Annotated in this window: 54 protein-coding genes and 2 pseudogenes (1 of these 56 running past the window's edge); 16 read left to right on the plus strand and 40 right to left on the minus strand. The window is 53.2% G+C overall.

All coding sequences use genetic code 11. From position 1 onward, the window contains the following. Window positions 1–199: 199 nt before the first annotated feature. The 6 genes from tnpB to NFS31_RS16580 form a co-directional block, all read right to left on the minus strand. Complete coding sequence (tnpB, locus tag NFS31_RS16555; protein ID WP_251497369.1) at window positions 200–562, minus strand: IS66 family insertion sequence element accessory protein TnpB; 363 nt, start codon at window positions 560–562, stop codon at window positions 200–202. Further along, the gene (gene tnpA / locus NFS31_RS16560; RefSeq protein ID WP_251497372.1) at window positions 552–926 is read right to left on the minus strand and encodes an IS66 family insertion sequence element accessory protein TnpA; all 375 of its coding nucleotides are present in this window, start codon (window positions 924–926) and stop codon (window positions 552–554) included. Before tnpA ends, tnpB begins: the two co-directional genes overlap by 11 nt. Before the next feature lie 841 nt (window positions 927–1,767). Then, window positions 1,768–2,928: an IS1/IS1595 family N-terminal zinc-binding domain-containing protein gene (locus NFS31_RS16565; RefSeq protein ID WP_251497375.1), complete on the minus strand. Its 1,161-nt coding sequence runs from the start codon at window positions 2,926–2,928 to the stop codon at window positions 1,768–1,770. A 37-nt stretch (window positions 2,929–2,965) separates the two neighbouring features. Then, the gene (locus tag NFS31_RS16570; RefSeq protein WP_251497378.1) at window positions 2,966–3,643 is read right to left on the minus strand and encodes a restriction endonuclease; all 678 of its coding nucleotides are present in this window, start codon (window positions 3,641–3,643) and stop codon (window positions 2,966–2,968) included. 282 nt (window positions 3,644–3,925) lie between these two features. Then, entirely contained in the window at window positions 3,926–4,264 is a 339-nt protein-coding gene (locus NFS31_RS16575) for a hypothetical protein (protein WP_251497381.1), read from the minus strand. 42 nt (window positions 4,265–4,306) lie between these two features. Beyond that, window positions 4,307–4,552, minus strand: coding sequence for a hypothetical protein (locus NFS31_RS16580; RefSeq protein WP_251497384.1), 246 nt, complete (start codon window positions 4,550–4,552; stop codon window positions 4,307–4,309). A 119-nt stretch (window positions 4,553–4,671) separates the two neighbouring features. On the opposite strand from NFS31_RS16580, the gene NFS31_RS27840 reads away from it, so the two are divergent. Beyond that, window positions 4,672–4,878: a helix-turn-helix domain-containing protein gene (locus NFS31_RS27840; protein WP_275563899.1), complete on the plus strand. Its 207-nt coding sequence runs from the start codon at window positions 4,672–4,674 to the stop codon at window positions 4,876–4,878. A 45-nt stretch (window positions 4,879–4,923) separates the two neighbouring features. On the opposite strand, the gene NFS31_RS16590 is transcribed toward NFS31_RS27840, so the two are convergent. Next, window positions 4,924–5,604, minus strand: a complete 681-nt coding sequence (locus NFS31_RS16590) for a hypothetical protein (protein ID WP_251497387.1) — start codon at window positions 5,602–5,604, stop codon at window positions 4,924–4,926. 96 nt (window positions 5,605–5,700) lie between these two features. Continuing rightward, the gene (locus NFS31_RS16595) at window positions 5,701–6,903 is read right to left on the minus strand and encodes an Eco57I restriction-modification methylase domain-containing protein (RefSeq protein ID WP_251497390.1); all 1,203 of its coding nucleotides are present in this window, start codon (window positions 6,901–6,903) and stop codon (window positions 5,701–5,703) included. Between the two features lie 435 nt (window positions 6,904–7,338). Between NFS31_RS16595 and pth the strand changes: the two genes are divergently transcribed. The 4 genes from pth to NFS31_RS16615 all read left to right on the plus strand — a co-directional run bounded on the left by pth (window position 7,339) and on the right by NFS31_RS16615 (window position 14,254). Beyond that, complete coding sequence (pth, locus tag NFS31_RS16600; RefSeq protein WP_251497394.1) at window positions 7,339–7,944, plus strand: aminoacyl-tRNA hydrolase; 606 nt, start codon at window positions 7,339–7,341, stop codon at window positions 7,942–7,944. Between the two features lies 1 nt (window position 7,945). Further along, entirely contained in the window at window positions 7,946–11,482 is a 3,537-nt protein-coding gene (mfd, locus tag NFS31_RS16605) for a transcription-repair coupling factor (RefSeq protein ID WP_251497397.1), read from the plus strand. A 252-nt stretch (window positions 11,483–11,734) separates the two neighbouring features. Then, complete coding sequence (locus NFS31_RS16610) at window positions 11,735–13,402, plus strand: DUF342 domain-containing protein (protein WP_251497400.1); 1,668 nt, start codon at window positions 11,735–11,737, stop codon at window positions 13,400–13,402. A 3-nt stretch (window positions 13,403–13,405) separates the two neighbouring features. Beyond that, window positions 13,406–14,254, plus strand: a complete 849-nt coding sequence (locus NFS31_RS16615; RefSeq protein WP_251497403.1) for a PHP domain-containing protein — start codon at window positions 13,406–13,408, stop codon at window positions 14,252–14,254. Window positions 14,255–14,376: 122 nt separating this feature from the next. On the opposite strand, the gene NFS31_RS27845 is transcribed toward NFS31_RS16615, so the two are convergent. Continuing rightward, the gene (locus tag NFS31_RS27845; protein ID WP_416389473.1) at window positions 14,377–14,580 is read right to left on the minus strand and encodes a DUF6783 domain-containing protein; all 204 of its coding nucleotides are present in this window, start codon (window positions 14,578–14,580) and stop codon (window positions 14,377–14,379) included. On the opposite strand from NFS31_RS27845, the pseudogene NFS31_RS27850 reads away from it, so the two are divergent. Continuing rightward, window positions 14,524–14,760, plus strand: a pseudogene (locus NFS31_RS27850) (DUF6783 domain-containing protein). The gene NFS31_RS27845 and the pseudogene NFS31_RS27850 overlap by 57 nt on opposite strands. Here NFS31_RS27850 and cobA read toward each other — a convergent pair. From cobA to NFS31_RS16630, 3 genes are all read right to left on the minus strand, one after another. Continuing rightward, on the minus strand, window positions 14,761–16,293 hold the full coding sequence (gene cobA / locus NFS31_RS16620) for a uroporphyrinogen-III C-methyltransferase (RefSeq protein ID WP_251497406.1): 1,533 nt from the start codon (window positions 16,291–16,293) through the stop codon (window positions 14,761–14,763). Between the two features lie 224 nt (window positions 16,294–16,517). Then, entirely contained in the window at window positions 16,518–17,429 is a 912-nt protein-coding gene (hemC, locus tag NFS31_RS16625; RefSeq protein ID WP_251497409.1) for a hydroxymethylbilane synthase, read from the minus strand. After that, window positions 17,426–17,917: a precorrin-2 dehydrogenase/sirohydrochlorin ferrochelatase family protein gene (locus NFS31_RS16630; RefSeq protein WP_251497412.1), complete on the minus strand. Its 492-nt coding sequence runs from the start codon at window positions 17,915–17,917 to the stop codon at window positions 17,426–17,428. The genes hemC and NFS31_RS16630 overlap by 4 nt, the downstream gene beginning before the upstream one ends. A 315-nt stretch (window positions 17,918–18,232) precedes the next feature. Between NFS31_RS16630 and NFS31_RS16635 the strand changes: the two genes are divergently transcribed. After that, window positions 18,233–18,469, plus strand: coding sequence for a polya polymerase (locus NFS31_RS16635; protein WP_251497415.1), 237 nt, complete (start codon window positions 18,233–18,235; stop codon window positions 18,467–18,469). A 203-nt stretch (window positions 18,470–18,672) separates the two neighbouring features. Here NFS31_RS16635 and NFS31_RS16640 read toward each other — a convergent pair whose 3' ends face one another. Next, window positions 18,673–19,863 carry an AI-2E family transporter gene (locus tag NFS31_RS16640; protein ID WP_251497418.1) on the minus strand — a complete coding sequence of 397 codons (1,191 nt, stop codon included), beginning with the start codon at window positions 19,861–19,863 and terminating at the stop codon, window positions 18,673–18,675. 167 nt (window positions 19,864–20,030) lie between these two features. On the opposite strand from NFS31_RS16640, the gene NFS31_RS16645 reads away from it, so the two are divergent. Next, entirely contained in the window at window positions 20,031–20,288 is a 258-nt protein-coding gene (locus NFS31_RS16645) for a hypothetical protein (protein WP_251497421.1), read from the plus strand. Between the two features lie 88 nt (window positions 20,289–20,376). Here NFS31_RS16645 and NFS31_RS16650 read toward each other — a convergent pair whose 3' ends face one another. From NFS31_RS16650 to NFS31_RS16700, 11 genes are all read right to left on the minus strand, one after another. Next, window positions 20,377–21,021, minus strand: a complete 645-nt coding sequence (locus NFS31_RS16650; RefSeq protein WP_416389474.1) for a precorrin-8X methylmutase — start codon at window positions 21,019–21,021, stop codon at window positions 20,377–20,379. Between the two features lie 11 nt (window positions 21,022–21,032). After that, entirely contained in the window at window positions 21,033–22,649 is a 1,617-nt protein-coding gene (locus tag NFS31_RS16655; protein WP_251497427.1) for a cobyric acid synthase, read from the minus strand. A 70-nt stretch (window positions 22,650–22,719) separates the two neighbouring features. Beyond that, complete coding sequence (locus tag NFS31_RS16660; protein WP_251497429.1) at window positions 22,720–23,811, minus strand: pyridoxal phosphate-dependent aminotransferase; 1,092 nt, start codon at window positions 23,809–23,811, stop codon at window positions 22,720–22,722. A gap of 23 nt (window positions 23,812–23,834) precedes the next feature. Continuing rightward, window positions 23,835–24,809 carry an adenosylcobinamide-phosphate synthase CbiB gene (cbiB, locus tag NFS31_RS16665; protein WP_251497527.1) on the minus strand — a complete coding sequence of 325 codons (975 nt, stop codon included), beginning with the start codon at window positions 24,807–24,809 and terminating at the stop codon, window positions 23,835–23,837. 14 nt (window positions 24,810–24,823) lie between these two features. Beyond that, entirely contained in the window at window positions 24,824–25,330 is a 507-nt protein-coding gene (locus tag NFS31_RS16670) for a bifunctional adenosylcobinamide kinase/adenosylcobinamide-phosphate guanylyltransferase (RefSeq protein WP_251497432.1), read from the minus strand. Beyond that, window positions 25,327–26,106 (minus strand): adenosylcobinamide-GDP ribazoletransferase, encoded by a 780-nt coding sequence (locus NFS31_RS16675; protein WP_251497435.1) that lies wholly within the window; start codon window positions 26,104–26,106, stop codon window positions 25,327–25,329. The genes NFS31_RS16670 and NFS31_RS16675 overlap by 4 nt, the downstream gene beginning before the upstream one ends. 130 nt (window positions 26,107–26,236) lie before the next feature. Then, window positions 26,237–26,788, minus strand: a complete 552-nt coding sequence (locus tag NFS31_RS16680; protein ID WP_251497437.1) for a bifunctional adenosylcobinamide kinase/adenosylcobinamide-phosphate guanylyltransferase — start codon at window positions 26,786–26,788, stop codon at window positions 26,237–26,239. Between the two features lie 38 nt (window positions 26,789–26,826). After that, on the minus strand, window positions 26,827–27,960 hold the full coding sequence (gene cobT, locus NFS31_RS16685; protein ID WP_251497441.1) for a nicotinate-nucleotide--dimethylbenzimidazole phosphoribosyltransferase: 1,134 nt from the start codon (window positions 27,958–27,960) through the stop codon (window positions 26,827–26,829). Between the two features lie 85 nt (window positions 27,961–28,045). Continuing rightward, entirely contained in the window at window positions 28,046–28,786 is a 741-nt protein-coding gene (locus tag NFS31_RS16690; protein WP_251497445.1) for a PmeII family type II restriction endonuclease, read from the minus strand. Continuing rightward, window positions 28,773–29,978: a DNA cytosine methyltransferase gene (locus tag NFS31_RS16695; protein ID WP_275563900.1), complete on the minus strand. Its 1,206-nt coding sequence runs from the start codon at window positions 29,976–29,978 to the stop codon at window positions 28,773–28,775. Before NFS31_RS16695 ends, NFS31_RS16690 begins: the two co-directional genes overlap by 14 nt. Next, window positions 29,978–30,187 (minus strand): helix-turn-helix domain-containing protein, encoded by a 210-nt coding sequence (locus NFS31_RS16700; protein WP_251497447.1) that lies wholly within the window; start codon window positions 30,185–30,187, stop codon window positions 29,978–29,980. The genes NFS31_RS16695 and NFS31_RS16700 overlap by 1 nt, the downstream gene beginning before the upstream one ends. 184 nt (window positions 30,188–30,371) lie before the next feature. On the opposite strand from NFS31_RS16700, the gene NFS31_RS16705 reads away from it, so the two are divergent. Further along, window positions 30,372–30,839, plus strand: coding sequence for a very short patch repair endonuclease (locus NFS31_RS16705; protein WP_251497450.1), 468 nt, complete (start codon window positions 30,372–30,374; stop codon window positions 30,837–30,839). Here the strand turns inward: NFS31_RS16705 and NFS31_RS16710 are convergent. Then, entirely contained in the window at window positions 30,832–31,656 is an 825-nt protein-coding gene (locus tag NFS31_RS16710) for a MerR family transcriptional regulator (RefSeq protein WP_251497452.1), read from the minus strand. The two genes, NFS31_RS16705 and NFS31_RS16710, sit on opposite strands and share 8 nt — an antisense overlap. Beyond that, entirely contained in the window at window positions 31,625–32,980 is a 1,356-nt protein-coding gene (locus NFS31_RS16715; protein WP_251497455.1) for an MATE family efflux transporter, read from the minus strand. Before NFS31_RS16715 ends, NFS31_RS16710 begins: the two co-directional genes overlap by 32 nt. A 191-nt stretch (window positions 32,981–33,171) precedes the next feature. On the opposite strand from NFS31_RS16715, the pseudogene NFS31_RS27855 reads away from it, so the two are divergent. Then, window positions 33,172–34,054: pseudogene (locus tag NFS31_RS27855) on the plus strand (DUF134 domain-containing protein). 125 nt (window positions 34,055–34,179) lie between these two features. Here the strand turns inward: NFS31_RS27855 and NFS31_RS16730 are convergent. Both NFS31_RS16730 and NFS31_RS16735 read right to left on the minus strand, forming a co-directional pair. Next, complete coding sequence (locus NFS31_RS16730) at window positions 34,180–34,764, minus strand: hypothetical protein (RefSeq protein ID WP_251497461.1); 585 nt, start codon at window positions 34,762–34,764, stop codon at window positions 34,180–34,182. Between the two features lie 26 nt (window positions 34,765–34,790). Next, complete coding sequence (locus tag NFS31_RS16735) at window positions 34,791–35,312, minus strand: hypothetical protein (protein WP_251497464.1); 522 nt, start codon at window positions 35,310–35,312, stop codon at window positions 34,791–34,793. Between the two features lie 737 nt (window positions 35,313–36,049). On the opposite strand from NFS31_RS16735, the gene NFS31_RS16740 reads away from it, so the two are divergent. After that, entirely contained in the window at window positions 36,050–37,750 is a 1,701-nt protein-coding gene (locus NFS31_RS16740) for a CvpA family protein (RefSeq protein WP_251497467.1), read from the plus strand. Between the two features lie 238 nt (window positions 37,751–37,988). Continuing rightward, window positions 37,989–38,999 carry a nucleoid-associated protein gene (locus tag NFS31_RS16745; protein WP_251497470.1) on the plus strand — a complete coding sequence of 337 codons (1,011 nt, stop codon included), beginning with the start codon at window positions 37,989–37,991 and terminating at the stop codon, window positions 38,997–38,999. A gap of 26 nt (window positions 39,000–39,025) precedes the next feature. Here the strand turns inward: NFS31_RS16745 and NFS31_RS16750 are convergent, their stop codons facing one another. From NFS31_RS16750 to NFS31_RS16760, 3 genes are all read right to left on the minus strand, one after another. Continuing rightward, window positions 39,026–39,838 carry a hypothetical protein gene (locus NFS31_RS16750; RefSeq protein WP_251497473.1) on the minus strand — a complete coding sequence of 271 codons (813 nt, stop codon included), beginning with the start codon at window positions 39,836–39,838 and terminating at the stop codon, window positions 39,026–39,028. Then, window positions 39,835–41,058: a DUF5716 family protein gene (locus NFS31_RS16755; RefSeq protein ID WP_251497476.1), complete on the minus strand. Its 1,224-nt coding sequence runs from the start codon at window positions 41,056–41,058 to the stop codon at window positions 39,835–39,837. Before NFS31_RS16755 ends, NFS31_RS16750 begins: the two co-directional genes overlap by 4 nt. 79 nt (window positions 41,059–41,137) lie before the next feature. Next, a complete protein-coding gene (locus NFS31_RS16760) occupies window positions 41,138–44,716 on the minus strand; it encodes a DUF5717 family protein (protein ID WP_251497478.1) in 3,579 nt (1,192 codons plus the stop codon). A 399-nt stretch (window positions 44,717–45,115) separates the two neighbouring features. On the opposite strand from NFS31_RS16760, the gene NFS31_RS16765 reads away from it, so the two are divergent. The 3 genes from NFS31_RS16765 to NFS31_RS16775 all read left to right on the plus strand — a co-directional run bounded on the left by NFS31_RS16765 (window position 45,116) and on the right by NFS31_RS16775 (window position 47,291). Next, the gene (locus NFS31_RS16765; RefSeq protein ID WP_251497481.1) at window positions 45,116–46,270 is read left to right on the plus strand and encodes an NAD(P)-dependent malic enzyme; all 1,155 of its coding nucleotides are present in this window, start codon (window positions 45,116–45,118) and stop codon (window positions 46,268–46,270) included. A 66-nt stretch (window positions 46,271–46,336) separates the two neighbouring features. Continuing rightward, window positions 46,337–46,876 (plus strand): DUF4364 family protein, encoded by a 540-nt coding sequence (locus tag NFS31_RS16770; protein WP_251497484.1) that lies wholly within the window; start codon window positions 46,337–46,339, stop codon window positions 46,874–46,876. 217 nt (window positions 46,877–47,093) lie between these two features. Next, window positions 47,094–47,291 (plus strand): hypothetical protein, encoded by a 198-nt coding sequence (locus NFS31_RS16775; protein ID WP_251497487.1) that lies wholly within the window; start codon window positions 47,094–47,096, stop codon window positions 47,289–47,291. On the opposite strand, the gene yihA is transcribed toward NFS31_RS16775, so the two are convergent. The 7 genes from yihA to NFS31_RS16810 form a co-directional block, all read right to left on the minus strand. Next, complete coding sequence (gene yihA / locus NFS31_RS16780) at window positions 47,270–47,851, minus strand: ribosome biogenesis GTP-binding protein YihA/YsxC (protein WP_251497490.1); 582 nt, start codon at window positions 47,849–47,851, stop codon at window positions 47,270–47,272. The two genes, NFS31_RS16775 and yihA, sit on opposite strands and share 22 nt — an antisense overlap. Beyond that, window positions 47,848–50,217: an endopeptidase La gene (gene lon, locus NFS31_RS16785; protein ID WP_251497493.1), complete on the minus strand. Its 2,370-nt coding sequence runs from the start codon at window positions 50,215–50,217 to the stop codon at window positions 47,848–47,850. The genes yihA and lon overlap by 4 nt, the downstream gene beginning before the upstream one ends. A 142-nt stretch (window positions 50,218–50,359) precedes the next feature. Further along, complete coding sequence (gene clpX, locus NFS31_RS16790) at window positions 50,360–51,658, minus strand: ATP-dependent Clp protease ATP-binding subunit ClpX (protein WP_251497496.1); 1,299 nt, start codon at window positions 51,656–51,658, stop codon at window positions 50,360–50,362. 23 nt (window positions 51,659–51,681) lie between these two features. Further along, on the minus strand, window positions 51,682–52,263 hold the full coding sequence (clpP, locus tag NFS31_RS16795; protein ID WP_251497499.1) for an ATP-dependent Clp endopeptidase proteolytic subunit ClpP: 582 nt from the start codon (window positions 52,261–52,263) through the stop codon (window positions 51,682–51,684). Between the two features lie 81 nt (window positions 52,264–52,344). Continuing rightward, window positions 52,345–53,631: a trigger factor gene (gene tig / locus NFS31_RS16800; protein WP_251497502.1), complete on the minus strand. Its 1,287-nt coding sequence runs from the start codon at window positions 53,629–53,631 to the stop codon at window positions 52,345–52,347. A gap of 338 nt (window positions 53,632–53,969) precedes the next feature. After that, window positions 53,970–54,518: a DJ-1 family glyoxalase III gene (locus NFS31_RS16805; protein WP_251497505.1), complete on the minus strand. Its 549-nt coding sequence runs from the start codon at window positions 54,516–54,518 to the stop codon at window positions 53,970–53,972. A gap of 33 nt (window positions 54,519–54,551) precedes the next feature. Then, entirely contained in the window at window positions 54,552–55,217 is a 666-nt protein-coding gene (locus tag NFS31_RS16810; RefSeq protein ID WP_251497508.1) for a phosphatase PAP2 family protein, read from the minus strand. 177 nt (window positions 55,218–55,394) lie between these two features. Here NFS31_RS16810 and NFS31_RS16815 point away from each other — a divergent pair, with 177 nt between their 5' ends. Then, complete coding sequence (locus tag NFS31_RS16815) at window positions 55,395–55,841, plus strand: CYTH domain-containing protein (RefSeq protein ID WP_251497511.1); 447 nt, start codon at window positions 55,395–55,397, stop codon at window positions 55,839–55,841. A 201-nt stretch (window positions 55,842–56,042) separates the two neighbouring features. On the opposite strand, the gene NFS31_RS16820 is transcribed toward NFS31_RS16815, so the two are convergent. Next, window positions 56,043–56,261: a hypothetical protein gene (locus tag NFS31_RS16820; protein ID WP_251497515.1), complete on the minus strand. Its 219-nt coding sequence runs from the start codon at window positions 56,259–56,261 to the stop codon at window positions 56,043–56,045. A 100-nt stretch (window positions 56,262–56,361) separates the two neighbouring features. Beyond that, window positions 56,362–57,389, minus strand: partial view of a DEAD/DEAH box helicase gene (locus NFS31_RS16825; protein ID WP_251497518.1) — the 3' portion only. Its footprint extends 2,167 nt past the window's final position; 1,028 of the gene's 3,195 nt are visible here — the last part of the coding sequence; the start codon falls outside the window, past its right edge; it ends in the stop codon at window positions 56,362–56,364.

Genomic DNA, 57,389 nt, shown 5'->3' on the forward strand with positions numbered 1-57,389 from the left:
GTCCGTCATTATGCCTATGGTTGAAACAGCGGATGCTGCCTTTGTATGATGCGGTTTCCAGAACCCTTTTCAGGAAGGAGAAACATGCCTGCGTTCATCCTGGACTCCTTTATGGTGTGCAGCGCGGTTTAGCAGGGATAAGGCGGGACATTTTTTCCGGCAGGAAGACCGTCTGAAAATTTCTCCGTTTTGCACAAAGTCATCCCATGTATTCCGGCGGTTCCACCGGCCTGACCGATCTCTTCGGGGTGATTGTCAGCCCTTCCATCAGCCATCGGAACTGCTGCGGCGTTAATTCACGCGCCTCCTCCGGGGTGCGCGGCCACTGGAACCGGCTTTCCGAGAGCCGCTTGTATAACAGGAGCCAGCCGTCCCCTTCCCATACAAGTCCTTTGATGCGGTCTATGCGCCTCCCACAGAAAAGATAGAGTGTATTCGGGATATATGGCCTGTTCCCGGTCTGTGTTTCCACGAGTGCCGCCAGCCGGTCCATGCCGGCGCGCAGATCCGTGTAGCCGCAGACAATGTAGACGGCTTTAAAGCAGGTGGCGTCATTGAGCATCCCGCACCACCTTAAGGACTGCCGCAAGCAGCGGCATGGGTGTGGATTCTGTTACATGGATGGAAAGACCGTTTACAGAAACAGAAAGCCCCAGCCGTGTATCTGTATCGTCTTGTGTTTCCTGATGCAGGAGACCGGGGGTTACCGGGACGATCTGCTGCGCCGGAGTCTCCGGCGGAAGGTTTTCCAGGCACACCTGCCTTACACGGCGCAGCCTGTAATAGTAGTTCGCTTTTGTAATGCCGTGGCTGGCACACCAATCAATGACACTCATGCCTGCGGGCCGGTTCTGGCATTCCCTGATCTGCTCTGCCCACTCTTGTAAACGGTATTGTACAGCTACTGCTGTTGTTGCTGAGTTCATAGACTTACCTCCGTATAACGGTATCAAAAGTTAAGGCTTAACTTTTAATACTGATGATAGAAATATAGTCTATTGTCACACACTTTGCCCTCATAGTCGAGGTACGCACTATCTACCGTTTACGTTTGAAATAGCCGTATCATGTCAGAACACTGTGAAAAGCCTGTTTTCTTCACAATACTAAACGCGGGATATGACAACCGTGTTACAAATACCTTTTTTACAAAACACGGCGCTCTCCTTTTTCTATCATCAGTGATCTCATTCTGCGCTTTTTCATTATAGCACACAAACGCACTCCCGGCGATCGCTTCGCCATTTCTCGTAACAATCCTTGAAATCTTCAGGAGGTGACAGTGGATTACTGGCCGGATGGAGCGTGTTTGAAAAAGGAGACTTTAATATGTGTATCTTGTCTGCAGACTCCCAATTCGTTTATTTGTACCTACTGACTATTTCCAACCTATACAGCTTATATTTATACAGAGAATGAATAACTCCCTCTTAAATAAAGAGCAAAGTAAAAGACACCCTCAACCACTGGGTGCCTTTTAGTTTGACTTGATAGATTAAACATTACTTAATGTTTCGGCTAACTTTTCTATGTATTCCGTTTTTATCATCTCTAAATACTTGCCTATGATATAGATACAGGAAGTCTCACATTTATGGTCACTGTTCGTACAATTTTCAAAACCGATTTCTAAAATCTCTAACATATTTTGGAAGTGCTCAAACTCGACCAATAAGTCCTCAACTATGTCCATTAACCTCATAACTTTACCCACCTTTCAAAATTTTGGTGGAGGGTAACGCCTGGATAAATATTTGTCAATGACTTTTATACCTTATTCGGAAAATATCCCTTTGTATTTAATTGCAGTTCTCTGCTCTTTATTTTCTCATATAGTGTATCTACTGTTATATGCTGGTCTTGAATAATCTCATATAACTTTTCTACTTTTTCATTTGTTGTAAGGGTTTTATGCTTCCTTAACCACCACATGAGCATTAAACTAAAATCCATGTATTTTGTTGATGGTATTCTTTCTTCTTGCTTTGGCCAGTACTTTGCTATATCGGAATGTAATGCATTTACACGACCAAGGTTAAATGCTCCCTTGGCATGTTTGTCTGCCTCTATTTGCTCTAATTGTATTTTTTCCTTAGACGCAAAGCTTGGATATGCGCTATGACTGTCTGTTACAAGAATTGCGTCTTTTTCAAATCTACCATGTAAATTTTTATTTACATCATTTGTTTCTAATCTTCCTATACAAGTCGGATTCATGTACAAATTTCCGCTACGGTCTTGACATGTTAATATACAGGTCTGGTCTCTGCTAATACCTCTTAGGTATGAAGTATCATATAAGAGTTCTTCCAGTTTTCCTGGTTCTTCTTCTAACAATTTGTCGTATAAGCCCGCTTTCATAATCCACTCAATTTTTTGTTGTAGGTTCATATGGTGTCTTGGCAGTCTCCCCAATGTATATACGAAAAACTCTGGATCTCGTTTTCCTTTGAATGATACAGGTGCATAATACTCGTCACATTCTGCGATATCAATAAACCTGTCCTGTTCTCCATATAATATCATGAGTGCACAACAAATCTTTTGTTTGTTTATCCATGCAGAAGATTCGGCTATACCTACATTTTGAGCTATCTTACTTATTGGAAGGTTGTCCACAACACCACGCAACAATTCCTTCCATTGTCCCACAGAAAGCCTTGAACCACTCGTAATTGCTCCCGTTGATGAGTTGAAAGTCTTTCCGCAATCTTTGCATAAAAATCTCTGTCTGCCACTTACTTTCCCATGTTTCTTTGTATTGATACTTCCACAATGTACGCATGGCTGTTTCCCGTCTGATTGTGTTTCCTCTTTGACTCTTTCCGATTTCGACTGTTTTGCATTTAAAATTGAGGTAAGTTCCGCAATTTGTTCTGGCGTCAGAGTGTCGATGCTGCTTAATAATTGTTCATACAAATCTGCCATGGTTAGACCTCCTAACACATGGTCGGAGACTTTAGGGCTAAAGACAGTTGAGGTTTCTAAGAAGAGCCTCTTTCTGTAAAGACATTGCCTGTTGCTGACACGCATTTGATCTCATTTGTAGTTCTGCTGATTCTTGTAAAAGAAGATCAACTTGATCAAATGTATTTATCAACTCATTTTTGAGTTTTTCTTTATCAGTTGTTTCAACATTTTTAATGGGTTCTTTGTTATATGCTTTGACAGCTTTTTCAAATAAATCCAGTCTCCTTGTCAGCTTACCAAGTATGATACCCATTAAACCTGTATAATTTTCATTGACTATTTTACCGGTCTTAAGTAGAAGCGAAAGCTCGTTTAATTGGTATTCAGTTATTAGTTCAACACCTATTTGCTTTGCATATGCTTTTGTCTCACTCGACATACGGTTATTTGTTATCACTACTGGATATCCGTCATTGCCGAAATAATTACAACCTGTGTAAACTTCTTGTACTGGTGTCTTTCCGACAGGTCGATTATGGAATTTACATTGTATGTAATATTTTAGTTGGTTCCCCCTTTCGTCCAGTGTAGCTATGATATCTACACCGTTGTCATTTCCTTTTGTACGCTTTGCGTCAAATTTTAGTGTGGTCAGTATACTTTGCACCCATAGTTCAAAATCGTATCCTGACATACAATTTTTCGGCTTAAAGCCATCCATCTTTTCAAACATTTGTTCGACCCCTTAAAAAGTACTCACAGTTATCCTGTTGTACTTTTTAATATTTGAATGTATGTAGTCATTAGATGGAGTGCAATAACTGGTACGTATGCAACTCATTGGTAATGTATAGCCCTTTTTATCTCCGAACCATATTCAATTTTAGCCATATTGTGCATTATGTATAAAATATGGATTAAAATTTCTACATTTTGAGCATGTGTTAAAAGGCATAAAAATAGACAGTGGGTTTTATACCACTGTCCATTGATACCCTTATTTATTTTGTGCTTTTCAAATTTGGATGTCTTGTATGGGTTCCTCTGTATTTGACGTTGATGATTCAGCCTTTACTGCTTCAACAAATTTTTCTTTTAAGGCAGGCTCATTTTCAAGTTTCTCTCTTCGTTTCTTCATAAACTGAAAACCCTTATACCCTAAAAAGGATATCCCACCTAACAAGATGGTTACAGCTGAACCTATTATGCCTCCTTTGAGCATTAGCCCTGGAGCCGCATCAGCAACAGCTGTATCTCCAACATCTTTATAAAGAGCATCTAAATCACCATTTTTTGCTTGCAGGTCTATTCTTGCTCTATTATAGTCACCAAGGTTATCAAGCGGATATCCCATTATGTATACCTCCCATACTCTTTATGATATTTAATCTGTGATTTAATCATCAAACATAGGGCAACTGCTAGTACAATCGGGGAATGCAGGATTTCCACAAGCAGCACAACCTTCTGGCATGTCATCATCCATCCACTCATCTTCCATACCATTGATGGCTTCACTCACTTTTCCCATGTCGCTACTACTCAATGAAAAGTATTTTTCTTCAAATTCGTCCTGATCCATAGTCCATCTGCCTTCAATTAGTTCCTCTACCAATTCTGGATTTTTCTTTCTTCTTCCCATTGTAGCATTCCTCCTCTGTTTGTTGTTATATGATAACACTTTTATGCCTATTTTACCATATTCCCAAATATATGGGAATACCTAATTTATTAAATTCCTCGTAAACTTTATCTGAGGTGATGCATGTGATAACTTTCAGCCCATTGTGGCAAACTCTGAAAGATAGGGGAATTACCCAATATGACCTTTTGAACAAATACGAAATGAGCAGAGGTATGCTTGATAATCTCAAGCACAATAGAAGTATAACTCTTAATACTCTGAATGACCTTTGTAACATGCTTGATTGCAACATTACTGATATTATTGAATATAAAAAAGATTAGAATTGATTACCTGTGATACCATATAATCAACTCTAATCTTTTTAATTATTCCATGGGTTTTATTGTTTTTTCTATATAGTCTATTTCTTCTTGAGTAAGTCCATATTTTTTGTATAATTGTTGGTCAATATCTGAAATGGATTGTGACCAATCTATGTCTGAATTTTCTGTAAAATCTTGAACCGGCACTATCTGATATACTTCCTTAGAGGCAGATTGTGTAACTTTTACCTCGCCAATCAATAAATTAAAAAAGTTAGTATGCAAATATTTATACACATTTTTTACATTACTTAAATTTTTTGATGGTGCTATTACAACATACGAACTTGTACAAGCATCATTGGGAAGTGCAATTTTTATATTTGTTAATCTTTCTCCTTTACGTCCGTCTCCATAACTTAATGGCACCATAACTTTATATATACTTAATAATTCCTTACCTTTATTTATGTCCTCTATACCGATTTTTTCGACTTCTCCGCGCGCTCTATGTAAATTTATGTCTCCGTTACTTATACAAACAGCATTCGATTGTATGCCAAATGGACTATAGCTACTAACCAATGTATTCATAAATATTTTATGTTTTTCCTTAATTTTTTTTATTATGTCAGATTCTATTTTACTGCTTATAAATTTTCCTATTTTAGCATCATCTAAATATCTATTTTCTCCATTGATATTACATGTACCATTATGTGTACTATCTTTTAAATAATACATTACACCCCCCCTTATCTCAACGCCTAAAAAGATTTTTTTGCTATTTTCTTCTAATACTATATGCTTATACTTGTTACAGTTTAATTCTGTTTTTATCTACTCATCATCAATACCTCGTGATCCGGCATTGCATAACCACCTAGATGGTACAATCATACTGCTATATTTACATCTCACTTTTTCTGATATCTGCATAAATTCACTGTATATACTTACTCCCCCTTGTGTTCCTCTCGTGCTATTCCTTTGATATGGAGGATTTCCTATTACTACGTCTATTTTCATATCTCTGTTAAACTCCTCATTTAGTATGTCTTGCATTGTTTTGGAAGTGCCGTCTGGTCTACTTCCTAGACCTATTCCTTTTAATTTGCTGATGTAATTTGGTATTACTCTAAGGTTATGGTCATAACCTCGTAATTTCTTTGTTGTTCTCTCTAAACTTACTTGACTTAATGCTATTCCATATAACTGCTTACCTAATATATGATTTGACCGTTCAAATTCATCTGGATATTTCGCTTGTAATAATTCAGAATCCATTAACCTGTCATATATTTCGCGGAGATATTCACCACCTTTACAAGCAGGGTCAAGGAATACTGTCTGGTCATTCCATACCTCTGGCGGCAACATATCACACATAGCTTTTACTACTTTATGGGGTGTTACAATTTCTGGAATACGTGCCAAACCATTTTGTAAGTCCTCAACTATTGTATTTTCATTTACTTCTGATGTGACTTGGATTTTTTCAGTGTCCTCGGTATCTGCAAATATATTAAATCCAATTGATGTTATATAGTTTTTGATTTGCTTGATTTTATCTGTATATGTATCATAGTTTGCTCCACCAGAATTAGGGTTATTTCCGTTTAAATTTTGTTCTATTGGTATCTCATTGTAAAATGCATGTTCCAGAGCATTTAGGTCGTCTAAACTCCATGTATCTTCTTTACCTGTACATACTACAACCCATTCCCAAATGTCACAATATCTTTCGGTTGTACTTGTATCATGTTCACGCAAACGTGCCAGAACAGATTCACCATTGTTTCTTTTCTTGGCCTGTCCTACATAAACCTTTTCTGTTGTTCCATCAAAACCAAATAGGAAATATATACAGTTGTATCTTAATTCCTTATCTGCAAATTTTAATTGCAATTGATTCCTTGGAATAATAAATGCTATCGTTCCCCAGTCGTCATTTACATACTTGGATGCCCCTATATGCGCTTGTACTGGCACAGATTTTATATTGATTGTATCTTGAGTATTAGTTTTCTTTGCTCTTGCCATGCTTATATACCTACTTTCATTGAAAATTAAAATTATAACTTTCAATGAACGACAGGTATAAAAATCAGCCTTTAAAAATATTTAATTTCTTTTAAATATCACAATGTTTATGAACATGTCACGATAAGAAAAAGCCTATCAAACATCAGCTGATAGGCTCTATAAATCTTTACGATATTAAAATCCAATTTTTGCTTTTTATACACAAAGATGTATATTTATACACGTATTTCATCAGCAACAATAAAACGAACTGGGACTCTGCAGAATGCGCTTTTATTTTCCCCAAACATCCGCAAATCCCTTTACATCTCTTATAAACCCTGCTAAAATAACATCAATACCAAGCGTTAGCCCCCATCTGCTTATGGCTAACGCTTAAACCCATGTCCAAACACTTAACCCAACACAGGAATGAAACGGAGATCCGATAATATGTATATAATAGCCGGCCTGGGAAACCCGGGCAAACCATATGAACACACCCGCCATAACGCCGGTTTCATGGCGCTTGACGCGCTGGCCGCCCGCTGCGGCATTGGCATAACCGAACACGCCCACAAAGCCCTGATCGGAAAGGGCTTTATTGAAGGAAACCGCGTCCTCCTCGTAAAGCCGCAGACCTTCATGAATGCAAGCGGCGAAAGCATCCGCTCCGTCATGGATTACTACAAGGCGGAGCCGGAGCGTCTCATTGTCATTTATGATGATATCAGCCTGGAGCCGGGGATGCTGCGCGTGCGGGGAAAGGGAAGCGCGGGCGGGCACAACGGAATCAAAAGCATCATCGCCTCTTTAGGCTCCCAGGACTTTCCCCGCGTCCGCATCGGGGTCGGCGCAAAGCCGGAGCGCATGGATCTGGCGGACTACGTGCTGGGCCATTTTTCCAAAGAAGAGCTTGAATGCATGGATACAGCCTTTTCTGACGCAGCGGCGGCCGCTGCCGCCATGATCACAGAGGGAATCCATGCGGCGATGAATCATTTTAACGGAGCGGCCCGGAAACCGAAGCCGGAAACAGCCGGGCAGAAAGAGGAGTGACATGGGAAGGATTTTCGCAAACCCAATGGACGAACTGGTTGAATTTCAGGAGCTTAAGAAAGATCTCGCAGGGGGCCGGGGCCCCGTCCTCTTAAGCGGCTGCATTGATTCCCAGAAGGCCCACCTAATTTCCGAGCTCTCGGGGCTCACGCCCTGGAAGCTCGTAATCACCTATGACGAGCAGAAGGCAAGGGAAATCTGCGACGACTGCCGCTGCTTCTGCCCGGAGACGTTTCTGTACCCGTCCAGGGATCTCTTATTTTACAGCTCCGATATCCAGGGAAATCTCCTGACACGCCAGAGGATGCAGGTGATCCGCCGCATCTTTGAGGGCGCGGGCGGCGTCATTGTCGCTTCCATAGACGGCCTGATGGACTGCCTGCTCCCCCTTGAGATGCTGATGGAGAGCCGCATCTGCCTTACGAACGGCCAGACGCTCGATGTCCCCGCTCTTAACCTCTCCCTGACGGAGCTCGGATATGAAAAGGTTGCTCAGGTGGACGGAAGCGGCCAGTTTTCCGTCCGCGGCGGGATCATTGATATTTTCCCGCTCACAGAGGAAACGCCTGTCCGCATTGAGCTGTGGGGAGATGAAATCGATTCCATCCGCGCCTTTGACCCCGAAAGCCAGCGTTCCGTCGAGCAGCTTGAGCAGATCGTCATCTATCCGGCCACGGAGCTCGTCCTGACTCCCGCCGCCGTCGAAAGCGGCATCGCCTCCATCGGGGCTGAGAGGGACCGCTATGTAAAGGCGCTGCGGGAGCAGATGAAGACCGAGGCCGCGCACCGCATTGACGCCTCGATCCGCGAGATCCTCGACGGCTTAAAGGAAGGTTTAAAGCTGCGCGGGCTGGGAAGCTTTATCCGCTATTTCTGCAAAGAAACCGTGTCCTTTCTCCAGTATTTCCGGGAAGAACAGCTCACCATTTTTCTCGACGAGCCGCTCCGCTTAAAGGAAAAGGGGGAGGTCGTGGAGCAGGAGTTCAGGGAAAGCATGTCCCACCGGCTGGAAAACGGCTACCTCCTCCCGGGGCAGACCGATTTTCTCTTTACCTTAAAGGCTGTGCTCGCCATGTCCATGAAACAGCGCACGCTCCTCATGCTCGGCCTGGAGCAGCGCCTTCCCGGCATGTCCGTAAAGAAAAAATACGGCATATCCGTCAAATCCGTCCACTCCTACCAGAACGCCTTTGAGCTCCTGATCGGGGATCTGGCCAAGTGGCAGAAGGAGAAATACCGGGTCGTCCTCCTCTCCGCCTCCCGCACCCGGGCCAGCCGCCTGGCCGGCGATCTGAGGGAATACGAACTGAAAGCATTCTGTCCCGACGAGGGACAGATACATGTTCAGCCAGGTGAAATCATGGTCGCATACGGAAATCTCCACCGAGGCTTTGAGTATCCTCTGATCAAATTTGTGGTGATCACCGAGGGAGACATGTTCGGCGCGGGCAGCCAGAACAAAAAACGCAGAAAGCACGCCTACCAGGGAAAGAAAATCCAGAGCTTTTCGGATCTTTCCGTGGGCGATTTTGTCGTGCACGAAAACCACGGCCTCGGCATTTACCGCGGCATCGAAAAGATCGAGCGCGACCGTATCACAAAGGATTACATCAAGATCGAGTACCAGGACGGAGGAAACCTCTACCTGCCCGCCACCCGCCTTGAAGGGATCCAGAAATACGCCGGCTCCGACGCAAAACCTCCCAGGCTCAATAAACTGGGAACCCAGGACTGGAGCAAAACCAAAAAGCGCGTGCGCGGCGCGGTACGCGAGATCGCAAAGGATCTTGTCGAGCTCTACGCCGCCCGCCAGAAAAACCAGGGCTATCAGTACGGCCCTGACACGATATGGCAAAAGGAATTTGAAGAAATGTTCCCCTTTGAGGAGACTGAAGACCAGATCGAGGCCATTGAAGCCGCGAAACGCGACATGGAGAGCACGAAGATCATGGATCGCCTGATCTGCGGCGATGTCGGCTACGGAAAGACCGAAATCGCCCTGCGCGCCGCCTTTAAGGCCGTGCAGGAGAGCCGCCAGGTGGTCTATCTCGTCCCCACTACCATTCTCGCCCAGCAGCATTACAACACCTTTGTACAGCGCATGAAGGATTTCCCGGTCCGGGTCGATATGCTATCGCGCTTCCGCACCCAGAAGGAGCAGAAAAAGACCCTTGCGGATCTGAAAAAGGGCCTTGTAGACGTGCTGATCGGCACGCACCGCGTCCTCTCAAAGGATGTGGAATTTAAAAACCTGGGCCTTCTGATCATCGACGAGGAACAGCGCTTTGGCGTAACGCACAAGGAAAAGATCAAGAAGCTGAAGGAAAATGTAGATGTGCTGACCCTGACCGCCACCCCCATCCCCCGCACGCTCCATATGAGCCTCATCGGCATCCGCGATATGAGCGTCTTAGAAGAGCCGCCTGTGGATCGGCTCCCCATCCAGACCTATGTCATGGAGTACAATGACGAGATGGTGCGCGAGGCCATCCACCGGGAGCTGGCCCGCGGCGGACAGGTCTACTATGTCTATAACCGCGTGGGCCATATCGACGAGGTGGCCGGCCATGTGGCGTCCCTGGTTCCGGAGGCCAGCGTCGTTTTCGCACACGGCCAGATGCGCGAGCATGAGCTGGAGCGCATCATGCTGGACTTCGTGAGCGGCGATATTGACGTCCTGGTATCCACAACCATCATTGAAACCGGCCTCGATATCCCCAATGCCAATACGATTATCATCCACGACGCCGACCGCCTGGGCCTCTCCCAGCTTTACCAGATCCGCGGGCGCGTGGGACGCTCCAGCCGCACCTCCTACGCCTTCCTGATGTACCGCCGCGATAAGCTCCTGCGCGAGGAGGCCGAAAAGCGCCTCCAGGCCATACGGGAATTCACGGAGCTTGGAAGCGGCATCAAGATCGCCATGCGCGATCTCGAGCTTCGCGGCGCGGGAAACCTCCTGGGGGCCGAACAGCACGGCCATATGGAGGCCATCGGATACGATCTGTACTGCAAGCTTTTAAACGAGGCCATCCTGGCCCTCAAAGGAGAACGCGCCGAAGACTTTGAAACCGTGGTAGACTGCAACATTGACGCCTACATCCCCGCCTCCTACATCCGCAATGAGTACCAGAAGCTCGATATATACAAGCGGATCTCCGGCATTGAAAACCAGGACGAATACTCTGACATGCAGGATGAGCTCATCGACCGTTTCGGGGATATCCCCCGATCCGTCGAAAATCTCCTGCTCATCGCGCGCGTCAAGGCCATGGCCCATCAGGCCGAGGTCACGGAGGTCAACATCAACCGCCAGGAAATCACGCTGAACCTGCGCCCGCAGGCCAGCCTCGACGCCGCGCGGATGCCGGCCTTCATCGGGGAGTATAAGGGGGCGCTGAAATTCAGCGGCGGCGATGCGCCGTCCCTGTTCTATCAGGATCAGAGGAATAAATACAAGGACTGCTCCGCCATGCTGCTGAAGGCGCAGGAGATTCTGCAGGGGCTGGGGGAGCTCCGGACAGGGGGAAATATGTAGCTGTGGACGTAACAGTTCAGATAGGTCAGCGCACCTGCTGCGCTGACCGTACGAAAACGTGGCGGCTGCAGGCATCTGCCCCATCGCGAAGCAATTTTCATGGGCGGATGCCGCAACAGTTCAGGTTGCCTGAACTGTTACCTGTGGACACTATAAATTCCCCATAAATCTCACAAAACTATTGCTTCGCAGTCCGTTTTATCATAAAATAGAACTATACACACCATTATTTCGACAGGAGGGGAAGGCACTATGGCAATCTTTGATTTTTTGCATAAAAAAAGCGAAACGGTCAAAAAAAGTGAAACCATTGTCCGGAAAAAACCGGAACCGGCTGCCAGCGTTATCAGTGAGAGCGGCTTAAATCAGATAAAAAACATGGTAGGGGAAATCCGCAGCAATTCACGCGGCGATTTTAATCTGGAATCTGATAAAAAGGAGGATATCAACACCTTCTGCCTGGCTCTGGAGCGCTCCGCACGAAAGCATGTGGAAAAGCAGCAGTGCCGGGCGCAGAAGGATGGGCAGACGTCCGAAACCCTGCCGGTGGACGCGTTATCGCTTTTCCATGTCTCCGCGGATCACATGACGGCATATGCATGCGTTCTTCCGCCGCTCAACGGCGGAAAGGAGATCAATACGGAGCAGTTCATGGAAGATATGCGGTATGAAGGCATCAGCGCCGGCATTGACACTGAGGCGGTACAGGCCCTGGGAGAGGAGAGGAAATATCTCCGCATCCTCTGCATTGCGCAGGGAATCCTGCCGCAGGACGGAAAGGACGGGGAGCTGGAGGAGATGTATGACCGCGGACTGGAGCAGACGCTGGAGCTGGACGAAGAGCAGGCTCTCACAGGGCTTGATTTCAGAAAGCAGCACGCGATCGAAACGATCCGCAGGGGAGACATTATCTGCCGCATTAAGCCGCCGGTGGAAGCGCACGACGGATTCGATGTCTCCGGGCGCACGCTCTATGCGAAAAGGGGGCAGCCCGCCTATGTTCCCAAAGGTGAGAATACCAGCCTCTCCGGGGACGGCGCCCTGCTGATCTCAGACTCCAACGGCATCCTGATGATGGAGGGAGATGATTTCTCCGTCCGAAGCCATCATGTTCTGGAAAAGGATGCCGGCGTTGATATGAACGATCAGAATTATGAGGGCTCTCTCCTCATTTACGGGGATCTCGAGGACGGGGAAAGCGTAGCGGCCACCGGGGATATCATCATCAACGGCGATGTCAGGGGCGGCAAGATCCTCGCCGGCGGGACGATCCGCGTAAACGGGGACATCAAGGGCGCTCCCGGGACGCAGATTGAGGCCAGACGGCAGATTCAGTGCGTGATTATGGAAAACTGCCTTGCCGTCGCCGGAGAGGATATCTATGCAGAGGTGATTACGAACAGCACCGCGATCAGCGAGGAGGGCTCGGTCTATGCGCTGATGGGCAGAGGACTGCTCTTCGGCGGCGATGTCACGGCAGGCCGATCCATTTACGCCAAGAAGATCGGCAATATTTCCGGCTGTATCAACTGCGTTACCTTAGGCTTCGGCGTCCGGCTCGACAAGCAGAGGGCGCTCCTGACGAAGGAGGTGGAGACGCTGCGCGAGAACCGGGAACAGGCCCGCAAGAGCATTTCCTATATGAAAGCGGCCGGCGTCAGCAACCAGCGCGGCGATCAGTGGGAGGAATACCAAAAGCTCATTGAAAAGCGCAATATGTATGACAGGACGCTGAAAAAGAAGCTGCAGGATCTCGATGATCTGGAGAAACGGATCCAGATCAACCGGCCCGAAAGCATCTGCAGCGAAGAGATGTTTCCGGGCACGCATATCAATATCGACGGCTGCGAACTGGAAGTGACGGAGAAAGAGACCGACTGCAGAGTACATATGGATTCAAAGAAGATTATAATGAGGTAGACCATGGAACTGATTGATTTGCATGTGCATTCCAGCGCCTCGGACGGAACGCTCTCCCCCGCCGCCGTTACGGCCCTCGCCCTTGAGACGGGCCTTGCGGCCTATGCCCTCACGGATCACGATACCACAGACGGTGTCCGGGAGGCCGTGGAGGCGGCAAAGCACACGCCGCTGGAGGTCATCCCCGGCGCAGAGCTGTCCGCTCTTTACGGGGGGTGCGAGATCCATATCCTGGGCCTGTATGTAAACCCTGAATCCCGGTCGCTCCGGGAGGCTTTAGAGAAACTCCGGGCCGATCGCGCGCGGCGCAATGACGAGATGCTCGCGCTCTTTCAGAGGGACGGCTTTCCCATCGCGCGCGGGGATCTGGAGCAGGGCGCGCCCGGCCAGGTCATCACGAGAGCCCATTTTGCCAGGGCTCTTGTAAAAAAAGGGTGCGTCTCCAGCATGGAGCAGGCATTTCAGCGCTATCTTGACCACGGCAAAAAATACTGCCCTCAGAAAAAGGCGTTTGAGCCCCAGGAGGCGGTGCGCCTGATACGGGAGGCCGGCGGCTTCCCCGCCCTGGCGCACCCCGTCCAGTACAAGCTCGGCCGGGCCAAAACCGAAGCCATGGTTCAGGAGCTTACGGAAATGGGGCTCATGGGAATCGAGGTATATTATTCCTCCCACACCCGGAACGACAGCCTGCGGCTTAAAGAGCTGTGCCTGCGCTATGGCCTGCTCCCCACAGGCGGATCGGATTTTCACGGGGGAAATAAACCGGACATCCGGATCGGGACAGGCCGGGGCGGCCTGCGCGTAAGCGCCCTGCTTTTAGAGGACATACGCAAAAGCGTCGGAAGGTTATAGAGGCCGTTGAGGAGCAGTTTAACGCCTATCTTTAGAAAACCATCCGCATCCGTGATACAGGTGCGCAGAAAGAAAAAAAGCATATGAAACCCGGCTGCGCCAGGATGGAGTGAATCGTATCCTCAGATATGGAATTGCCTGCCGGAAAAAGAGGTGTATGGTAAGAATCGGCTAGAGCGTGTTTGAAAATTGCTTTCTGGTAGCTGTGCGTGCCACTTTGTGGGAGATTTGGGCCAAATGAACGCGGCGCAGCGGACTGCGTTAAGTGAATTTGGCACAAATATACCGCGAAGTGGGGCGTGCAGATGCCAGGAATGAATTTTCAAACACGCTCTAGAGCGTGTTTGAAAAATGCTTTCTGCCAGATGTGCGTGCCGCTTTGTGGGAGATTTGTGCCAAATGAACGCGGCGCAGCGGGCTGCGTTAAGTGAATTTGGCACAAATATGCCGCAAAGTGGGGCGTGCAGATGGCGGGAATGATTTTTCAAACACGCTCTAGGATTTAATCACAATCCTTTGCGGCAAAACGCCCTTTCTATACACGCTATCATGCTCTCCACACCGGGAATCTCGCTGCAGACGGTCTCCATCCCCGCCTCTTTCGCGGCTCTCGCCGTCTCCTCCCCGATGCACACAGCCGTATATCCCCTGCATATCCCTTCTGTCATTTCCAGAAATCCTCTCACGGTCGAAGCGCTCGTAAAGGTCACAAAGTCCACCCTTCCCTCCTTGAGAAGAGAGGAAGCGCGCTCCAGAAGAGGCGTTTGCAGCGCAGTCCGGGTGTCGTAGAGCGCTGTATCTTCGTATGCCAGACCGCCCGCGCAGAGCGCCTCTGTGAGCGCCTCAGAGCCCTCTCCCGCCCTCAGAAGCAGGACCCGGCTCCCGGGGGACGCTTTCCGGCAGAGCCCCTCTCCCAGATCACGCGCGTAATAGCGGAGCGGCATGTAATCCGGGAAAATTCCCCGCTTCTCAAATTCTTCCGCCGTGGCGGGCCCGATCACCGCGATCCGCCGTCCGCTTAAGAGCCGCAGATCCATCCCCCGCTCTCTCATCCCGTCAAAAAAATACGCCGCTCCGGAAGGGCTTGTAAACACCAGCCAGTCAAACTCCGAAAGCCTGAGAAGCACGCGGGTAAGCGCAGCCTTTTCCGCCTCCCCCTGCCTTCGTTTCGTCTCTATCGCAGGGAGATTTAATACCTCCGCTCCGCTTGCGCGCAGAAGAGACGCCATCCGGTCCGCGCGCCTGCGCGGCCGGGTTACGATAATCCTTGCCCCGTGAAGCGGGCGCGCCTCTGCCCATGCGCACGCCGGCCTCAGCGAACACGCCTCTCCTACCGCCAGGATCGCAGGCGCGCAGATCCCGGCCCGCGCCGCGTCGCGGACCACATGTTCCAGGGTGGAAAGCACAGTCTTCTGCGAAGCCGTGGTTCCCTCCTGTATAAAAGCCGCCGGGACCGTGCGATCCATGCCGGCCTGCAACAGCCCCCGGCAGATGCGCTCCGCCTCTGAAACGCCCATCAGAAAAATATCCGTCCCCCCGGCGCGGACCAGAGCCTCATAATCGATTGGATCCGGCTCCCCGTCCTTTCTGCGGCCTGTCATCACATGCAGCGAGGATGAAACGCCGCGCTGCGTCGCCGGAATGCCCGCATAGGCCAGAACCGCGGTCGCGGACGTGACGCCCGGCACAGCCTCAAAGAGGATTCCGGCCTCATGAAGCGCCGCGGCCTCCTCCCCGCCCCGGCCGAAGACAAAGGGATCGCCCCCCTTTAAGCGCACAACGGTTCCCCCGCGCCGCCCCTCTTCGCACAGGATCGCATTGATCCGTTCCTGGCTGCAGGAATGCCTGCCGCTTCGTTTTCCCACATCGATCCGTTTCGCATTCTCTGGAATCCGGCCCAAAACCGCGTCGCCCACTAAAGCGTCATATACCACGACATCCGCTTCCCGCAAAACCTCAAGTCCTTTTACGCTCATCAGCCCCGGATCGCCCGGCCCGGCCCCTACCAGATAGACCTTCTCAGGATATTCCTTTTTCATATCATCCGCTCTCCTATCCTTATACAGGAAGCGCAACCATCCAATGCGCCGTTCCCTGTATTTTGTTTCCTGTACTTTTATTTCCTGCATTTTCCGTTCGCCATGTCTTAATGGGTTGGGTTATCCGGTTACGGTTCACATCCCAATAGTTTCGCTGAGATGTATGTGAGCTATGGTTTAATTCGCGATGCATACAAACCTTAAAAAACGCATTTTGGCGCTGCCTAATTCCACGGCCCCTCGCCCCTCGAAAGCAGGGCGGCCAGACGCCGGCCAAGCTCGCCTGCCTCCTCGGGCCTTCCCTTAAGGCTCCCGGTCTTCCAGCGGCCGCTCTCCTCCTCGTAATACAGCCCGGACAGGGTTATGAGCGCATCCTCTGACAGGCCGCCCGCAGAAAGCACGGCCGCCGCCGCCGCCGGAAAGGAACACCCGCCGCCCACGGCCCGCACAAAGGCCCGCTCCGCCTCGGCCATAACTCTTGACTCCGGGCAGTCAACAGCCTCCAGGACATCTGCATTCTCTCCCGCGCGCCCCTGTACTGCCAGAATCCCCTGCCCGGCTGCCGGAATCATCTCTTCAACCGTAAAATAGCGGGAGATCCGCTCCCCATACCCCATGCGCTTTAAGCCCGCGGCGGCCAGAATCAGTGCGTCAAAGTCCCCTCTGTCCAGCTTATCAAGCCTTGTCGCCAGGTTTCCCCGGCACATCTCAAACCTCGCGTCCGGAAACAGACGGCCTGCCTGAAGGCGGCGGCGGCGGCTGGAGGTCCCGAGCACCGGACAGGGCGGAAGCTCCTTCAAGCCCTCCCGCAGCACCAGGACGTCCCTGCGATCCTCACGTTTGGAATACGCCAGGATCGGAAGCTCCTCTGCTTCCTCCATCGGCATATCTTTCAGGGAATGCACGGCCAGATCACAGCGCCCTTCCCGAAGCGCCAGGTCAAGCTCTTTCACAAAAAGCCCCTTTCCGCCGATCCGCTCCAGAGGGCGGTCCAGAATCCTGTCGCCGGTCGTCTTCATGGTCACCAGGGTCAGCTTTGCCCCCGGAACCGCCCTCTCAATCTCCTCCATCACCAGCCTGGACTGCGCTACAGCAAGCGCGCTCTCACGGCTTCCCACACGGATCTGCCTCTTCATCCCTCTATGTTCCTTTCTTCCTGTAACCTTTCCAAAAGCTCTCTCACCGCCTGCGCCGCCTTCGCGGTCCCCGCGTGCTCCCTCCCCTGTCCCGTGATCCCAACTGTTATATCGCCTTTTTTTGCAATCGCGGGAAAATAGAAATCACACCGGCTCCGATCCCCCGCCACGTTCACAAGCGCGCCCATGCCCCGGCCGTCCGCCTCTGCCATGGCGTCCGCCTCCTCGTCCCCGGAAGCGGCCAGCACAAGAAAAAACGGAGCCTTCCCGAGCGCCTGCGCACGGCAGTCCTGATATGCGCCCTGAATCAGCGCAAGCCGCCCCTCGGCGGCCATGCGCACAATCTCCTCCCCGGCATCCTTTGCCGCCACCACAATCTCTGCGCCAAACTCCTCCAGCACGCGGATCCGCCGAAGCGCCACGCTCCCGCCCCCCACAATCAGAACCCGCTGTCTGCTCATATCCATAAAAAGCGGAAAATACGCCATCCCTTCGTCCCTTCCTGAACTGCCCCCATATCCTTATCATGTGTTCCCGGAATCTCTCTGCGCCTGCCTTTGCGGCTGAGATTCCGAACATACATTATTCATTTTGATACGGGAATACACATAATTTTAAACCAATCTCTGTTTTTTCCACATTCAGCGCCCATATTTCCGGGGATTTTTTAGGAAATGTGATTCTTGTATCCCCGGCCCGTCCCATGCTATAATACAAATCGTTAAAAGATTAACCCACTTCGCCGGGCTGAGATCTAAAAAAACGGCGCGGCGCAGAATCCTAAATTTAAGGAGGATATCAAAATGAAAATTCAGCATATCGAAGATGTAGATAAATTTTTTAAGGTAGTGGATCAGTGTAAAGGAACCGTTGAGCTCGTCTCCTCAGAGGGGGATCGCATCAACTTAAAATCCAAGCTGTCACAGTACCTCTCCCTGGCCAATATCTTTTCAAACGGGTACATAAAAGAGCTTGAGCTGGTGGCATACGACAAAGAAGACATCGACCGCCTGATCCAGTTCATGTACCAGGGCGAATAAGCGGCTTATGCTTCAAGTGTAAAAAAACAGTAACGCATCATTTCCATCCAACGGCTGAGCCGGACGGGACTGCCCTGTCTGCTCAGCCGCAACAGTTCAGATAACCCTGAACTGTTGCGGCATACGGCCATTTCAAATCACCTGCGGGGTCTTTCTTATGCCCGCGGCTGCTACGCCCCGGGCCGTGGCGAGCGCCACGCCCTTCATTTCTTTTTTTCATCTTCTGCGCAACCTCCTTTTCCCGGCCGCGGGACTGGCTTCGCCGCCTTTTTCTTCAGACGCCGGTCCGCATCCTCACGCACGAGGGCATACACGACGGAACCGAGGGGAATAAACGCCAGCATACCCAGAACACCCAGCATGCTTCCTCCGATGGATACCGCCGCCAGCACCCAGATCGAAGGCAGGCCCACTGAATTTCCCACCACATGCGGATAGATAAGGTTTCCCTCAATCTGCTGCAGGACAAAAAACACGATCACAAACCATACGGCCTGAACCGGATTCACCACCAGCGTGAGAAAGGTCCCCACCGCGCAGCCGATAAAAGCCCCAAACACCGGGATCAGGGCCGTAAACGCGATCAGAACCCCGATCAGAAGCGCATACGGAAGCTTTAAAAGGCTCAGCGCGATAAAAAACATGGTTCCGAGAATCACGGCCTCCATGCACTGTCCCGCCAGAAACTTAGAAAAGGTCTGCTCCGCCATCCGGCCTATCCGAAGCCATTCGCTCACCGTCCGCTCCGGAAAATATGCGTAGAACAGCTTTTTAAACTGCCTGGCAAGCCTCTCCTTCTGAAGCAGAATATAGATGGCAAATATAAACGCGATGCCAAACGCCGTCAGGCCGCTGGCAATCGAAGCCGCCGCGTTAAACGCCGAGGAAAGCACGCTGCCCGCCCCTGTGGTGACAAAGCCGCCGATCTGCTCCAGCATGGATTTCCAGTTAATCTCTTCCCACAGTACGGAGATAAACTCCAGAACCTCCGGCTCACGCGCGAATTTCTCCTCCAGAAGCGCCTGCAGATCCATAAAAAACTGCGGAATCATTTCCCCCAGGCTCTTAAATGTGTCCGCAAGCTCCGGGTACAGCAGAAAAAACACGATCCCAAGAACCAGAAACACCAATGCCAGCGTGATGATAAGGCTGACTGGCCTCTGAAAGCCTCCCTCCCGCGCCGCCTTCCCGCCTGAGAGCTGCCGCTCAATAAACCGCATGGGCACATTCAGCACAAAGGCTATCGCCGCCCCGCACAGAAACGGGGCCAGAAGGCCAAAGAGCCATAAAAGGCCCGAAAGCGCCCGCTCCGGCTTAAGCGCCAGCGAAAGCAGCGCAATCGTATAAAAGATCAACAGCATGAGCCGTTTCATCGTATTCTTATCTAAACTCATTTAAACGCCCTTTCTGCATGTATTGATGGGACGCGCCCATCCTCCCATTATACACCATTCTCCCCGACATTCAATCCGCATTCTGCCAAAATAATAAAAAATAAGGAAACAGTGGCAAGCAGGCGGGCATATGATGGAGTGTAAAGAAAATCTCGGAGGAACTGATTATGAGTGATGTAGCGGCAACAAATTGCGGATGCGGATGTGAGACAAATGGAGGCGGCTGCGGCTGCAATATGATTTTCCTTGTTCTCATCTTACTTTGCTGCGGCGGATTCGGCGGTGGATGCAGCGGCGGATGTTTTGAACATAACTGCGGATGCGGCGGATGCGGCGGTGGATTCGGAGGCGGCTGCGACTGGCTCATCTGGATCATTATCCTGTGCTGCTGCTGCGGTAACGGCGGCGGCGGGTTCTGCTGCTAATCCGGCCCCGAAAAAGGATCCCCATCGCGGGATCCTTTTTTGCGCAAAAAACGTAACAGCTCAGATAACCTGAACGCTGCCAAAAACCTCATTTCCTGCAAATCTGATATAAAAGCGCATTGCACACCGCCGCCGCCACCGCGCTCCCGCCCTTTCGGCCCACTGCCACAATATACGGCGTATCTGTAAGAGACGCGATCCGTTCCTTCGCCGCCTCCACGTTCACAAACCCCACCGGAACCCCGATGATAAGCTTTGGGCAGAGCCGCCCTTCTTTCACCAGCTCATAGAGCCGCAAAAGAGCCGTCGGCGCATTCCCAACCGCGAAAATACAGTCCTTTCCAAGCCCCGCCGCCTTATCCATCGCGGCGCGCGCCCGGGTCGTTCCCGCCCGCTTCGCCTCATTTGCCACATCCTCATCGGCCATAAAGCAATAAATCTCTCCCCCCAGGGCCGCAAGCGAACGCCGGTTAATCCCCACCCTGGCCATATTGGTATCCGTGACAATACACGCCCCGCCCCGCAGCGCTTCCAGGGCCCTTTCCACCGCCCCGTCCGAAAATATCAGATGTCTTGCAAAATCAAAATCCGCCGTCGTATGGATCACCCGCTTAACCACCAGCTCTTCCTGCGGTGAAAAATGCCGTCCTCCCCGGGCCGCGAGCTCCTGCGCGATGATCGCCATGCTGCGCGCCTCGATCTCCGAAGGTGAAAGCTCCTCCACCCGCCTCATTTCGCTCTCTGTCATATACTCTGTCCTTTCCCCGGCTGCGCCGCGCCCCGGCGGGCGAGGCCCATAATCCGGTAAACCGCATCCATGTCCAGATGCTTTCTCAAAGACATGGCAAGCCTGTCATACTGCATCCCGCGGTACGCCCTGTAATCCAGCGCGCATCCCGCGCTGAGGGAGGCGTTATACCCCTTCCGCTTCAAAAGCGCATTCACAAGCTCCCCGGCCACGCCCGGCGCATCAAAAATGCCGTGCAGATAGGTCCCGTACAGATTTTCCCGGCAAATGCCCTCCGGCGTGTCCGCTCCCCGCGGATCTTCGCGCCTTCCCCCGGCCGGGCCGCCGGCCTCATACTCCGCAATCCGCACAAGCGGCCGCGCATTCTCTGTTTCACTCTCTGTATACACAGTCTGCCCCATATGAATCTCATACCCTTCCACCGCCATACCAGACAGCCCGGAAAAGATCCCGCGCACATCCCCAAAGCGGCCGCGGACTCTGGTCCTCGTCTTTTCCGGGCGAAAATGGGTGGAGCACGGAAACAGGCCCATCCCGCCAAGCGTCCGGCCCGCCCCGCCGCTCTCCGCGCCGTCCTCATCCTCCAGCCGCCCGCCCATCATCTGGTACCCGCCGCAAATCCCCCAGATCGGCGTTTCCCTTGAGGCTTCCTTTAAGACCGCCGCCTCCAGCCCGTTCTCCCGCATCCACAGCAGATCCTCCACGGTATTTTTTGTCCCGGGCAGAAGGATCAGATCCGGGCTCTTCAAATCCGCCGCGCGCTCCACATACCGCACGCAGACCCCCTGAATCGTCGAAAACACATGAAAATCCGTAAAATTAGAAATCCTTGGAAAACGGATCACCGCGATATCCACCGCGGCCGCAGCATCCCTCTCACCGCCGCCCGACAGACGGCCGCTTAAGCTGTCCTCATCCTCCAGATCCACGTCCATGTAGGGAACCACGCCCATGACGGGAATCCCCGTCAGCTCCTCAAGCATCGCAACGCCCGGCGCCAGAATCGCCGGATCGCCGCGGAACTTATTGATCACAAGCCCCTTCACCATGGCCCTCTCCTCCTCAGAAAGAAGCGCCGTCGTCCCGTATAGCTGGGCAAACACCCCGCCGCGGTCAATATCCCCGGCCAGGATCACCGGAGCCCCCAAAAGCCTGGCCAGCCCCATATTCACAATATCATCCTGCTTTAAATTAATCTCCGCCGGGCTGCCGGCCCCTTCAATGACAATCACATCATACGCCGCGTCAAGACGGCGGTACGACTCCAGAATGACCGGGATCAGCTCCTTTTTCCGGAGGAAATATTCCCGCGCCGCCATAACGCCCCGGGGAATCCCGCGGACAATCACCTGCGAACCCGTATCGCTGCACGGCTTGAGCAGGATCGGATTCATATCCGCCGCGGGCAGAATCCCCGCCGCCTCCGCCTGGACGGCCTGCGCCCGCCCCATCTCCAGCCCTTCCTTCGTAATATAGGAATTCAGCGCCATATTCTGGGACTTAAACGGAGCGGTCTTATACCCGTCCTGCATAAAAATCCGGCACAGCCCCGCCGCCAGAAAGCTTTTCCCCGCGCTGGACATCGTTCCCTGCACCATAATCGCCTTTGCCATGGTTTGTTTCATCTCCTCATATCATGTAATTGTGCGCGCTACGGAACAACCGTTCAGATGACCCAAACCGTTATCTCCCGGCCGCCTCCTTAAGACAGGCAAGCAGCGCCGCATTTTCCTCCTGCTTCCTCACCGAAACCCGGTAATACCCCTCTGAAAGCCCTGGATAATTCGCGCAGGACCGGATCAGGATTCCCCGCTCTCTCAGATAAGCGGCGTAATCTGTCCCGTCCCGTCTCCGGAACAGAAGATAATTGGCCGCGGAAGGGTACACCCGAAAGCCCAGGCCAGAAAGCCCGGCCGCCAGCTCCTTCCTCAGGGACGCCGTCTCCCTGGCCGTCCATCTCGCATACGCATCCTCCTTAAGCGCCGCCAGCGCCGCCGCCTCCGCCGGGGCGGAAAGACTCCAGGGCTGCCGGCTCTCCTCCATTTTCCTCAAAACCGCATGGTCTTTGCAGACCGCATACCCGGCCCGCAGGCCCGGCATCGCATAAATCTTTGTAAACGCCTGAAACACCAGCACATGGGCAAAGCGCTCCTCCTCCCGCCCCATAAGGGCTGTCACCGAATACCGTTCCCGCTCCGGCACAAACCAGTTAAAACACTCGTCCACTGCCAAAACCGCTCCCTTCTCCCGGCAGACATCCGCCAGCCGCGAAACCCAGGCCGCGGAAACCGCCAGCCCGTTCGGATTATTCGGGTTCCCAAGCAGCACAAGCGAAAGCCCGTCCGCACGCTCCACAAACGAAAAAAAGGCGTCTGTCTCCGCTTCCGGCGAAAACCCCTGCGCCTCGTTAAGCGCATACCACTCGATCCCGCACCCGGAAAGGCGAAGCGCCCTCTCATATTCCCCAAACGACGGGGCGGCGAGGAGCGCCCGGCGGGGCCGAAGGGCCAGCGCCATGGTATAAAACAGATCCGACGCCCCGTTCCCGCAGATAAAATCCCCAGCCTCCCACCGGCCGCCTTCCGCGCCGTAGTAATCCGCCAGCCCCTTTTTAAGCTTCCTGCACAGGCAGTCCGGATAGCGCTCCCAGCTTTCGCTGGACGCAATCACCGCCTGCCGGATCCTCTCCGGCATGCCAAACGGATTCGTATTCACCGAAAAATCAAGCCAAATCTCATCCGCCCCGTAAATATCCCCTCCATGACGATATTCCAATCCGCAAACCTCCCTCTGATCGCTCACGCAAACGCCGCCAACACCGCCGCGCACACAAATACGCCCATCCCCGCCGCCAGCGCCGCGGCCTCGGTCCCGTACATCAGCCGGCCCGCGCGCGCGATATCCTCGTATTCCAGAGGCCGGAGCGCATCCCCGATCCACGGCTTTTTATGAAGGATCCCAAAATACCAGGCATCCCCGCCGAGCCGCACGCCCAGCGCCCCGGCGCAGGCGGCTTCCGTCTGCGCCGAATTCGGGCTCTCATGCTTTCTCCCGTCGCGCCTCCAGATCCGCAGGGCCCCCTTGGCGTCAAATCCCAGAAAAAGGGCCGCAAGCGCCATAAAAAGCGCCGACAGCCTGGAGGGAAGAAAATTTGCCGCGTCATCCAGCCTGGCCGCCGCGCGGCCAAAATACAGATACCGCTCATTGCGGTAGCCCACCATCGAATCCATGGTGTTCACCGCCTTGTAAAGCCACCCGAGCGCCGGCCCGCCAAGGAACAGGTAAAACAGCGGGGCGATCACGCCGTCCGACGTATTTTCCGCCACAGTCTCCACCGCCGCCCTGGCGATCTCTTCCCCGCTCAGCCGTTTCGTATCGCGCCCCACAATCATGGAAACCGCGCGCCGCGCGCCCTCCGTGTCGCCCTTTTTCAAATATTCGCCGACCAGCCCGCTCTCATCCCGCAGCGAACGGGCGGCCAGAAGATAATAACTTAGAAGCGCGCGCGCCCCCCAGAGCGCCCATCTCCCGGCGCGGCCCGCAAACGCGCAGAGCCCCGCCGCGCCGGCCCAAACCGTCATGCACACAACGAGAGTCTGAAGCGCTCCGCCCCAGAGCTGCCCGCCCTTCGTGTCCGGAAGGACGCGCCGGATGATCCGCTCCGACCGCTCTATGAGCCATCCCACCGCCCGGACCGGATGCGGCAGGCCATGGGGATCGCCAAACGCGCGATCCAGGAAAACCCCGGCCAGAATCGCAGTAAGATAATCCATCATACGCCCATCCCTCATTTCATCCGTTTCCCAATGCCGCATATCACCCGGTAAACCTCATCTGATCCGGCTGCCAGCCTCTGGCACACCCGCCCGGCCGTCTCCCTGTATTTCCTTAAAAACGCGTCCGCCGGAACGATGCCGCACCCAATCTCATCCGCGGCGGCCACCGCCTCAGGATTCTCCCGCAAAAGGCGCTCCGCAAAGGCAAACGGATCCTCCCCCCGCTCCATCAGACGCCGGACATAGGCTTCCACATGCAAAATCACCGCCGCCCGCATGGCCGTCTCCACATCATCCACACGGCCGTCCGCCTCGGTCCCGCCCTGGTATGCGGCTTCCTCTTTTGCACACACCCCGCCTCTTCCCCGGCCCGCGGCCTCCTCTTTTACACGACCAGCCGCACAGGCCCCTCCCGTTCGCATTGTTTCCCCCGCGCCGTCTTCCCGGAACGCCTCCGCTGCCAGCGCGCGCGCAAACTCCGTCTTGCCCTGCGCCCTTCCTCCGACCACCAGCTTCATCTCCATCCCCCTTCCAGCCCGGCAAGGCTGCAAAACGCCAGAAAAACCGCTGTATTCCGCTCACAGCGCTGCAGAAACCAGCCCGCCAGATCGCCTGTCATCCCGCCAAACTCCCGTACCGCCGTCCGGTAATACGACAAAAACGTCAAAAGAGCCGCGCCAATGCAGCCAAGCCCTTCCCATGCGCCAAACCACAAAAGCCACCCGCACGAAAGAGCCGCGTAAAGCGCCATACATACGCACACGGTCCGCTTCTCCGACGCACGGGAAAATTCCGCCGCCAGCCCGTCCTTTCTTGCCTTGGGGAAACACGCCACCGACCACCCGCTCAGCGCGCGTTCCAGCACAAAGCACGCCCCAAACAGCCGCGCGGCGCACCCGGACATCTCCTGGCAGGCCGCCGCATACACAAGGAGATAGCTCCCCATCCCAATGATCGCAAACGCGCCTGTGTGAGGATCCTTTAAAATCGCAAGCTTTTTTGCGCGATCCCCACAGGAGCGCAGGGCGTCCGTTGTGTCAAGGAAGCCGTCCATATGGATTCCGCCTGTCACCGCAAGCGGCAACCATGCCCCCAAAAAACCAATACAGCCGTTCCCTGCGCCAAGATGCCGGAGAATGGTTACAAAAAACACATAAAGCCCCCCGATCACAAGTCCAATCAGGGGGAAAAAACACATCGCATAGCGCATCCGCCTCCCGGTCCACTCCACCTGGGGCATCGGGATCCGGGAATACATGGAAAATGCGATTGCAAGGCTGCCTAAAAGATCCATGGGTGTGTTTCCTCCTATTTAACTTGATGCACTCCCGGAATCTCGCTGTGCCTGATTTTGTGAGATTTGGGAGTACGCCTTATGGCAAGACCAGGGGAGCGGGCGCGGGAAGGCTGCCCAAGCCATGGCATTACCGCTTCACAAACACAGGAATCCCAAAAACCACCTCAACGACCACATCCGACTCCCGGCCAAGCATCCGGTTCAGCTCCCCTAAAAGCGCGGCATACCGTTCCGTCTCCCCGTCATACTCTGTTCCGTCTGAAAAAACCTCATTTGTCACAATAATCAGATCCCGGCACTGCGCCCTTAAATGCTGAATCCCGCTTAAAATACGCTCCCCCGCGCCTTCCTCCCTGTCATAAAACTCATTTGCGGTCAGGTTAGACATACATTCCAGCAGGATCACATCCGCATCCGTATTCCCGTCCGCGCTCCCCCATTGTTCCGCGATCGGAAGGGCGGAGAGAGAAAAAGACGCCAGATCCGTGTAGCGCTCCGCTGTATAAAAGCCCTTGCCGGATCGCATCCTCCTGTGGCGCTGTACGCGCGCCCTGCCCTCCCCGTCCCAGATCCGCATCGTGGCCAGATAAATCCGTTTTTTTCCGGCCAGAGACAGTGAAAGCCCTTCCGCATACTCTGATTTTCCGCTCCCGCTCCCGCCTGTGATCAGATACTGCATGCCGCCGTCCCCTTCCGTTTCAAATCCGCTCCCTGCCTCTATAACGGCCGGTACTCCTCAATCTGAATCTCCTCAAACGTGCGCATCCGGTTGTAAACCTCAAGAGCCATATCGAGCAAGGGAAACAGGGCCAGCGCCCCGGTTCCCTCTCCCAGGCAGAGCCCGGCCCGGATCGCCGGCTTAAGCCCAAGGAAGGACAGCAGCCGCTCCCCCGCCGGCTCCGCCGACACATGGGATGCGAGCAAATACTCCGGGACATGGCTTTCCAGCGCCGTGGCCGCCGCGGCCGCCGCGGCTGAAATAAAGCCGTCCAGCACCACCGGGATACGGTATGCCGCGCCTCCCAGGCAAAGGCCGCAAAGCCCCGCCAGATCAAGGCCGCCCACAGCCCGCAGGATCCCCATGCCGTCGCAAGGATCCGGGCGGTGCAGCAAAAGGCCTCTCCTGACCGCGTCGATCTTCCTGCTAAGCCCCTCGCTGCTAAGACCTGCCCCCCGTCCCGTCGTCTCAGCCGGATCCGCGGATAAAAGCGCCGCTGTCACCGCGCTGCTGGCAGTCGTATTCCCAATCCCCATCTCCCCGGCGGCCAGGATATCATACCCCTCTTCCTTCAGCGCGCGCGCCATATCCATACCCGTCAGAACCGCGGCCAGCGCCTCGCGTCTCGTCATGGCAGGTTCCTTGGTGAAATTTGCGCATCCCTTTCGTATCTTTCTGTCAATCAGGGGAAAACGGCTCCCCAGAGGCCCCAGCCCGCAGGCCACGCCGATATCCACAGGAAATACATCCGCGCCCGCCACGCCTGCCATCAGGCATGAGCAGCTCTCCCCTCTGGTAAGATTCGCTGTCACCACAGCCGTGACCTCCTGCCCCGTCTGCGTCACGCCCTCCTCGACCACGCCGTTGTCCGCGCAGAACACGACCAGCGCCTTTTTCCCAATCCGCACATTCTCCGTCCCGGAAATGGCCGCCAGCTTCTGCACATCCTCTTCCAGCACGCCAAGGCTTCCCAGAGGCTTTGCCACATGGCTCCAGCGCCGCCCGCACCGCTCAAAAGCCCCCTTATCCGCAGGCACAATCCGCACAGCCAGTTCGGCAAACCGCTCCCAGAGCTCCTCTTCGGGCCATTCACGGTAATCCGCCGGCTCAGGCCGGATGATCTTCTCTTCCATCCCAGACTCCTTCCCAAAATTAAAAACGTAACAAAAGCTAAAGATTTAAAGAAATATAAAACACTGCCACTCATGCGCCAGGCAGTCAATCTCCCGAATTAAATTCAACCAGCTTCCCCCAATCAATACTGCCATCCTCATTGCAAAAGCTGTTGGAAAATTCTCTCACCAGCCTGTTTGCCGCCTTATTATAGCTCTCTTTATATCCTGCAATATATTGCTCCGGCATCGTCCCCATATATCCAATTATTTTCTTATAAAAATCCATATCTCCTGTCAATTCAGCCCAAAACTGTTTTCCCGCAAGCTCTTGGTACATCTTAGGACGCCCACGCCCGGAATCCCTTTTCTTTCCGTAACAATAGCCAATATATGCGTCATAGCGGGCCTTAACCTGCTGAGCCAGTTTCGATGCGGCCATGAAATTTTGTTCCTGCCGTTTTTTACTATCCGCATTGAACACAGACGGCCCGCTTTTAACGGCAATAGCAGAAATCGTATTCGTTACATCATCCTGAATCATTATATCGATACCCTCGGCTAATGCTTTATTCCCTCCGCTTGCCGCAAGCGCAATCGGCTCAAAGAAGCAATTTCCAAAAATCGTTTCCTCACTTGAGCTTACAAAAGCGGTTAATACAGATTCTACGATTTCTGCCGCGCTCTGCATCGCTTTCGCCCGGTATAGATATGGATTTTTCCGTTTCATTATTTTCCGTATATTTAGCCCGTCAATCTTCTCAATCAATGTCCCATAAAACATTTCCAGCGCCGATGCTATCGCCTGGATAACGGCCTGCTCATTATATGAACTATTTAACGGCATATGTACTTCCCCCTAATTCGATCGCGCATTTTATTTTATAATGTATATTTGTTCCCCTAAACCTTTTTGTCTCAACAACCGCCGTCCTGTCCGCAACCGAAATCACCGCCCTCCCTATTGCCTCTGCCAAGCCTGCTGGAACTGCATTTCCTATCTGCCGGTACTTTGCCGCAGTCGTTCCTGTGAAAATCCAATCGTCCGGAAATTGCTGTATCCTGGCGTATTCCTTCACGCTAAGCGGCCTGTTTTGCGTTGGATGGCACATCATGGTAGCTTTCTGCACAGGTGATGTTACAACAGTAGGCGAAGGCTGGTTAAAAGAAAGCCTCCGGTAAAAACCGGCCTTTCCCCCTCCTGATTGATATGCCCCTCCCATAGCGGCAGGTATCATATTCTTTGGTAAATCCCTCCAGTTTCCTCCCTCCGGAACCATTTTCAGGAATTTCAGGCGCTCCTCGCTAAATACAGCGCATTCCCCGTCATCAAACTCTAAATCTTTAATCACATTTCTTATTGGCTGCCATTGGTATGCTTTGTCCTGATGCATTTGAAAATGCGTGGGAAATGGCAAATATATATCCTCGCCGTCCCGGCTTCCGATTAACACAAACCGTTCCCTGAACTGTGGGACGCCATAATTGACCGCATCCAACACACCATACACCGTTTTATAGCCCAGTTTACTAAATTCTGATAAGATAACTTCTAAAACGGTTCCCAGGCTTTGTTCAGGATCATTTTTGTCCCTCTCTGATAATGGCACATGCTTTAAAGGGGCTGACATAATGCCCTTTACATTTTCCATGATAAAGAAACGTGGCTTGATATAATCGATCATTCTGATAAACTCCATAAATAAGCTGCCCCGGGGATCATTGATCCCTAAACGTTTACCCGCTGTCGAAAAAGGCTGGCATGGCGGGCCCCCGCAAATCAGGAAAGGTTCACCAATTGATAAGCCTGTTAAACCAAGTAATTGCTGCGGCAAAATCTCCCTGATATCCCCACCCAATACCCTGTGCCCATTCGCACACATTGTATTCACGCAAGCCTCGTCGAAATCCTGGCCGACAACCACATTCAGCCCAGCCCTCCCCAAACCAATGTCCAGCCCCATAGCCCCGGAAAACAAAGAAATAACATCTCTGTTATTTGCATATTTACTATAATCGTATTTTTCCGCAATGCCCATTAAATTTTCTCTCCGTTTTCTAATATAAATTTTCGTTCAAATGATCCGCCGGCAGCTTTCGCAATCTCTTCTAAGTCAGTAATTGTAAAACTCCCCCTCTTCATTTTTCCGTTTAAATTCTGGGGGGTTGTGCCAACCCTACGCGCAAGCTCCGCCATGCTGATATTCACCCGGATACACAGCGCCCTGATTTGTTCCGATATATTCATTTATAGTACCTCTCCACCTTGTAGGGCAATTTAATCGTTCCCAACCGCATTGTTTTAACAGTATAAACTATATCGTTTATACCGTCAACTATTTCTGTCTATGCCACACAAAAACTCCTTGTCCGGTATGCCTTCTTTTGATAAAATAGAGCAAAGTAATTAAGAAAAACAAGGGGGGATTTCTATGGAACGTGATCCGAAAACCGTCTCAAAAAATATGAGCAGCATCCACAGTACAGATACTTCTATAGAATTATGCCTGCGCAGAGCTCTCTGGGAAAAGGGATACCGCTACCGTAAAAATTACAAGGCCCTTCCCGGTTCTCCTGACATTGTACTGACAAAATATAAAATCGCTATTTTCTGCGACAGCGAGTTCTTTCACGGGAAAGACTGGGAGTTGCTCAAATTACGTTTAGAAAAAGGTAAAAACCCGGACTATTGGATAAAAAAAATCGAACGGAACCGGAACCGTGACTGGGAAAATGATAAAAAGCTTCTTTTTCTTGGATATACAGTCATCCACCTTTGGGGACAAGATATACTACGGCATACGGATGAATGCCTGAAAGCGATAGAGGAGGCTGTCTGGGATGCCCAAATGGACAATTTGCCGGATACAGAGGCACCTGATTTTGCGATTCCTATTTGACAACAGGAATCGCAATCTCCGTCACAAATTCCTCCGGATTATTCGTAAGCCCATAATCGATCATCGTAATTTCCTTAGAAAAACCGCTGACCCGGAAACGATGATCCTTTGCATAATCCAAAAGCCGTTCATAATAACCGCTCGCCTGCTCATGGACGCCCTTAAACCGCACCTTTATGCACAGCTCCCGTGGAATTTCCATCACAGGCCCCTTAAACGAATCCTCCTCGTCCAGGATGACAAACACCACATTGTAGGGCGTAAACTGCCTTTTCTCAAGCCTATCGGCCGAAAGGCCGACGCCCACCTTTCCCAGGAAAACAGCCGTGCTGTCCTCTTCCTCCTCCAAAAGCCGGATCGAATACTCCAGCGCCCCCACATCCTGCGCCGGCAGCTCCCTTTCCAGATACGCAAGCCGCGCCGGCGGATGTTCCTCCAGCCGGATCACCTCCAGCTCCGAATGCACGGCATCCCAAAGCTGTTCCAGACGCCTCCCGATCTTGCGTTCAATCCGCGAAAGCTCGCGCTGCCTTCGCTGTACCTCCTCCCGCTGCCTGCAGAGGGATTCCCGTATGCCGTTTAAGTTCCGGTTGTCCAGAAACGCCGCGATCTCATCAAGAGGCATGTCGAGCGCCCGCAGATAGCGGATCGTATTCAGGCGCTCAAACTGCCTCGCGCCGTAATAGCGGTATCCTGTACATGGATCCGTATATTCCGGCCTCACCAGCCCTTCCCTGTCATAATAGCGCAGGGATCCGACGCTGATATGGAACAGCCTCGACACCTCACCGATTGGAAACAGCCCGTCTCTCCTCATGCCCTCTCCCCTCATGCCACACATAAAACAGCGTATAGCAGGCCATAATCCCCGACACAGCAGGCGCGATGCTTCCGAGCATCCCCAGATCATCCGCAAAATACCGCCCAAATAAGTAAACCAGGGGAATCCGGAGCGCCAGCGCGCCAGCCGCGGAGCTCATCATGGTCCAAACCGTCTTCTGACGCCCGTTCAGATAGCCGTTTAAACAAAACACAATCGTAACCAGCACATAATCATAGCTGCAGGAGCGGAAAAACGGAACCCCGGCCGCAATCACATGCGGATCATCCGAAAAAACGCGGACCATCCGATCCGGATGCCACTGGGCAAAGCCCCAGAACAGGAGGGATACCGACAGCGCAAAGCCAAGCCCATACCACAGGGACGCCCGCGCCCGCTCTCTCTTCCCGGCCCCCATATTCTGCGCGGTAAACGCAGCCAGCGCATTCGCCATGGAGGTCGCCGTCAGCATGGCAAACACGTCATATTTACTGCCAATCCCCACCACCGCCGCCGCATAAACGCCGCACCGGTTCATCACCGCGGTCAGGTACAAAAACGAAATCCGGATCAGCATCTCCTGAAACGAAATCGGGATCCCCACCCTGGCAAGCTCCTTAGCCAAAGCCCCCACAGGGCGAAAACTCTTAAGCTTAAAGTCAAAAATAAAGCGCGCCCTCTTTAAATACACGACCGAGGCCGCCATGCTGAACGCCTGCGAGAGAACCGTAGCCAGGGCCGTTCCCGCCACCCCCATGGCCAGATATTTCACAAACACAATGTCAAGCGCAATATTGAGCGCGCAGGCCAGCCCCACAAACGCCATCGGCCGCGCCGAATCCCCGTACCCCCGCAAAACCGCGCTGATCGCATTATAACCGCAGATAAAAATCGTGCCCAGCCCGCAGATTGTCACATACGTATCCGTAAGCGCAAACGATTCTGCCGGCGTGTCCAGCATCGTAAGAACCGGCTCCTTAAACGCCAGCAAAAGCGCGGTCAGCACAAGGGCCGCCGCCGCAAACACAGTGAACGTCGTCCCAATCATCTCTTTCACCCGATCATAATCCCGGCTTCCCATATACTGCCCCACCAGAATCGTCCCGCCCAGCGTCAGCCCTGTGGCCAGGCTCGTAATAATCTGCGTCACCTGCGTCCCCGTGGATACCGCCGCCACGCTCTCTGCCGCACAATATCTCCCCACCACAAACAAATCCGCAGCGCCGTACAGGGACTGCAGCACATTTGCAATCAGAAAGGGGACGGCAAAGCGAAACAGCGCTGATGCGATGTTTCCTTCTGTAAGCCTGTTTTCCTCCATCCGAATCTGCCTCCTTTGCATAGTTTATCACAGACTCTATCATAAAGTCTATAGTTATTGCAGAGTCAAGCAGGAGCAGTAATCATAAATTTTTAGCGTGAAGGGGCCGCCATATTGCCATATCCCTGAATATATGGTACAATAAATTATAAATGGCATATGCCATAAATAATATACAAAAGGAGATCCGGATGCCAAGGCCCAAAAAATGCAGAAAGGTTTGCTGCCTTCCCAAGGCAGCCGAATTCACCCCGGCCGGCTGCGCCGTATCAGGGCCGGCTGTAGTCTTAACCGTCGATGAGTATGAGACGATCCGCCTCATTGACAAGGAGGGGTTTTCTCAGGAAGAATGCGGAGAATTTATGCAGGTAGCGCGCGCCACGGTTCAGCAGATCTATACTTCAGCCAGGTCAAAGCTGGCCGAAGCCCTGGTGAGCGCGCGGCCGCTTAAAATTGAAGGCGGCGACTACCGCCTCTGTGACCGGACCGAACGCGCCTGCCGCTGCGGCGGCTGCCGGCGCCATCGCTTTTCCGGCCAGGAGGCGGTAAACGGAGCGAAAACCTGACGGAACCAGCAGGCGGATCTGCAAAGTATTCCGCGGCCGCGCCGGATCGCAGAACATGAATCCACAAAACACGTTTCAGGAGAATTTCAGCAAATTCAGAGAGGAGTATATCATGAAAATCGCAGTTACCTACGAAAACGGAACCGTCTTCCAGCACTTCGGGCACACGGAACAGTTCAAGCTCTATGAGGTGGAAAACGGGGCCGTATCCCACACGGAAATCGTTGATACCAACGGAAACGGCCACGGCGCGCTGGCCGGCTTCCTCCTGGGCAAAGGCGTTGACACGCTCATCTGCGGCGGTATCGGCGGCGGCGCGCAGATGGCGCTTAAGGAGGCCGGCATCCGCCTTTACGGCGGCGTAAGCGGAGATGCGGACGCGGCGGTGAACGCCCTTTTGTCCGATTCCCTTGCCTTCAATCCGGATGTAACCTGCAGTCACCACGAACACAGCGACGGCCATAGCTGCCGCAGCCATGGCTGCGGGGAACACTCCTGTCATTCATAGGAGGCTGTCCTGTCCGCAGGCGGCCGGAGATTAAGAGGCGCGGACTGCCGTGAATGGAGTCCGCGCCCTCTTCTTTATTCTCTTATTCTGCCTGATTTCGCGGGTTTACGCCTGCCATCGCCGCATCAGAAGCATGACGCCCTTTCTGTGCGGTGGTAAAAGAGATACCGCTCCAGCTCATTGATGTACAGATCGGCATTATTCTTAAATCCAGCGCCCTCCAGACTGGACGCCCAGTCTTCATAATACTGCTTAAAATCCATCGCTGTGTTTACATCCTGATGGCTGCTGAGAGCCTTTAAGGGTATTGCGCTGCTTAAAGCTACCTGTTTATCCCCCTGCTGCGCCAAATGGACGCGCAGCGCGGTCATTTCCGCAGGCGTGGCGTTCTCTGCGTCTACATCTTTTAAATGAATCTTCCTGGTAAATGTATTTCCCCGCATGTCTCTTCCTTCGACGTACATAACCGGATCTTCATCCGTGGAGCTCTCATCATATTTCATGTGAAGCTCCTGCCCCGAAACAGGGCTGAACTCACTATGTAAATAGCCCATTTTCAGCGTGCCGTGATAATTGCCGCCTGAAGCAGCCGATGACCGTCCGTCTGCCAGGCTCATCCGGAAAGCGCTCCGGATATCCGTCCTGGAATGAGAACCGGCCGGGAATCCTGCCGCATGATAACCTGCGCCCTGCAAACCTGAAATACTCATCCTTTTCCTCTTCCTTTCCGTATCATTTATGCCTTTAATTGCTCCAGTATATCAAGAAACTTCCTGTAATCCTGAAAATGCTCCGATTTCTCCACATCCACATCCGTAGCTGCTTTTGAATACTCATAAAAAATTTTGTAGGAGTCAAAGCCCCCGACGGCCAGCATGGTTCCCATTCCCCCTATATTTCCAAAGGCGCTGTATCTTCTGTCAGAAACATCGCATTTCGTTAGAACGCCTTCCGGTTTAGCAGGGTTGATCTTGCTTTCATCCAATGGTATAACGCCTAAATAGATCGCCCTGGCTCTTCCCCTAGAAAGAATGCCGGCTTCCACCAGTTCGCCTAACAGCGCGATGGAATCATTTCGGGACATGTTTCCAGAATGATACTTCTTTTTCAAATTCTCCAATTCCTCGTCGGAAAGCTTCTCTCTCTTTGAGCCTTCCACCCATTTCTCCGCCTGCTGCTGAAAAAAGGATGGATGGTACTCCACCTCCTTTCTTGTAACCGCATAAACGGGAAATCCGTTCACCATTTGAATAGTCATAACCGCGTTACTCCTTTACATTCAAACCATGGTCCCTCTGTCGTTCAGAACCATAAATGCTTTCTTAAATCTAAGTCCAAGCATATTGTCATTGCATATTCTTTTGTTTTTCTTCCCTGTAATTCGGTTCGTATCCTCATGTTCCCATTTTCAGGCATATCCTCCTTCCTTTTTAAGCAGATTCATACTCTGGTTTATACCTCGTTTTACATGGCTCTCACCTCCCTGATTTGTTTGATAATTCACTATAAAACAACTATCTTTTTCATAATATCTTGCTGGTATGGATTTGTCAATCTATTATTTATACTTTCAGCCTATAAATGGCTACTATTCACGGCGTAGACGGGCAAGAAGATGCCTACTGGACTATTACAAAAACTAACCGGAACCTCTCCCCATGCGTTTCATGTACTCTCGGAATCTCGCTGCGCCTGCCTTTGCGGCCGATTTTCCGCCAGATGCACCCAAACTCAATCAACGTTCGCCTCATAAATTTGTGCGCATCTGACAAAAATCATCTCACAAAATCAGGCGCAGCGAGACTCCAAGAGTACATTTTAAAGTTAATGACTGCAAGTTACATGATTCACCTTGATTTTCTTCCCATACCTGTTACAATATCCTTACGCCCGGCTCGCCGGACGCTGAACCATTTTCAGGTAACATTACCGACTGCCGAACGGATGCTTATTTATCAAACCGTTCCCATTTACATGTAAAAGGAGGCGCCAACCATGAAACGATTCTCCTCAATCGCAGGCCGTATCCTCATCTCGGCCCTGTTTATGTTCCTGCTGTTTTACTCCATGCTGCCGGCTGTGAATCTGAGGGACCGGAATTTTATCCTCTATCTCATTGCCTGCATCCTTATCTTTCTGGCCGTCAACTTTCTGACTGCTGTGAAGGACTTCATCCAGTCCCTGCGCGACGGGCGGGGCTTTGGGGCGGCGCGCGATCCGGTGACGGGACGGGTGATCTTCCGCCGAAATGAGAGCGAAAGGCCCGCTGTCCGCCTGGTGGGGCCCTTAAAATACGGCTTTGCCGCCATCGCCGCGCTCATCCTTCTCATGGCGCTTGCCTCCGCGCTCGGTCTTAAACTCTTTAACGCCGCCCGCTACCGGGATCTGATACACGTTACTGAAGGCGATTTTTCATCGGATGTGGCGGAGCTTAGCATGTCCCAGATCCCGGTGGTTGACAAGGACACCGCCTCCCGTCTGGGAAACAAAAAGCTGGGTGAGATGACGGATCTCGTTTCCCAGTTTGAAATTTTAAACAACTACACCCAGATCAACTACCAGGGAGCGCCCTACCGTGTCACGCCGCTCTCCTATGCGGATCCGATCAAATGGCTGTACAACCAGCGAAAAGGTCTTCCGGCCTATATCGCTGTCAACATGGTCAACCAGGACACGAATCTTGTCTGGCTTGACTCTGGAATGAAATATTCTACCAGCGAATATTTCTTCCGCAATATTTACCGCTACATCCGCTTCCGCTATCCCTCAAAGATCTTCGAGACGGTTTCGTTTGAGACCGACGACGAGGGCACGCCCTACTGGGTCGCCCCCACGATCGCCTACCGCATCGGCTGGTGGGACGGCAAGGATATCGACGGCGCGGTCTTGGTCAACGCCGTGACCGGAGAGTCCCGCTGGTATGCAAAGGACGAGGTACCTCAGTGGATCGACCAGCTCTATGATTCAAACCTCATCATTGAGCAGCTCGACGACAACGGCCGCTTCCAGAACGGGTACTTCAATTCCCTGTTCGGCCAGCGCGGCGTCCGCCGCACCACCTACGGCTATAATTACCTGGCCATTGACGACGACGTATACCTCTACACCGGCATGAGCTCCGTCACGTCAGACGAGTCCAACATCGGCTTTGTGCTCGTCAACCTTCGCACCAAGGAGACGCGGTTCTACACCGTCCCCGGCGCGACCGAGCTGGCCGCCATGGAGTCTGCCAGAGGGCAGGTACAGCACTTAAATTACAGCGCCACCTTCCCGCTGCTCCTCAACATCTCCGATCGGCCCGCCTACTTCATTTCCTTAAAAGACGCGGCCGGGCTTGTAAAAATGTACGCCTTTGTCGATGTCGGGCAGTACCAGATCGTGGGAACCGGGCAGACCATCGACGAGGCAAAGCGCGGATACCGGACCGCCCTCAACTTAGAGGACGCCGCCCCTGCCGCCCCAAAAGACACCACGGAAATTTCCGGCCGGATAGAAGCCGCCGCTTCCGCTGTTATCTCAGGAAATACCTGCTATTACTTTACCCTGGAGGGAGAAACCGATATCTACACCGCATTTATCTCCGTGTCAGAACAGCTTCCGTTCATCAGGCCCGGCGATACGGTGCATATATCCTTCACACAGGGCGGGCAGGTCAGGGAGATTATGGCCATTGAGGTGGACGCTGGGAGAAATTGATCGCGGCTGTTAGTGAGATTCCGCTGCAAAAATGTATTACGTGATCAGGCCGGTATGGATAATCGTGATCAGTCCGCCGGAAGCGGGCGGTATATCCGACGAAACCTCGCTTTTCTCCGAGCGGAAGCGGGGTTCCGTTAGATATAGAAGCCGGCTCTGGCGGCCCTCCCCGCGCCCCCCTTAACCTGAGAAATTACCCGTTAATCCGTTACATAATTCTTCCCAAGGAGAACCCAAGATGAAAAGCGACGACATGATTCTAAAAGCAGCCATTGTACATATCCTCGACTCATCCGTCGGCGTCCCGGTACTGTCGGATCACCTGATCGACACCGGAACCGATTTTTCCGATCTGCTCAAATCGCATATCGAAAAGATCACCGAAAGCGACGACATAAAAACCTGCCGTTTTTCCGACGCATCAGAAGTCCGGAATCTCCTGATGCAGTGCAGCCCCGACAATTTCATCGAAACCAGCAAGCGGCTGGCCGAACGCCTCTATGAGATTATGAATGAACACATCGACATCCCGGCCGGCGATCTGGCTGTCGTGGTGTTTAGCTCGCAGGGAAATGATTACCTTGCTTTTCTGAAAATGGACTATAAGACGTCCTACACCCACGCAACCAGGGAATCGGACGGAACGAATCTTAATGAAATTATCCTCCAGAAGGCCCTGCTGCCCGGCCAGGGCCAGCGCCTTTCCGAAGCTTTTGTCATAAACCTCTCTGACGGCAGCCTTGTCCTCACCGAGAAAAAATATGAGGTAAACGGCGAAAAACGGTTCTACTTTTCCGAACTGTTTTTAGAATGCCACGCCCCTCTCTCCCAGAAATCAAAGCTGGATATCGTCACAAAAGCCGTGGATCAGGTCGCCAGAAAGTATTACGGCGAGGAGGACGCGGAAAAAAAGATGGAGATCAAGAATATCATCTGCAGGGAGCTTGAGGAGGAAGGGAAATTAAAGGTTCCCGCCCTGCGGGAAAAGGTCTTTAAGGACAGCCCCGAGATGCTGTCCGAGCTGGATGAGAAGCTCGACAAGTACGACATGGCCTACGAGACCGTACAGCCGCAAAATGAGCAGACCATCAAAAAATTCCAGAAGCAGCGCCTCACCACGGACACCGGGATTGAAATCACGATCCCCATGGAAGAATACCGCAATCCGGAGCATGTGGAATTTATCACCAATCTCGACGGAACCATTTCCGTGTTAATCAAGAATATCGGCGTCTTAAGCTCCAGGTAGATGCTGCAACAGTCCAGCCTGGACTGTTACAGCATCTTCCGATACGCCCTCTTCCACTCCGTAACCAGCTTCTCCGCCCCCGCCGTCCGCTTCAGCGGATCCTTATTAAAGAGCTCCCGGATCTCCCTGACTGCCTCCCCCTTCCCCGCATCCTCCATGACGCGCTGAAGCTCCTGCTCCCACTGCCGCTTCTGCCGCTCCGTGATCGCCGCCTGATACCGCTCCTTAAGCTTTAACTGCGGATTTAACAGCGTGAGCTGGTAAATCTTTTTCAGGGTTTCCGGCTTTTTCTCAAAATTATACGCCATGTCATAGGCCGCGAGCGCCTTCCCGAACCAGAAGATCCCGGCATACGACGCGCCGATATTATGCCAGATTTTAGCCGTAAACTCATCGCTTAAGGATTTGATCCGCCAGCTATCCAGAATCTTTTCATAGCACTCAATCGCCGCGCCGTACTGCTTCAGGCGGAAGTAATAATCCGCCGTCTCCTTTGCAAACTCCGCCTCATTCATTTTCCGGTATGACCCTATCTTCTGGCGCAGCTTCATCACCTCCCTGGAGGTATAATAATAGCACTCCTGGAGAATGATAAAGATCATCTCATCCGGATCCTCCCCGCCCTTTTTCCAGGCCGAGAGCTTTCCGGACAGAAACGGCATATCCAGCTCTTCCTCAATAAACTGGATCAGGGCCTGATCGATAAAGCCGTCCATGGCCAGAAGCGGGTGGTTATAAAGAATATAGCACAGCTCCTGGGAGGACATGATATGGATCCCCAGGCGCTCAATGAAATACGGGTGTTTCACCGGCTCATACCTGCAAAGTATCAGACTCATAATATAACCTCTTGCTTTATGAGGCGCTCCGTTGCGGGAAACATTTCTCCAAAGCCCTTGTCACGGATGAGCGCCACCATGGTATTTTCATCGGAAAAGCCCAGCGTGAGCTGGATTCTCGTCGTCCGGTCCGGCCGCTTCGGGAAGTCTTTAAGCGGAATCCTCACCAGACGCTTCTTCTTCGGATCCAGGGGCGCGATAGTGAACTCCAGCTCCGGCGCTCCGGCGACTACAAATTCCACGGTGCTCTTGGCCTCGTACCAGTTGTCCCCCGCCGCGGCCAGCACAAGCTGGCCCTCCTTATCCCGGTTCAATATCTTTAATGAAACCGTCGCCTTCAGCCGCCCCTCGCAGATGCAGGTAAACGGATAGGCTGTCTTCTCCTGCTGGTAGTCGAGCGCCTTCATGAGCGCCCCCCTGGCAAAGAGGCTCGTCTCCACATAAACCCGCCTGCGGCTGCAGATCTGCTTCATAAATTCCGGCGCCCAGTCCGTGCTCTCAAAGCCCTTTCCGGTCAGAAGGACCGCGGAAAACAGGCGCTTTTGCAGGATCCGCTCCGCGCACGATGAGAGAATCTTATCCGCAATCTTGGCGCCCGCCATATTTTCCAGCACATCCAGGTGGAAGGTCTCCTCCAGATCCTGCCGCTCCGCCGTGACCTGCATCTGGCGGATCCCACGCTGCACCTTCATCTCATAGTAGCGCAGGCTCTCGTCCGCCAGATCAAACATCCCCACCTGATTGCTCCAGATCTCCCGCTTCTGGCTCATCACATAGTAGATAAAACTCTCCGTATGGCTGATGATATGCACCCTCTCGCGCGGGATCTCTAAGTAATCCGCGCAGTATAACAGGCTGTCCATCAGTTTCACGTCCAGCGTGCTGACCGCAATCACCAGCCCTGCGATCGGATCGACGCCGGCCGCTTTCCTCGGCAGCTCCAGCGCCTTTTCGAGAAACATTTTCAGCAGATACAGGCCCTCATAGCGGATCCCGCTGATGGTCGCCGTCCCGTCCTTCAAGACCTGGGTCAGAAGCTTATCCTCGATCACGCCATCCCCGATCAGCGTGTGCGCGTACGCCTCCTCGTCCACATACCATTCATCCTGATTCTTATTTTTACACACCACTGTCGGGATAACCCATGTCCGCTCCGGCTCCTGACAGGCGATATGGGTATATGAATTACATAAATCAATGCCGATTACAAGTCCGTCCATTTCTAAGCATATTTCCTTTCAACCTGTGAACAGTACCGGGCGATCCGCGCCTGGGCATCCCGGCCGTAAAATCGAACTTTTATTCGATATCAAATAACACGGCGACCGCGGCGTCCTTTTTCACATACTCTTCCATCTTTTCACGCAGGGCGTTTTCATTCTTCACATCCAGGGACAGGCCGATCTCATTCAGGCAGGCAAAACGGTTTCCCGGCGCGCGCGTCCCCGCCTCCCGGCACGTAATGCTGCCCTCTGCGACGGTCTTCCGCCCGCCGTCCTGCTCCTCCTCGATCTGAAATTCCATGATTTCCCCTTCAAAGAGCACCTTTTCCCGGACATAAATCCCCTTATAAACCGGCCTCAGCTCCTCATAATGGAACTCCTCCTCCTCGGGCAGGATGCGGAGGCGCAGATACGGCCTGATGTCACGGTTCCCGTGGTATTCAATGATCTCTTTATCCAGTATATTCCCCGGAATCATGATAAACCGGGCCAGATCCTTAAAATAGGCGAATACCATCCCCGCCTCCAGAAGCACATCCACCACGGACTGGCACAATTCCTTCTGCTCGTCCGAAAGCGCCGGAAGCGTCGCGTAATATTTCGTCAGGGCCAGAAGATAGATGTCCGGCACCCTGTCCTTCTCCGCGCTGTTATGGACCGCTCCCTCCAGATATGCGAACACCGTGTCCTGCGTCGAACGGCCCTCCAGAAAATACTCCGCGCTTTTGACCGTAAAATAGGCCCTGACCACATTTTCGCTCGTCTTCTTCCTCGATGCATAGAGCTCAAACACATGATCCATCCGCTCCGTCCTGCCTGTAAACAGCATCTGCGCCACCAGGCGCTCCTCCAGATCATACGTCTCCACGCGCTCCTTAATCCCCTGGATCAGCACGGGATACATCTGCTCCACAGTCCCGTTAAAGTGCTCGCATAAATAGTCCAGGATCACGCTGTCCCCGCGCTCCTTTGTAAACACATGCCAGGCCAAAAACAAAAGCCGGTCGTCCTCGTCAAACAGGCGCTTTAACACGATATTGGCGCACAGCTTTAAAAGCAGCTTTGACGAGATCCCCTCATGGCCGTAGCGGCAGATCATATCATAGGCTTCGTTAAAATAATTCTTGCGGATCAGCGTCTCGCAGACCCCGTTCCGGTCCTCGCGGCCCAGCTTATCCTTATCCAGGCACAAGAGGTATGAGACGCTTCCATCCCGGCCGTCCGGATTCCCGTCCGCCTGCGTCTTGTAGTAGCGCACAATAGCGGAGGTTATGCGGCTTTTAAACAGCGGGTGCAAAAAAACCTTCTGCCCGGCCTGCTCCAAAAGCGCCACATCATCCGCGGTCAGTTTCCCTTTTTCCACCGCCCTGCGGCATGCGCCCACAAACAGCATCGGGTGATCCGGATCCGTCTCAAAGCAGCATTTCATCAGCTCGTCCGTGTCCTGCATAGCGGCCGTCTTCTCACACGGAAGATCCACATAGCGGTTTCCGTGCGCGTCCTCAAACTGCAGCGTCTCCCGTCCCGAATACAGCGGCGCATAAGCCGCGCCGTCCTCCAGGGCGTAGCGCGCCTCCTCCATCATCTCCTCACAGCGCACTATCACAAAACACATGGCGTCATTGTGGCAGTCGATCCGGTGCGAGGCAAGGATCGCGGGCATGGTCTTAGCAAGCTGAAAATCAATCAGCTCCGCATAGATCATTTCCTTATAAATCACCGCCAGACGACTGTCGATGCGCCCCGCAAAGAGCTGCGCCATGGCGAACTGTTCCATCGCGCGCTCATACAGCCGGAAGATATCCGAATCGCGCTTTGCATATAAAAGGATATTCCGGTACAGAGCCGAGCGGCTGTAGTCGTCCATCTCCGTCACATAGGAAAAATAAAGAAGCGCCTCGCGCGGCAGGAGCCTCCCGTAATCGTCCGGAAGCGAGCGCAGAAAAGCTTCAAAGAGCCCCGGAAGGCTAATCTGCGCCTCCACCGCCTTCTCATACCACGGAAAATAGCGAGGCCCCGTTAAATTCTCCTGGATAAAGGCCAAAACCACCGCCGTCAGGATCCGTTTCTTCGGATAAGCCTCATAAAGCGCGGGCAGCAGTTTTAAATACAGCCGCTTCGGATTCTGAAGCCGCCCCGCGCCGGCCGCCGCCCTGGCAAGCTCCTGGCTCACAAAGCCCCTCCTGGCCCCAAAATAAAGGGCGTGAAGCTCCAGGCGTCCCGCGCTTTTAAGCAGCTCCGGCTCCTTATCCAAAACCTTTAAGCATTCCAGATAGACAAACGGGCTGCGGCATCCGTTCTGATACATCTGTTCCATGCTCAGAAGAACCACGGAAGGATTGTCGGCCAGCGTCCGGCTGACCTTTAAAAGCATCAGGTACAGAAACTCCTCCTCCCCGCGCAGCCGCCCGCCCGTGCAGTATTTCTCCAAAAGGCGCAGAAGAGAATCCCTCTGCTCCTCATCCTCCCGGATCAGAAGCTGCAGGTACTGGTAGTAGCAGTAGACCACCCGCTCCTCCCCGCGCTTTAAGAGAACCGCATCCCGGATCTCATCAAGAATCAGGCACGCCTGATCCGGGCGCTTCGTCAGCACATACAGCTCCGCCTGCCAGAGGGGCATAAACGGGTGGGAACCCGCCATCTTCATCAGATCCAGCTCCTTTTGCATTTCCAAAAGAAGCGGCCTGGCCTCAAACAACCCGCTCTCATACTTTAACCGAAGCTCCAGAAACTGCCTAAACTCCCGGCGGAACGCCCGCCTGCCCCTGTTCGGCTCCGCCGCCGTCAGGGAAGCCTCCACCGGAACCCGGAGCGTCTGCCGCACGGTCCGTATGGTCACCATTCCAAAATTACGCCCGTCGTGCAGGCGCTCCGGAAGCACAATGAGCGGCAGGTTCAAAAGCCCGTCCGAAAAATCCTCCTGGACAGCGCTCTTTTTCGGCAGGTGAAGAAAATCCCCCTCTGCCGTAATCTCCATATAAATATACCCCCAGCCCGCGCTCCGGATGCGGATCGAGTCCTCCAGACGCCCCGTCGGGTTCTCGTAGTGCTTGGCCCCGGTTTCCACGGTCAGGTGAACCGGTTTTTTCACTCCCAGTGAAATCAGGAATTCCTCCATGAAATTCCGGCGGTTCCCATGCCCTTTCAAACCGTCATAGATCGCCCTTACATGCAGATCCTGCATAAAAGGCGCCTCCAAAAACTCCTCATACTCCAGAAAACGCAGGGCCGTATCCATGTCATGCTGCGCCATATCCAGGAAATCCTCCGCCTTATGGAGCGCCCCCGGAAGCTTCCCGGAAGATGAGACTTCAATATGGAACAGGTACGGTATCTCCCTCTCCCCGCAATTTGTGACAAGATAAAAAGACCCCTCTATCTCATCTCCCGATGCCAGAAAAGAGGTATCCACCTCATATACAATATGGTTCCTGAGTCCCCCAAAGGTATTATTATCATTCGGGATCCGCACGCGGATATTCGAGGAATAGACAAAGCCCTTCACGTTCAGCCCGTTATCGCTGCCAACAAAAAGCTCCCTCTTAAAAGATGCGTTCATCCTCACAGTCTCTTCAATAATATCCGGCGTCCAGACAAGCTTCGGCTGCTCCGAATCAATAATTCCTTTGGCCAGACGGTTAATCCGTTCTTTCATATTTATATACCACCTGCTGCCGTCTCATCATGGTGAAATGGAATGCGTAAAAAAAAGCTTCTATCCATTTTACCATACTTTAAAAACAATTACACTACATAAATCGACTTTTTTGGAAAGCACTTTTGGGGGAGGTTACGTAAAGGGACGCTTGCAGGCGGTACGGAAGTCGTAATTGGGGAACCGCCTGTAACCGGTACGTATGTCGTGAGGGGGCCGCCTGCAGCGGGCAGGGAATCCGACGGAACCCCTCGCGTCCCCCCTCACGCCTCACGCAGAATCCCCCCAGAATTTCATCCATGATCTTGACTTACCCGGGCAAACTCATTATTATTAAAGCTGAAACCACACACCCATCTGCCCCCGCAGATCACGCACGAAAGGATCAAGGATCAAATCATGACAAACAGTGAAAAAGCCTTAGAGCTTCACAGACAATGGAACGGCAAGCTTGACACCGTCTCCAAGGCAGCCGTTAAGACCAGGGAGGATCTGGCGCTTGCGTATACGCCTGGAGTGGCTGAGCCCTGCAAGGTGATTGCAGAGGATCCGGAGGCTGCCTATACATATACTATCAAGTCCAACACCGTAGCCGTTGTGTCCGACGGCAGCGCCGTTTTGGGGCTGGGGAATATCGGCCCCCTGGCCGCTATGCCGGTTATGGAGGGAAAGGCTGTGCTTTTCAAGGAGTTTGGGGGCATCAACGCCTTTCCTATCTGCCTGGATACGCAGGATACGGAGGAGATCATTGAGACAGTTGTCCGCATCGCCCCTGCGTTTGGCGGGATTAATCTAGAGGATATCTCCGCGCCCCGCTGCTTTGAGATCGAGGAGCGGTTAAAGGAGCGCCTGTCTATTCCGGTGTTCCACGACGATCAGCATGGGACTGCGATTGTGGTGCTGGCCGGAATGATCAATGCCCTCAAAGTGACGGGAAAGAGGAAGGAGGACTGCCGCGTTGTGATAAACGGGGCCGGGAGCGCAGGCATTGCGATTGCCAGGCTTCTTCTCAGCTACGGCTTTGCGCATGTGACGCTGTGCGATAAGGCAGGCATCCTCTCCAAAGGCATGGAAGGGCTGAACTGGATGCAGGAGCGCATGATGGAGGTCACGAACCTGGAGCGCCGAAGCGGCACGCTGGCCGATGCGCTCGCCGGGGCCGATATTTTTGTCGGCGTCTCCGCTCCGGGTATTGTAACTCCTGAGATGGCGGCTTCCATGAACCGGGATTCCATCCTTTTTGCCATGGCAAACCCTGTTCCGGAGATTATGCCGGATCTCGCGAGGGCCGCGGGGGCGAGAGTCGTGGGGACCGGACGCTCTGATTTCCCGAACCAGGTCAACAATGTCCTGATCTTCCCGGGTATCTTCAAAGGCGCCCTGGAGGGCCGCGCCGCTGCTATTACGGAGGAAATGAAGCTGGCCGCCGCAGAGGCCATCGCCTCCCTGGTGGACGAGGCTGATTTAAATGAGGAAAACATCCTGCCCGCCGCCTTTGATCCCCGCGTTGCCGATGTCGTAAGCCGCGCTGTGAAGATGCATATCAAACGCTGAGCCGCCGACCGGCGCGCCTGCAGGGAGCTGCAGGCGTCTTCTGCGAAACTATGAAGGAGTATTTCCATGCTTTCTGAACCGATGACCCTGTACAAACTGATGAATCTGTATATGCTGAAAAAGGTCAATTTCCCGCTGACCAATGCGCAGCTATCCAATTTCTTTCTGGAATGGGATTATACAACCTATTTTACACTCCAGCAGGCCCTGAATGAGCTTCTCGATTCGGGCCTTATCAAGATGGAAACGCTGCACAACAGCACCCTCTATGAGATAACCAGGGAGGGCGAGGAAACGCTGGAATTTTTCGGAAAAAAGATCTCCCCTGCCATTGTCCGGGATATGGATAAATACTTAAAGGAAAACCGCTTCCGCATGCGCAACGAAGTCGGCGTCGTGTCTGATTTCTACAAATCCACAAACCAGGATTACGTCGTCCGCTGCGAGGTGCGCGAGGGCAAAAATGTCCTGATCGGCCTCAATGTCTCCGTCCCGGATCAGGAGCAGGCCGAGATCATGTGCAATCACTGGAAAGACCGCAGCCAGGAGATCTACGCCTATATCATGAAAACCCTGATGAGCGATCCGCCCTCCGGCGGGACATAGGGGCCCGCGTAAGGGAGCGGCCGTCTGGCCTGTTCCATGATTTCAGCATGCCGGGGCGTGTTTGAAAATGCCCCGGCATCTGCCCATGAAAATCGCTTCGCGATAGGGCAGATACCTGCTGCCGCCACATTTTCGTACGGTCAGCGCAGCAGGTGCGCAGACCTATCTGAACGGTTACCCGGCGCTCACATACAAGTCACGAACCAAGGAGGCAGTTATGGCCGCAAAGAAACATTCTTTCGCAAAGCAGGCGTCAAAAAGGCTGAAAAAGCTAAAGCGCCGCGCAAAGCTTTTTCAGCTTAAGGTCTTCCTTCTGTTCGTCCTGCCAGTTCTTGCCATCTATCTGGCCTATGAGACGGGAAGACAGTATCTCAAAATTAAAATCGCAGAGCACTACAGCAGGCTCTCGATGTAATCCCATATCTCCTCCCGGCCCTGCTTTGTCTCCGCTGAAAAGGGGAGCAGCAGGCCCCCGGGAGCGGGCTTTAACCCGTCCCGGATCATCTTCAGATGTTTATCCGTCTGGCTTCTCTTAATCTTATCCGCCTTTGTCGCCAGGATCGCCGGCTGATAGCCCTGGGACACGATCCAGTCATACATCAGGCGGTCATTGGCCGACGGCTCATGGCGGATGTCAACTAGAAGGAACACGCACCGCAGCACTCTTGAGCTGTGCAGATAGCGCTCGATCATCTTTCCCCATTTTGCCTTGACCTCCATATTGGCCCTCGCATAGCCGTAGCCCGGCAGATCCACATAGTAAAAAGCCTGGTTGATATGGTAAAAATTGATGGTCTGCGTCTTGCCGGGCTGGCCGGAGACGCGCGCCAGGGACTTCCGGTTCATCAGGGCGTTGATCAGGGAGGATTTCCCCACGTTTGATTTGCCGGCAAATGCAAATTCCGGCTGTGTATGTTCCGGCGGGCGGCTCGTCACGCCGCACACCGTCTCCAGGCTGACATCCTTTATTATCATGAGCTTTCCGCTGCCTTTCTTTTTCTTCCCGGCCGTTTTTCCGCCTCTTCCCCCGGCACAAGGGCCTCGCGGAGCACCTCGTCCATCTCTTTCACATACACGATCTCCATGCCCTTTGTGATCTCTCTTGGCAGCTCCTCCACGTCGGGCCGGTTTTTCTCCGGGACCAGAACCTTCCTGATACGCGCCATGCGGGCCGCGAGAAGCTTTTCCTTTAAGCCCCCGATCATCAGCACATGGCCGCGCAGGGTGATCTCCCCCGTCATGGCCACCCTGGCCGCCACGGCGCGGCCGGTCACGGCGGACAGCATGGCGCTCGCCATCGTAATCCCCGCCGAGGGGCCGTCCTTTGGCACCGCTCCCTCCGGGATGTGGATGTGGAGATCATGCGTCTCAAAATACGCCTCCTCCACCCCGTACTCCCGCGAGACGACAGAACGGACATAGGTCAGGGCCGTCTGGGCGGATTCCTTCATCACATCCCCCATCTGGCCTGTCAACTGGAGGTTTCCCTTGCCGGGCATCACGTTGACCTCAATCTGCAGGGTATCGCCTCCGACGCTCGTCCAGGCCAGCCCGCAGGCAATCCCCACCTGATCCTCATCGGATGCATTTTCAAAGAGAATCTTCTCGCGGCCCAGATATTTTTCCAGGTTCTTTTCCGTGACACGAACCGAACTCCTGTTCTTTTCCAGAAGCTCGCGGGCTGTTTTGCGGCACACATCGCCAATCCGGCGCTCTAAATTGCGGACGCCGGCCTCCCGGGTGTAATTGTGGATCATCTTTTCCAGGGCCGGGTTGGTGATGGTCAGGCGCTCCTTAGAAAGCCCGTTCTTTTCCATCTGCTTTTTGATCAGGTAATTCCGTCCGATATGGAATTTTTCGTTTTCGGTGTAGCTGCTGACCTCAATGATCTCCATGCGGTCTAAGAGCGGCCGCGGGATCGTCTCTGTGGTATTGGCTGTCACGATAAACAGGACGCGGGACAGATCGATCGGCAGCTCTACGTAGTGATCGCGGAAACGCACGTTCTGCTCCGCGTCCAGCACCTCCAGAAGGGCAGACGAGGTGTCGGATTTGTAATCGCTCCCCACCTTGTCAACCTCGTCCAGAAGCATCAGCGGATTGCTGACGCCCGCCTGCTTTAAGCCCTCGACGATGCGCCCCGGCATGGCGCCCACATACGTTTTCCTGTGTCCCCGTATCTCCGCCTCGTCCCGGACGCCGCCTAAGCTGATGCGCACATATTTGCGCCCCATGGCCCTGGCAATCGAGCGCGCGATGGACGTCTTGCCCGTGCCGGGCGGACCCACCAGGCAGAGGATCGGGCTCACGCCCTTTCTGGTGAGGATGCGGACCGCAAGATATTCCAGCACCCGTTCCTTAACCTTCTCAAGACCGTAGTGATCCTCCTCCAGCACCTCTTTGGCGTGCTTCATGTCCATATTGTCCTTGGTCGTCTTATTCCACGGGAGCTCCAGAACCGTCTCCAGATACATGCGCAGCACATTCGCGTCCTGGCTTCCGGACGGCATGGACTGGAAACGCGCGATCTCCTTCTGGATCCGCTCCTTTATCTCCTTATCCGCGCGCAGGCTCTTTAAACGGCTTAAGAACTCATCTGCGTCCGATTCCGGAGTCTCCCCCAATTCCTGACGGAGCACGCGGAGCTGCTCGCGCAGGATGTATTCTCTCTGATTCTTGTCAACCGCGGCCTTGACCTTGCCCTGGAACTCGCGTTTCAGCCGGTAAATCTCCGTCTCCGTCAAAATGAGCTGCATCTCCACCTCATACATCAGGCTTAAGGAGCCGCACTCCAGAATCTTCTGCTTGGCCGTGTAATCCCACGGAAACTGCACGGCAATCTGTGTCAAAAGTCCCGCAAAATCCGGGGCCGACATCAGGGAAGCGGTAAACTCCTTTCCCATGGCCGGATTGTATTTCCCATATTCCTCCAGCTTCTCCCCCACGATCCGGGTCATGGCCTCCTTTTCCAGAGGCTCCAGATCATCCTCGGCCTCCGGCAGGACGTCAACCGTCCCGCTGTAAAATTCCCCCTCTGTGTCAAGCTCAAGAAGCTCCGCCCTGCTTAAGCCCTCCACGGTCACGCGGATCAGCCCGCCCGGAAGCTTTAAAAGCTGCTTTACAAAGCCCACCACGCCTATCTGAAACAGATCCGCCATATCCGGCTCCATATCCTCCTGCTCCATCTGCGTGACGAGAAATACTTTCTGATCGCCCAGCATGGCCTTTTCCACCGCTGCGATCGATTTTCCCCGCATGATATCAAAATTGATGGTCATCTGCGGCAGCATCGTCAGCCCCCGCAGCGCTATCACCGGGATTGTCATCTTTTCATCTTCCATCTTCTGTCCTCACAGTCTGTAACCGTCCCTAAAAGCAGAAAGGGATCTGCAAAATGAGACTCATCTTACAAACCCCTTTGGTTCCCGCGCACCCCTGCCGGGCCGTACACAGCAACACACTTTTTCGGAAGAGACGCCCGATTTAAGCGATCTCGCCTGTCTTATCCTTTTTTAAGCGCCCTGCAAGCGACTTACGGGGTACCGTATTCTCCCGGTATACCAGCTCGGGCCCGCATTTTCCATCCACCACGTCGGCGGTGATAGTGCAGATGCCAATCGCGGAATCTGACGGGATCTCGTACATCACATCCATCATAATCGACTCCATGATCGAGCGCAGCCCTCTGGCCCCGGTCTTCTGCTCCACGGCCCGTCTGGCAATAGCGGCCAGCGCGTCCTCCGTAAATTCCAGCTTCACGCCGTCCAGATCGAGAAGCGCCACGTACTGTTTGCTCACCGCATTTTTCGGTTCCGAAAGAATGCGGATCAGCGCCTCCTCATTCAGCGTCTTTAAGGATACCGTCACCGGCACGCGGCCGATAAACTCCGGAATCAGGCCGAATTTCGTCAGATCCTGGGGCATCACCTGCGCGAGCAGCTCGTCAATATCCTGTTCGTTTTTATTTACAACCTCTGAGTTGAAGCCAATCGAGCCGGCCCCCAGACGGTTTTCCACAATCTTCTCCAGGCCGTCAAACGCGCCTCCGCAGATAAACAGGATATTCGTCGTGTCAATCTGGATCAGCTCCTGCTGCGGATGCTTCCTGCCGCCCTGCGGCGGAACGCTGGCCGTGGTTCCCTCCAGTATCTTGAGCAGCGCCTGCTGCACGCCCTCGCCGGAAACGTCCCTGGTTATGGATACATTCTCCGACTTCTTTGTAATCTTGTCAATCTCATCAATATAAATGATCCCGTACTCCGCCCGGCTCACATCGTAGTCCGCGGCCTGGATAATCTTTAACAGGATATTCTCCACATCCTCGCCCACATAGCCCGCTTCCGTCAGCGTCGTGGCGTCCGCAATGGCAAAGGGCACGTTCAGAATCCTCGCCAGCGTCTGGGCCAGGTAGGTTTTTCCCGATCCGGTCGGCCCCAGCATGAGAATATTGCTCTTCTGAATCTCCACATCCTGCGCCCCGCGGGACGTGATTCTCTTATAGTGGTTGTAAACGGACACGGAGAGAACCTTCTTGGCCTCCTCCTGCCCCACTACATACTCATCCAAAAATTCCTTGATTTCCTTTGGCTTTAACAGGTTGATCCCGCTGAAGTCAGGACCGTTGTCCGGTTCCGCCAGCTCTTCCTCCAGTATTTCTGCGCACAGCTCGATACAATCGTCGCAAATATAGACATTTTCCGAGCCTGCAATCAGTTTTCTAACCTGATCCTGGGTTTTACCGCAAAAAGAGCAGCGGATCTTGTCGTCTGATCTGCCTGGCATACGCCCACCTCGATTCCTCATCATTAATGGCTCACAATCACATGGTCAATCAGGCCATAGTCCATCGCTTCCTGAGCCGTCATATAATTATCTCGATCGGTATCTCTCTCAATGACTTCGTATGGCTGACCGGTATTCGCTGCCAGGATCTCATTCAGCTTCTTCTTGGTCTGCAGGATTTTTTCCGCCACGATCTGGATCTCCGTGGCCTGGCCCTTCGCGCCGCCTGAGGGCTGATGGATCATCACCTCAGAGTTGGGCAGGGCGTAACGCTTTCCCTTCGCTCCGCCTGCAAGCAGGAACGCGCCCATGCTGGCGGCCATGCCCAGGCAGATCGTGGAAACGTCGCACTTAATATAATTCATTGTGTCATAAATCGCCATTCCGGCCGTGACAGAGCCCCCCGGGCTGTTGATATAGAGGTTGATATCCTTCTTCGGATCCTCTGCCTCCAGAAATAAAAGCTGCGCCACGATAAGACTCGCTGTCACATCGCTCACTTCTTCCCCCAGGAAGATGATCCGATCCTTCAAAAGCCTGGAGTAGATGTCATAGGAACGCTCTCCCCGGCTTGTCGATTCAAGGACATACGGAACTAAGCTCATATATGCCTCCTGTTCAAATAAATACATTTACGGCTGTGCCGCCGCCGCCCGGGATGCCGGGCGGCGGCGCTGTATCGCGCTTTAAACGAGCTTTGCCTCGGATACCAGGAAGTCAACGGCCTCCTGTACCATTAAGTCTTCCTTAAGCTGCTCCCTTTCGCGCTCGCCCATATTCTCCTTCATACGGGCCGGATCCATCTTATAGGATGCCGCCATCTTCTCAATCTCCTGATCCACCGCGTCGTCGGAGATCTGGATGTTCTCAACCTCCGCCACCTTCTCAAGCACAAGCCTGGTGCGGATCCGCTTCTCCGCCTGCGGCGCCATCTGCTCCATAATCTTTTCCACCGTCATACCGGTGTACTTCATATAATCATTGAAATTTAAGCCCTGCCTGCGCAGATTGCGCGCATAATCTTCCACCATGCCGCGCGCCTGCGTATCGATCATGGGCTGCGGAAGCTCCATCTGCGCGTTCTCAACGACCTTTTCAATCACGTTATTCTCGTTTTCCGCAGCGGCCTGGCGCTCCTTCCTCTCCTGAAGCTTTGCCCGGATATCGTCCTTATATGCCGCAAGCGTCTCAAAATCAGAAACCTCGCTTGCAAACTCGTCATTGAGCTCCGGCAGCTCCTTTACCCGGATCTCCTTCACCGTCACCTCAAAACGGGCCGGCTTTCCGGCAAGATCCGGCGCGTGGTACTCCTCCGGGAAGGTCACAAGCACCTCGCATGCCTCCCCGATCTTCTTTCCAATCAACTGCTCCTCAAAGGTATCGATAAAGGAATGGGAGCCGATGGTCAGCTCATAATCCTCGCCCTCGCCGCCCTCAAACGCCTTGCCGTCGATAAAGCCCTTAAAATCAATCACCGTCTGATCGCCGTCCTCGACCGGTCGATCTTCCACGGAAACCAGCCTGCCGTTCTTCTCACGGTCCGCCTCCAGCTCCTTCTCGACATCCTCATCCGTCACCACAGCTTCCGCCTTCGCAACCTCAATGCCCTTATATTCCCCTAAGGCAACCTCCGGCTTCACAGCCACTCTGGCCTCGTAAATAAAGGGCTTGCCCTTCTCGACCTGTGTCACGGTGATATCCGGGGAGGACACGACAACCTCCCCGCACTCATCCAGAGCCTTCGGATAGGACTCATCGATCAGATCGTTCGCCGCCTCCTCATAGAAAATGCCGGCTCCGTACATCTTTTCAATCATCATCTGCGGCGCTTTTCCTCTTCTGAAGCCGGGAATGTTGAATCTTCCTTTATTGTGGTTGTAAGCCTTCCTGACCGCCGTCTCAAATTCCTGCGCCGAAACCTCGATGGTCAGCTTCGCCATGTTCTTTTCTAATTTTTCTACCTGTAAACTCATTGTAGGGGATCCTCCTTAATTCTGTATGTGAACCGCCATCCTGGCAGGCGTTACACTTCAAGGTATCATTATAGCATAGTCATTGGGTGAATGCCAGCAGAATTTGTGAAAATTTTTCTGGGGGATTGGGCGTTATTCGATCGCGAGAGAGGACGCCAGTGTCAGGCGCTATATCCAACGGAACCCCGCTTCCGCTCGGAGAAAAGCGCAGCGGACACTTAGCGAGGTCTTTTCGAGCTTAGTGTCCGCTGCGCTTTTCACTGAGCGAGAGCGGGGTTCCGTTGGATATACACCCTGTTACAGGCGGCCCTTTCACGAATACTTCCCTTTCGCGAATACTATTTATACTGGATCGCCGCTTTAATCTCCGCCGCCTTCTCCCCGCCTATCAGCAGCCGGATCAGCTCCAGTCCCAGATCTAAAGCGCATCCCAACCCCTTCGCGGTTGTGACGGTCCCGTCTGTCACAACTGGGGCAGAAGATATCTCCGCGCCGGTGAGTTCCGCTTCAAAGCCGGGGAAGCAGGTTGCTTTTCTTCCTTTTAAAAGGCCCAGGCGGCCAAGGACGCTGGGGGCGGCGCAGATAGCGGCAAGGCGGCGGCCTTCTTTGTCCGCTTTGATGAGTTCATCAGCCAGCGGGGCGCATGCGGCAAGGTTTTTGGTTCCGGGCATGCCGCCAGGAAGGAAGAGGACGTCTGCATGGCTGCAGTTTACGTCCGTAAGCAGTGCGTCGGTCCTGATGCAAAAGCCGTGGGAGCCGGTGACTTCTTTTGTCCCGTTTATGGATACTAAGGTTACTTTGATGCCGGCGCGGACTAAGAGATCCGTTACGGCCAGGCATTCTACTTCTTCCAGCCCGTCGGCCAGAAATGCATATACGTTTGACATGGTTTCCTCCTTACATTTATGGTTATAATGTTTTCAGTGTTCGCTTTGTTCTGTTTCGGGGCGGGATACCCGGGCGGCGGCTTTTTGTTTTGTGTAAATGGATGCCGCGGCTGTCAGGGACAGGCTCAGAAGCCACCCGCAGAGCACGTCGATGAGCGAATGCTGTTTGATAAACATGGTTGAGGCGCAGATCGCCGCTGTGACGATAATAGACAGCGCGCGCATGCCGGCGCTTTTTCCCAGTGAACGGGAACGGCAGAGCGTCAGGTGAACGGCCGCTGTGCTTGATACGTGGATCGAGGGGCAGACGTTGCAGGGCGGATCGATGCTTCGCAGGAGGCGCACCAGATCCGCGCAGATATTGTCTGCTGTGATTTCTCTGCGCAGATCCAGGCCGTTGGGCCAGAGGGCGTAGATGAACAGGCACAGCGTCGCTCCGGTGAACATGTTGAAGCACAGCTCCAGGTAGGCCGCCTTGTCCCTCAGCATGAAACAGAACATGCAGGCCGGGACCCAGAGGTACCACAGCGCGTATGGCAGGACGAACCATTCGTTAAACGGGATCCAGTCGTCCGCCGCACAGTGGATGATCACCTTTGGCTTTGGCGCGGCGGCCTCCAGCGCGAAAAATCCAGCGAGAAAGACGAAAAGGTAAAGGCCGATCAGGCAGTATTTATGTTCTTTGAGCCATAGAAGCATAGTGATTCCTCAATTCTCAGGAACTGTTGCGGGAAAAAGACAAGCGATATGAAAGGTATTCCGCGGCAGTCCCTTAATTTTGACTTTTTTCTATATTGCTGCTATACTGTGAACGAAACCATATGACCGTCTTCCCTGTATATCTCCTGCAATTCACAAAAAGAAAGGACACAATCTATGGAAATCGAACGCAAATATTTCATTGAAACCCCGCCTGACGATTTTGCGCAGCATCCCTTTTGCCAAATCGAGCAGGCTTATCTATGCACATCTCCTGTTGTGCGCATCCGGCGTGAGGATGATTCCTTTTACCTGACCTATAAGTCCAAAGGTCTGTTGTCACGCGAGGAGCATAACCTGCCTTTGGATGAAGCGTCGTACCTCCACCTGCTGGAGAAGGCGGACGGCCGCATCCTTAAGAAGAAGCGGTACCGGATTCCCCTTGCGGACACCCCGTATACGATTGAGCTGGATGTTTTTGAAGGGGACTATGAGGGGCTGATACTCGCAGAGGTTGAATTTCCGAATGAACAGGAGGCGCTTTCGTTTACCGCGCCCGGCTGGTTTTCAAGGGATGTCACCTTCAGCGGAGAATACCAGAACAGCCGGCTTGCCATGATGTAAAAGTTGGTTTCCGAACCGTTTCTTTGCCTGCCGCGGGCGCGTTATCCGGCGCAGCGCTGCTGACTGGCGGGATTGAACCTGCCCGCATGGGATCGCGGCGGCGTTTTCGGCGGTAAATGCCTGCTCTGCCCCATACGCCATAACATATTGTTCAACCTGCATACAGTTTCTTCCTCCTCATTCTGCCGCCCATTTGCGCCCCTACTTATTCAAAAGCCCCAGCACGATCACCGCAATGAACAGCGCGGCCATCACCCCGATAAAGATGTCCATGGTCCGCACCGACACATGGACATGGTCATAAAGCCGCTCTTTGAGCGTTTTCTCCCGCAGGATTTCAAGCTCCTTTCGCAGCGCCTCATTTTCCTCCTCCAGGCGGCGCTTTTCTTCCTCCTCCGGCCTCTTTTCTGATTCGCTCATGATTCGCTCCTTTCCCGGATCACCCATTTCTGCTGCCGCAAACCCGGACACTCATTTCGGCAGGTCTGCCGCAAATATTTTGATGATTTCATCCGAATTATCACGAATTTTTCAAAATCTCAAGCAGTTCTTCCCTTGTAAAGCTTCCGTTCTCCATCCCCTCGCCTAAGAGCACCTGATCCGCCAGCTCGCGTTTGGCTTCCTGCATTTTGACGATCTGCTCTTCTATGCTTTCGCGGGCGATCAGGCGGTACACGGATACGACCTGCTTCTGGCCGATGCGGTGGGCCCGGTCCGTGGCCTGGTTCTGAACCGCCAGGTTCCACCAAGGATCAAAATGGATCACGATATCCGCCGCCGTTAAATTGAGGCCCGTCCCCCCTGCTTTCAGCGAAATGCAGAATACCGATGTATCGTCTGTGTTAAAAGCCTGCGCAAGGCGCACGCGCTCCGCCTTTGGCGTGGCCCCGGTCAGGGAATACCAGGAAATCTGCTCCTGCGTCAGCCGGTCCTTAAGGCGCTCCAGCATGGCTGTAAACTGGGAAAACAGCAGGATCTTATGGCCGCCCTCCACGCCGTTGCGGATCAGATCCATGCAGAGATCGGTCTTGGCGCTTTTTCCCCTGTAGTCATCGTACACCAGCGCCGGATCACAGCAGATTTCCCGCAGCAGCGTGAGCTGGCTTAAGATCTGGATCCGGGAGTGGTTGAATTCCTCCTTGGTCTGCTTTTCCAACATCCGGCGCAGGTTCCCCACATTGGTCCGGTACAGCTTAAGCTGCTCGCCCTCCATGGCGCTGGCGACGTTTTTCTCCAGCTTGTCCGGAAGCTCCTTCAGCACGTCCTTTTTAAGCCTTCTCAGCACAAAGGGGCGGATCATGCGCTGTAAGCGCGCAAGCGCGTCCTTTCCCTGCTCCCCGGCTGCCGGCAGCTCATAGCGCTTGCGGAAGGCCGGATACGAGTAGAGAAATCCCGGCAGAAGGAAATCAAAAAGGCTCCACAGCTCGCTCAGCCTGTTTTCGATCGGAGTTCCCGTGAGCGCTGCCCGGAATACGCTGTGAACGGCTTTTACAGCCTTTGCCGCCTGCGTGCCCTGATTCTTGATGTACTGCGCCTCGTCAATGATCT

Source organism: Otoolea muris (assembly GCF_943193115.1).
GTDB lineage: Bacteria > Bacillota > Clostridia > Lachnospirales > Lachnospiraceae > Otoolea > Otoolea muris.

Coding starts and splice junctions, on each gene's coding strand:
- NFS31_RS16580 (WP_251497384.1), bottom strand. CDS start 4,552: ATGGGAAGAAGAAAGAAAAATCCAGAATTGGTAGAGGAACTAATTGAA.
- NFS31_RS16675 (WP_251497435.1), bottom strand. CDS start 26,106: ATGGATCTTTTAGGCAGCCTTGCAATCGCATTTTCCATGTATTCCCGG.
- NFS31_RS27840 (WP_275563899.1), top strand. CDS start 4,672: ATGCATGTGATAACTTTCAGCCCATTGTGGCAAACTCTGAAAGATAGG.
- NFS31_RS16805 (WP_251497505.1), bottom strand. CDS start 54,518: ATGTCAAACGTATATGCATTTCTGGCCGACGGGCTGGAAGAAGTAGAA.
- NFS31_RS16570 (WP_251497378.1), bottom strand. CDS start 3,643: ATGTTTGAAAAGATGGATGGCTTTAAGCCGAAAAATTGTATGTCAGGA.
- tig (WP_251497502.1), bottom strand. CDS start 53,631: ATGAGTTTACAGGTAGAAAAATTAGAAAAGAACATGGCGAAGCTGACC.
- NFS31_RS16730 (WP_251497461.1), bottom strand. CDS start 34,764: ATGAGTATTTCAGGTTTGCAGGGCGCAGGTTATCATGCGGCAGGATTC.
- cobA (WP_251497406.1), bottom strand. CDS start 16,293: ATGAAAAAGGAATATCCTGAGAAGGTCTATCTGGTAGGGGCCGGGCCG.
- NFS31_RS16635 (WP_251497415.1), top strand. CDS start 18,233: ATGAAAATTCAGCATATCGAAGATGTAGATAAATTTTTTAAGGTAGTG.
- NFS31_RS16815 (WP_251497511.1), top strand. CDS start 55,395: ATGGAAATCGAACGCAAATATTTCATTGAAACCCCGCCTGACGATTTT.
- NFS31_RS16715 (WP_251497455.1), bottom strand. CDS start 32,980: ATGGAGGAAAACAGGCTTACAGAAGGAAACATCGCATCAGCGCTGTTT.
- NFS31_RS16760 (WP_251497478.1), bottom strand. CDS start 44,716: ATGAAAGAACGGATTAACCGTCTGGCCAAAGGAATTATTGATTCGGAG.
- NFS31_RS16750 (WP_251497473.1), bottom strand. CDS start 39,838: ATGAGTCTGATACTTTGCAGGTATGAGCCGGTGAAACACCCGTATTTC.
- NFS31_RS16565 (WP_251497375.1), bottom strand. CDS start 2,928: ATGGCAGATTTGTATGAACAATTATTAAGCAGCATCGACACTCTGACG.
- NFS31_RS16650 (WP_416389474.1), bottom strand. CDS start 21,021: ATGAGGCGGGTGGAGGAGCTTTCACCTTCGGAGATCGAGGCGCGCAGC.
- tnpB (WP_251497369.1), bottom strand. CDS start 562: ATGCTCAATGACGCCACCTGCTTTAAAGCCGTCTACATTGTCTGCGGC.
- clpX (WP_251497496.1), bottom strand. CDS start 51,658: ATGCCAGGCAGATCAGACGACAAGATCCGCTGCTCTTTTTGCGGTAAA.
- NFS31_RS16745 (WP_251497470.1), top strand. CDS start 37,989: ATGAAAAGCGACGACATGATTCTAAAAGCAGCCATTGTACATATCCTC.
- NFS31_RS16755 (WP_251497476.1), bottom strand. CDS start 41,058: ATGGACGGACTTGTAATCGGCATTGATTTATGTAATTCATATACCCAT.
- NFS31_RS16710 (WP_251497452.1), bottom strand. CDS start 31,656: ATGAGGAGAGACGGGCTGTTTCCAATCGGTGAGGTGTCGAGGCTGTTC.
- NFS31_RS16735 (WP_251497464.1), bottom strand. CDS start 35,312: ATGACTATTCAAATGGTGAACGGATTTCCCGTTTATGCGGTTACAAGA.
- clpP (WP_251497499.1), bottom strand. CDS start 52,263: ATGAGCTTAGTTCCGTATGTCCTTGAATCGACAAGCCGGGGAGAGCGT.
- NFS31_RS16765 (WP_251497481.1), top strand. CDS start 45,116: ATGACAAACAGTGAAAAAGCCTTAGAGCTTCACAGACAATGGAACGGC.
- cobT (WP_251497441.1), bottom strand. CDS start 27,960: ATGGAAGAGAAGATCATCCGGCCTGAGCCGGCGGATTACCGTGAATGG.
- NFS31_RS16595 (WP_251497390.1), bottom strand. CDS start 6,903: ATGGCAAGAGCAAAGAAAACTAATACTCAAGATACAATCAATATAAAA.
- NFS31_RS16610 (WP_251497400.1), top strand. CDS start 11,735: ATGGCAATCTTTGATTTTTTGCATAAAAAAAGCGAAACGGTCAAAAAA.
- NFS31_RS16740 (WP_251497467.1), top strand. CDS start 36,050: ATGAAACGATTCTCCTCAATCGCAGGCCGTATCCTCATCTCGGCCCTG.
- NFS31_RS16700 (WP_251497447.1), bottom strand. CDS start 30,187: ATGAATATATCGGAACAAATCAGGGCGCTGTGTATCCGGGTGAATATC.
- NFS31_RS16690 (WP_251497445.1), bottom strand. CDS start 28,786: ATGCCGTTAAATAGTTCATATAATGAGCAGGCCGTTATCCAGGCGATA.
- NFS31_RS16590 (WP_251497387.1), bottom strand. CDS start 5,604: ATGTATTATTTAAAAGATAGTACACATAATGGTACATGTAATATCAAT.
- NFS31_RS16705 (WP_251497450.1), top strand. CDS start 30,372: ATGGAACGTGATCCGAAAACCGTCTCAAAAAATATGAGCAGCATCCAC.
- NFS31_RS16695 (WP_275563900.1), bottom strand. CDS start 29,978: ATGGGCATTGCGGAAAAATACGATTATAGTAAATATGCAAATAACAGA.
- NFS31_RS16645 (WP_251497421.1), top strand. CDS start 20,031: ATGAGTGATGTAGCGGCAACAAATTGCGGATGCGGATGTGAGACAAAT.
- NFS31_RS16770 (WP_251497484.1), top strand. CDS start 46,337: ATGCTTTCTGAACCGATGACCCTGTACAAACTGATGAATCTGTATATG.
- mfd (WP_251497397.1), top strand. CDS start 7,946: ATGGGAAGGATTTTCGCAAACCCAATGGACGAACTGGTTGAATTTCAG.
- NFS31_RS16820 (WP_251497515.1), bottom strand. CDS start 56,261: ATGAGCGAATCAGAAAAGAGGCCGGAGGAGGAAGAAAAGCGCCGCCTG.
- tnpA (WP_251497372.1), bottom strand. CDS start 926: ATGAACTCAGCAACAACAGCAGTAGCTGTACAATACCGTTTACAAGAG.
- cbiB (WP_251497527.1), bottom strand. CDS start 24,809: ATGGATTATCTTACTGCGATTCTGGCCGGGGTTTTCCTGGATCGCGCG.
- NFS31_RS16810 (WP_251497508.1), bottom strand. CDS start 55,217: ATGCTTCTATGGCTCAAAGAACATAAATACTGCCTGATCGGCCTTTAC.
- NFS31_RS16655 (WP_251497427.1), bottom strand. CDS start 22,649: ATGGCAAAGGCGATTATGGTGCAGGGAACGATGTCCAGCGCGGGGAAA.
- NFS31_RS16775 (WP_251497487.1), top strand. CDS start 47,094: ATGGCCGCAAAGAAACATTCTTTCGCAAAGCAGGCGTCAAAAAGGCTG.
- NFS31_RS16575 (WP_251497381.1), bottom strand. CDS start 4,264: ATGGGATATCCGCTTGATAACCTTGGTGACTATAATAGAGCAAGAATA.
- NFS31_RS16615 (WP_251497403.1), top strand. CDS start 13,406: ATGGAACTGATTGATTTGCATGTGCATTCCAGCGCCTCGGACGGAACG.
- NFS31_RS16640 (WP_251497418.1), bottom strand. CDS start 19,863: ATGAGTTTAGATAAGAATACGATGAAACGGCTCATGCTGTTGATCTTT.
- hemC (WP_251497409.1), bottom strand. CDS start 17,429: ATGAAGAGGCAGATCCGTGTGGGAAGCCGTGAGAGCGCGCTTGCTGTA.
- NFS31_RS16670 (WP_251497432.1), bottom strand. CDS start 25,330: ATGAAGCTGGTGGTCGGAGGAAGGGCGCAGGGCAAGACGGAGTTTGCG.
- yihA (WP_251497490.1), bottom strand. CDS start 47,851: ATGATAATAAAGGATGTCAGCCTGGAGACGGTGTGCGGCGTGACGAGC.
- NFS31_RS16680 (WP_251497437.1), bottom strand. CDS start 26,788: ATGCAGTATCTGATCACAGGCGGGAGCGGGAGCGGAAAATCAGAGTAT.
- NFS31_RS16630 (WP_251497412.1), bottom strand. CDS start 17,917: ATGGCGTATTTTCCGCTTTTTATGGATATGAGCAGACAGCGGGTTCTG.
- lon (WP_251497493.1), bottom strand. CDS start 50,217: ATGGAAGATGAAAAGATGACAATCCCGGTGATAGCGCTGCGGGGGCTG.
- pth (WP_251497394.1), top strand. CDS start 7,339: ATGTATATAATAGCCGGCCTGGGAAACCCGGGCAAACCATATGAACAC.